This is a genomic window from Luedemannella helvata (genome assembly GCF_039528415.1).
GTDB classification, from domain to species: domain Bacteria; phylum Actinomycetota; class Actinomycetes; order Mycobacteriales; family Micromonosporaceae; genus Luedemannella; species Luedemannella helvata.
Genome location: NZ_BAAALS010000001.1, coordinates 217,396 through 272,188, shown reverse-complemented (window position 1 = coordinate 272,188; position 54,793 = coordinate 217,396). Strand labels below are relative to the sequence as shown.

51 protein-coding genes (1 of these 51 cut by a window edge) are annotated in these 54,793 nt (G+C 70.6%); 33 read left to right on the top strand and 18 right to left on the bottom strand.

The window, feature by feature from the left end:
* Positions 1-276 precede the first annotated feature (276 nt).
* Positions 277-1,806 carry a molybdopterin-dependent oxidoreductase gene (locus ABD191_RS01240; protein ID WP_344075763.1) on the top strand — a complete coding sequence of 510 codons (1,530 nt, stop codon included), beginning with the start codon at positions 277-279 and terminating at the stop codon, positions 1,804-1,806.
* Here the strand turns inward: ABD191_RS01240 and ABD191_RS01235 are convergent, their stop codons facing one another.
* Positions 1,807-2,250, bottom strand: coding sequence for a WhiB family transcriptional regulator (locus tag ABD191_RS01235; RefSeq protein ID WP_344075761.1), 444 nt, complete (start codon positions 2,248-2,250; stop codon positions 1,807-1,809). It lies immediately after the preceding gene.
* A 185-nt stretch (positions 2,251-2,435) separates the two neighbouring features.
* Between ABD191_RS01235 and ABD191_RS01230 the strand changes: the two genes are divergently transcribed.
* Complete coding sequence (locus ABD191_RS01230; protein ID WP_344075759.1) at positions 2,436-3,332, top strand: LuxR C-terminal-related transcriptional regulator; 897 nt, start codon at positions 2,436-2,438, stop codon at positions 3,330-3,332.
* A gap of 15 nt (positions 3,333-3,347) precedes the next feature.
* Here the strand turns inward: ABD191_RS01230 and ABD191_RS01225 are convergent, their stop codons facing one another.
* A complete protein-coding gene (locus ABD191_RS01225; protein WP_344075757.1) occupies positions 3,348-3,776 on the bottom strand; it encodes a DUF5319 domain-containing protein in 429 nt (142 codons plus the stop codon).
* A gap of 277 nt (positions 3,777-4,053) precedes the next feature.
* On the opposite strand from ABD191_RS01225, the gene guaB reads away from it, so the two are divergent.
* Genes guaB through ABD191_RS01205 form a run of 4 tightly spaced genes read left to right on the top strand, consistent with a single transcriptional unit; the run spans position 4,054 to position 9,841 of the window.
* Entirely contained in the window at positions 4,054-5,535 is a 1,482-nt protein-coding gene (gene guaB, locus ABD191_RS01220; RefSeq protein ID WP_344075755.1) for an IMP dehydrogenase, read from the top strand.
* Between the two features lie 12 nt (positions 5,536-5,547).
* Positions 5,548-6,669, top strand: coding sequence for a GuaB3 family IMP dehydrogenase-related protein (locus ABD191_RS01215; protein ID WP_344075753.1), 1,122 nt, complete (start codon positions 5,548-5,550; stop codon positions 6,667-6,669).
* Positions 6,666-8,111, top strand: a complete 1,446-nt coding sequence (locus tag ABD191_RS01210) for a M1 family metallopeptidase (RefSeq protein ID WP_344075751.1) — start codon at positions 6,666-6,668, stop codon at positions 8,109-8,111. The genes ABD191_RS01215 and ABD191_RS01210 overlap by 4 nt, the downstream gene beginning before the upstream one ends.
* 32 nt (positions 8,112-8,143) lie before the next feature.
* The gene (locus ABD191_RS01205; protein ID WP_344075749.1) at positions 8,144-9,841 is read left to right on the top strand and encodes an FAD-dependent oxidoreductase; all 1,698 of its coding nucleotides are present in this window, start codon (positions 8,144-8,146) and stop codon (positions 9,839-9,841) included.
* Positions 9,842-9,851: 10 nt separating this feature from the next.
* Here the strand turns inward: ABD191_RS01205 and ABD191_RS01200 are convergent, their stop codons facing one another.
* The gene (locus ABD191_RS01200) at positions 9,852-11,225 is read right to left on the bottom strand and encodes a hypothetical protein (protein ID WP_344075747.1); all 1,374 of its coding nucleotides are present in this window, start codon (positions 11,223-11,225) and stop codon (positions 9,852-9,854) included.
* An 83-nt stretch (positions 11,226-11,308) separates the two neighbouring features.
* Here ABD191_RS01200 and guaA point away from each other — a divergent pair, with 83 nt between their 5' ends.
* The 13 genes from guaA to ABD191_RS01135 all read left to right on the top strand — a co-directional run bounded on the left by guaA (position 11,309) and on the right by ABD191_RS01135 (position 24,587).
* Positions 11,309-12,862, top strand: a complete 1,554-nt coding sequence (guaA, locus tag ABD191_RS01195; protein ID WP_344075745.1) for a glutamine-hydrolyzing GMP synthase — start codon at positions 11,309-11,311, stop codon at positions 12,860-12,862.
* Between the two features lie 29 nt (positions 12,863-12,891).
* Positions 12,892-13,701 (top strand): prepilin peptidase, encoded by an 810-nt coding sequence (locus ABD191_RS01190; protein ID WP_344075743.1) that lies wholly within the window; start codon positions 12,892-12,894, stop codon positions 13,699-13,701.
* A gap of 206 nt (positions 13,702-13,907) precedes the next feature.
* Positions 13,908-14,105, top strand: a complete 198-nt coding sequence (locus ABD191_RS01185) for a Flp family type IVb pilin (protein WP_344075741.1) — start codon at positions 13,908-13,910, stop codon at positions 14,103-14,105.
* Positions 14,106-14,291: 186 nt separating this feature from the next.
* Positions 14,292-14,690, top strand: coding sequence for a TadE family protein (locus tag ABD191_RS01180; RefSeq protein WP_344075739.1), 399 nt, complete (start codon positions 14,292-14,294; stop codon positions 14,688-14,690).
* 77 nt (positions 14,691-14,767) lie between these two features.
* Complete coding sequence (locus ABD191_RS01175) at positions 14,768-15,862, top strand: pilus assembly protein TadG-related protein (RefSeq protein WP_344075736.1); 1,095 nt, start codon at positions 14,768-14,770, stop codon at positions 15,860-15,862.
* A 38-nt stretch (positions 15,863-15,900) separates the two neighbouring features.
* Positions 15,901-16,674, top strand: a complete 774-nt coding sequence (gene cpaB, locus ABD191_RS01170) for a Flp pilus assembly protein CpaB (protein WP_344075734.1) — start codon at positions 15,901-15,903, stop codon at positions 16,672-16,674.
* A 29-nt stretch (positions 16,675-16,703) separates the two neighbouring features.
* On the top strand, positions 16,704-17,894 hold the full coding sequence (locus tag ABD191_RS01165) for a CpaE/TadZ family protein (protein WP_344075732.1): 1,191 nt from the start codon (positions 16,704-16,706) through the stop codon (positions 17,892-17,894).
* 37 nt (positions 17,895-17,931) lie between these two features.
* Entirely contained in the window at positions 17,932-19,287 is a 1,356-nt protein-coding gene (locus tag ABD191_RS01160; RefSeq protein WP_344075730.1) for a TadA family conjugal transfer-associated ATPase, read from the top strand.
* Between the two features lie 23 nt (positions 19,288-19,310).
* A complete protein-coding gene (locus ABD191_RS01155) occupies positions 19,311-20,330 on the top strand; it encodes a type II secretion system F family protein (protein WP_344075728.1) in 1,020 nt (339 codons plus the stop codon).
* 5 nt (positions 20,331-20,335) lie between these two features.
* Positions 20,336-21,268, top strand: coding sequence for a type II secretion system F family protein (locus ABD191_RS01150; RefSeq protein WP_344075726.1), 933 nt, complete (start codon positions 20,336-20,338; stop codon positions 21,266-21,268).
* A 76-nt stretch (positions 21,269-21,344) separates the two neighbouring features.
* Positions 21,345-22,277, top strand: a complete 933-nt coding sequence (locus tag ABD191_RS01145; protein WP_344075723.1) for an NUDIX domain-containing protein — start codon at positions 21,345-21,347, stop codon at positions 22,275-22,277.
* 63 nt (positions 22,278-22,340) lie between these two features.
* The gene (locus ABD191_RS01140) at positions 22,341-23,354 is read left to right on the top strand and encodes an NUDIX hydrolase (RefSeq protein WP_344075721.1); all 1,014 of its coding nucleotides are present in this window, start codon (positions 22,341-22,343) and stop codon (positions 23,352-23,354) included.
* A 294-nt stretch (positions 23,355-23,648) separates the two neighbouring features.
* Positions 23,649-24,587 (top strand): CDP-alcohol phosphatidyltransferase family protein, encoded by a 939-nt coding sequence (locus ABD191_RS01135; protein ID WP_425560635.1) that lies wholly within the window; start codon positions 23,649-23,651, stop codon positions 24,585-24,587.
* 65 nt (positions 24,588-24,652) lie between these two features.
* Here ABD191_RS01135 and ABD191_RS01130 read toward each other — a convergent pair whose 3' ends face one another.
* From ABD191_RS01130 to ABD191_RS01120, 3 genes are all read right to left on the bottom strand, one after another.
* Positions 24,653-25,906, bottom strand: coding sequence for a phosphatidylserine decarboxylase (locus tag ABD191_RS01130; protein ID WP_344075718.1), 1,254 nt, complete (start codon positions 25,904-25,906; stop codon positions 24,653-24,655).
* Positions 25,907-26,019: 113 nt separating this feature from the next.
* The gene (locus ABD191_RS01125) at positions 26,020-26,280 is read right to left on the bottom strand and encodes a hypothetical protein (protein ID WP_344075716.1); all 261 of its coding nucleotides are present in this window, start codon (positions 26,278-26,280) and stop codon (positions 26,020-26,022) included.
* On the bottom strand, positions 26,277-27,731 hold the full coding sequence (locus tag ABD191_RS01120; protein ID WP_344075714.1) for a PspC domain-containing protein: 1,455 nt from the start codon (positions 27,729-27,731) through the stop codon (positions 26,277-26,279). Before ABD191_RS01120 ends, ABD191_RS01125 begins: the two co-directional genes overlap by 4 nt.
* Before the next feature lie 163 nt (positions 27,732-27,894).
* Between ABD191_RS01120 and ABD191_RS01115 the strand changes: the two genes are divergently transcribed.
* On the top strand, positions 27,895-29,178 hold the full coding sequence (locus ABD191_RS01115) for an ATP-binding protein (RefSeq protein WP_344075712.1): 1,284 nt from the start codon (positions 27,895-27,897) through the stop codon (positions 29,176-29,178).
* Positions 29,175-29,834, top strand: coding sequence for a response regulator (locus tag ABD191_RS01110; protein WP_344075710.1), 660 nt, complete (start codon positions 29,175-29,177; stop codon positions 29,832-29,834). Before ABD191_RS01115 ends, ABD191_RS01110 begins: the two co-directional genes overlap by 4 nt.
* 6 nt (positions 29,835-29,840) lie before the next feature.
* Here ABD191_RS01110 and ABD191_RS01105 read toward each other — a convergent pair whose 3' ends face one another.
* Positions 29,841-30,578, bottom strand: coding sequence for a PIG-L deacetylase family protein (locus tag ABD191_RS01105; RefSeq protein ID WP_344075709.1), 738 nt, complete (start codon positions 30,576-30,578; stop codon positions 29,841-29,843).
* Positions 30,579-30,606: 28 nt separating this feature from the next.
* Positions 30,607-30,927 (bottom strand): chorismate mutase, encoded by a 321-nt coding sequence (locus ABD191_RS01100; RefSeq protein WP_344075708.1) that lies wholly within the window; start codon positions 30,925-30,927, stop codon positions 30,607-30,609.
* 289 nt (positions 30,928-31,216) lie between these two features.
* Here ABD191_RS01100 and pcrA point away from each other — a divergent pair, with 289 nt between their 5' ends.
* Positions 31,217-33,565 carry a DNA helicase PcrA gene (gene pcrA / locus ABD191_RS01095; RefSeq protein ID WP_344075707.1) on the top strand — a complete coding sequence of 783 codons (2,349 nt, stop codon included), beginning with the start codon at positions 31,217-31,219 and terminating at the stop codon, positions 33,563-33,565.
* Positions 33,566-33,628: 63 nt separating this feature from the next.
* On the opposite strand, the gene ABD191_RS01090 is transcribed toward pcrA, so the two are convergent.
* Both ABD191_RS01090 and ABD191_RS01085 read right to left on the bottom strand, forming a co-directional pair.
* Positions 33,629-34,534, bottom strand: coding sequence for a M23 family metallopeptidase (locus ABD191_RS01090; RefSeq protein ID WP_344075706.1), 906 nt, complete (start codon positions 34,532-34,534; stop codon positions 33,629-33,631).
* A 316-nt stretch (positions 34,535-34,850) separates the two neighbouring features.
* Positions 34,851-35,573: a M23 family metallopeptidase gene (locus tag ABD191_RS01085; protein ID WP_344075705.1), complete on the bottom strand. Its 723-nt coding sequence runs from the start codon at positions 35,571-35,573 to the stop codon at positions 34,851-34,853.
* 245 nt (positions 35,574-35,818) lie between these two features.
* Between ABD191_RS01085 and icmB the strand changes: the two genes are divergently transcribed.
* The 4 genes from icmB to ABD191_RS01065 all read left to right on the top strand — a co-directional run bounded on the left by icmB (position 35,819) and on the right by ABD191_RS01065 (position 40,023).
* The gene (gene icmB / locus ABD191_RS01080; RefSeq protein WP_344075703.1) at positions 35,819-36,229 is read left to right on the top strand and encodes a coenzyme B12-dependent isobutyryl CoA mutase small subunit; all 411 of its coding nucleotides are present in this window, start codon (positions 35,819-35,821) and stop codon (positions 36,227-36,229) included.
* A 366-nt stretch (positions 36,230-36,595) separates the two neighbouring features.
* Positions 36,596-37,774, top strand: a complete 1,179-nt coding sequence (gene sucC, locus ABD191_RS01075) for an ADP-forming succinate--CoA ligase subunit beta (protein WP_344075701.1) — start codon at positions 36,596-36,598, stop codon at positions 37,772-37,774.
* A 4-nt stretch (positions 37,775-37,778) separates the two neighbouring features.
* On the top strand, positions 37,779-38,663 hold the full coding sequence (gene sucD, locus ABD191_RS01070; RefSeq protein WP_344075699.1) for a succinate--CoA ligase subunit alpha: 885 nt from the start codon (positions 37,779-37,781) through the stop codon (positions 38,661-38,663).
* Between the two features lie 79 nt (positions 38,664-38,742).
* Positions 38,743-40,023, top strand: a complete 1,281-nt coding sequence (locus ABD191_RS01065) for a cell division protein PerM (protein WP_344075697.1) — start codon at positions 38,743-38,745, stop codon at positions 40,021-40,023.
* An 88-nt stretch (positions 40,024-40,111) separates the two neighbouring features.
* Here ABD191_RS01065 and ABD191_RS01060 read toward each other — a convergent pair whose 3' ends face one another.
* Positions 40,112-40,399, bottom strand: a complete 288-nt coding sequence (locus tag ABD191_RS01060) for a CD225/dispanin family protein (RefSeq protein WP_344075695.1) — start codon at positions 40,397-40,399, stop codon at positions 40,112-40,114.
* Positions 40,400-40,494: 95 nt separating this feature from the next.
* On the opposite strand from ABD191_RS01060, the gene purN reads away from it, so the two are divergent.
* Both purN and purH read left to right on the top strand, forming a co-directional pair.
* Entirely contained in the window at positions 40,495-41,103 is a 609-nt protein-coding gene (gene purN, locus ABD191_RS01055; RefSeq protein WP_344075693.1) for a phosphoribosylglycinamide formyltransferase, read from the top strand.
* Positions 41,104-41,124: 21 nt separating this feature from the next.
* Positions 41,125-42,690, top strand: coding sequence for a bifunctional phosphoribosylaminoimidazolecarboxamide formyltransferase/IMP cyclohydrolase (purH, locus tag ABD191_RS01050; protein WP_344075692.1), 1,566 nt, complete (start codon positions 41,125-41,127; stop codon positions 42,688-42,690).
* A gap of 29 nt (positions 42,691-42,719) precedes the next feature.
* Here the strand turns inward: purH and ABD191_RS01045 are convergent, their stop codons facing one another.
* The 6 genes from ABD191_RS01045 to ABD191_RS01020 all read right to left on the bottom strand — a co-directional run bounded on the left by ABD191_RS01045 (position 42,720) and on the right by ABD191_RS01020 (position 49,695).
* A complete protein-coding gene (locus ABD191_RS01045) occupies positions 42,720-43,709 on the bottom strand; it encodes a hypothetical protein (RefSeq protein WP_344075690.1) in 990 nt (329 codons plus the stop codon).
* Between the two features lie 174 nt (positions 43,710-43,883).
* Entirely contained in the window at positions 43,884-44,903 is a 1,020-nt protein-coding gene (locus ABD191_RS01040; protein WP_344075688.1) for an ABC transporter ATP-binding protein, read from the bottom strand.
* A complete protein-coding gene (locus ABD191_RS01035; RefSeq protein WP_344075686.1) occupies positions 44,887-45,936 on the bottom strand; it encodes an ABC transporter ATP-binding protein in 1,050 nt (349 codons plus the stop codon). The genes ABD191_RS01040 and ABD191_RS01035 overlap by 17 nt, the downstream gene beginning before the upstream one ends.
* An 11-nt stretch (positions 45,937-45,947) precedes the next feature.
* A complete protein-coding gene (locus ABD191_RS01030; protein ID WP_344075684.1) occupies positions 45,948-46,934 on the bottom strand; it encodes an ABC transporter permease in 987 nt (328 codons plus the stop codon).
* Between the two features lie 76 nt (positions 46,935-47,010).
* Positions 47,011-47,946, bottom strand: coding sequence for an ABC transporter permease (locus ABD191_RS01025; protein WP_344075682.1), 936 nt, complete (start codon positions 47,944-47,946; stop codon positions 47,011-47,013).
* A gap of 105 nt (positions 47,947-48,051) precedes the next feature.
* Entirely contained in the window at positions 48,052-49,695 is a 1,644-nt protein-coding gene (locus ABD191_RS01020; protein ID WP_344075679.1) for a peptide ABC transporter substrate-binding protein, read from the bottom strand.
* A 249-nt stretch (positions 49,696-49,944) separates the two neighbouring features.
* On the opposite strand from ABD191_RS01020, the gene ABD191_RS01015 reads away from it, so the two are divergent.
* Positions 49,945-50,811: a bifunctional methylenetetrahydrofolate dehydrogenase/methenyltetrahydrofolate cyclohydrolase gene (locus ABD191_RS01015; protein WP_344075677.1), complete on the top strand. Its 867-nt coding sequence runs from the start codon at positions 49,945-49,947 to the stop codon at positions 50,809-50,811.
* 76 nt (positions 50,812-50,887) lie between these two features.
* Positions 50,888-51,838: a malate dehydrogenase gene (gene mdh, locus ABD191_RS01010; protein WP_344075675.1), complete on the top strand. Its 951-nt coding sequence runs from the start codon at positions 50,888-50,890 to the stop codon at positions 51,836-51,838.
* 76 nt (positions 51,839-51,914) lie between these two features.
* On the opposite strand, the gene ABD191_RS01005 is transcribed toward mdh, so the two are convergent.
* A complete protein-coding gene (locus ABD191_RS01005) occupies positions 51,915-52,667 on the bottom strand; it encodes a neutral zinc metallopeptidase (protein WP_344075673.1) in 753 nt (250 codons plus the stop codon).
* Between the two features lie 135 nt (positions 52,668-52,802).
* On the opposite strand from ABD191_RS01005, the gene ABD191_RS01000 reads away from it, so the two are divergent.
* From ABD191_RS01000 to ABD191_RS00995, 3 genes are all read left to right on the top strand, one after another.
* Positions 52,803-54,020 (top strand): NADP-dependent isocitrate dehydrogenase, encoded by a 1,218-nt coding sequence (locus ABD191_RS01000; protein ID WP_344075672.1) that lies wholly within the window; start codon positions 52,803-52,805, stop codon positions 54,018-54,020.
* Positions 54,021-54,360: 340 nt separating this feature from the next.
* Positions 54,361-54,477, top strand: a complete 117-nt coding sequence (locus ABD191_RS29185) for a Flp family type IVb pilin (protein ID WP_425560619.1) — start codon at positions 54,361-54,363, stop codon at positions 54,475-54,477.
* A 219-nt stretch (positions 54,478-54,696) separates the two neighbouring features.
* Positions 54,697-54,793, top strand: the beginning of a protein-coding gene (locus tag ABD191_RS00995) for a TraR/DksA family transcriptional regulator (RefSeq protein ID WP_344075671.1). The gene runs 236 nt beyond the window's last position; 97 of the gene's 333 nt are visible here — the first part of the coding sequence; it begins with the start codon at positions 54,697-54,699; its stop codon lies beyond the right edge, outside the window.

The following is a 54,793-nucleotide window of genomic DNA, read 5'->3' as shown; positions in this document are numbered from 1 at the left end:
GGGTGGTTCCGCGCCTTATCCCGCGTGGTTATTCCACGCGGAATCGTCCAAACGTCGGGCGGGGCGGGGCGGGCGGGGCGGGGCGGGGCGGCTTGGGCGGGGCGGGGGTCGGCGCGGGGACGTGGTTCCGCGGAGTCTGGGTGGGTGGGGGCGGGGCGGATCGCGGTGGATGAGGGGGTTGAACCGTCTGGGCGAGGGTGGCGTGGGACTCCGTGACAGGCGGTTCGCGTCGTGTGGGCATGGCGGTCGGCGGGGGAGGCGGCAAGACTGGTGAACGTGGGGCGGACGAAGCGGGACGGTGCGGTGGCGGGCGTGGTCGCCGCCGGGGTCGCGATCGGTGTCGCTGAACTGGTGGCGGTGCTTACCGGGCCGCGGACCGCGCCGCTGGTCGCGGTCGGCGGGTGGGTCGTCGACCACGTACCGGAGGCCGGCAAGGAACTGGCCATCGACCTGTTCGGCACGTACGACAAGGTCGCCCTGCTGATCGGCACGTCCGTGCTGCTGGCGGCGTTCGCGGCCGGAATCGGCGTGCTTGCCGTCCGGCGCCGCTATCTCGGGTACGCCGGCATCGCGCTGTTCGGGGCGATCGGTGTGGGCGCGGCGCTGACCAGGCACGACGTCGGGCTGCTCGCGGCGCTGCCGTCGCTGGTCGGGGCGCTCGCGGGCGCGGCGACGCTCGGGTGGGTGTTGGGCGAGCGCGGTCGGGTGTCCGTGGACAGCGGCGCGGCCGAGGAGGAGGCCGTCGGGCGCCGGCGGTTCCTGCGCGGCGTGGGCTTCGCGGCGGTCGGCGCGCTGGTCGCGGGCGTCGGCGGGCGGATGCTCAGTGTGCGGCGCAGCGTCACGGCCGCCCGGGACGCCGTCGTGCTGCCGACCGCCGGGGACACGGGCGCGGTGGCGCCGCCGCAGGCGGACCTCGGCGTTGCGCACCTCACCCCGTATGTGACGGGCAACCGGTCGTTCTACCGCATCGACACCGCGATCACGGTGCCGCAGGTGGACCCGGCCACCTGGAAGCTGCGCATCCACGGCCGGGTCGACAATCCGATGACCCTCACGTGGGAGCAGTTGCTCGCCCGCCCGATGATCGAGCGTTATGTGACGCTGGCCTGCGTGTCCAACCCCGTCGGTGGCGACCTCATCGGAAACGCGCGCTGGTTGGGCGTACCGCTGAAAGAGCTGTTGCTGGAGGCGGCGCCGCAGGCGGGAGCTGATCAGGTGGTCAGCCGTTCCGTCGACGGGTTCACCGCCGGCTCCCCGACCGCGGCGTTGCTCGACGGCCGGGACGCGATGATCGCGGTCGGCATGAACGGCGTGCCGCTGCCGATCGAGCACGGCTTTCCCGCCCGGCTGGTCGTGCCGGGCCTGTACGGCTACGTGTCGGCCACGAAGTGGCTGGCCGAGCTGGAGCTGACGAGCTTCGCCGACTTTGACGCGTACTGGATCCCGCGGGGCTGGGCGCGCGAGGCGCCGATCAAGACGCAGTCACGGATCGACACGCCGAGCGCCGGCCGCGAGGTCGCGGCCGGCACGGTCGTGGTCGCTGGAGTCGCGTGGGCGCAGCGCCGCGGCATCTCCACAGTGGAGGTACGCGTGAACGGCGGCGCCTGGCAGAAGGCGACCCTGGCCGCCACGGTCTCCATTGACACGTGGCGGCAGTGGCGCTGGGAGTGGCAGGCGACCCCGGGCAGGTACGAGTTGCAGGTGCGCGCCACCGACAACGGCGGTACGCCGCAGGTGGAGACGCGCACGCCGCAGGTTCCCGACGGGGCGACCGGCTATCACACCGTCCGGGTGACGGTCGCCTGATCAGCGCATCGTCACCGGAACGCGGGTCATGGGCCGGCGCGTGGACCGGCGGTGTTGCGCGGCCAGGCCTGCGGATGGTGCGCCGGACATGAGGCGGGCGGGCAGCCCGAGGCGGGCTTCGAGGCGGCGCACGTCGACGCGGTAGCGACCGCGTTCGGCGGCGTCCTCCCAGCCTGCCGCGAGCAGACGGATCCGCTCGGTCTCGGTAAAGCCGCCCCACACGCCGTACGGTTCTTTGGCGGCCAACGCGTGTGCCGCGCATTCGGCGCGCACGGGGCAGGTGATGCACACGGCTTTCGCCGCGCTCTCCCGCCTGGCACGCGACGCGCCGCGTTCACCGTCCGGGTGAAAGAACTGAGCGCTGTCGCGTCCACGGCACGCGCCGTTGCGCTGCCAGTCCCACACCTCAGCGATAGGGCCGGGCAATCTGGTCACATTCGACATTCGGTTCGCCTCCCGCGCGGACCGCCGGGCGCACAACACAGTGGACCGTACCCCGATACGGGTGAAGATGAAACCGGACTGGTTGTGCGTTATCGCGCGACTACGGACAGGCATCTACCGCAAATCGGAGAATGATCTGTGTTTCTCATGTTCTCCTTCCTCCCGGGGAGAGATAAGGAGTCCACGTGCGATCAGTCCTCGTTTGCGTCCGCACGACGGTGGCCGCGCAGACCATTGCCAACTGCGCCACCCGACTCGGGCTCGGTGCCGCTATCCGCACCGCACTCAGCGGCCCGGAGGCCTTGGCCCGGCTGGCCGAACAGCCGGCCGACATAGTCTTCGCCGATACCGCGCTGACCAGGCCGGACACGGTCGGGTTCACCCGCCTGGTGCGGGAACGATCTCCGGGCGCGATCGTGGTGCTCATCGGACCGGAGGAGCCGGCCGTGGCGCAGGCGGCCGTGGCGGCCGGGGCGCGCGGGTTCGTCCGCGGCGAGCGCGACGATCTGATCACGTCCGTGACCAAGGGCTTCATGCTGCTCGTGCAGCCGAGCAGGGCAAACGTCCCGCAGCAGCGGTTCGACGGCCCGGGTGCCGCGCCGGCGGCCGGTGGTCCGGCGCCGGCCGGAGCCGGACAGCCGGGGCGCGCCGGCAACGTCGGGCCGGGCGGCGCCGGGGCCGGTCCAGGCGGCGGCACCATTCCGGGCGGCGGCAACCGCCCGGGCGGCGGCACCATTCCGGGCGTGCCGCCCGCGGCGGGCGCGGGCAACGCGGTGGGGCCGGGTTACCAGGCCGGCGGGCCGGGCGCCCCGAACCAGGGCCCCGCGTTCGGGCCCGGCGCGGCCGGCGGGGCGGCCGGTACGGGCAACGCCGGCCCGCAGCGGCGGCTGGCCCTCACGGAGCGTGAGCTGCAGGTCCTGCGCCGGATGGCGGACGGCAAGAGCAACGCGGAGATCGGCCGGGAACTCTACGTGTCGGAGGACACGGTCAAGACCCACGCCCGGCGCCTGTTCCGCAAGCTCGGCGCCCGCGACCGTGCGCACGCGGTGGCGGCGGCGTTCCGCGCCGGCATGGTCACCTGACCCGCCGGGCGTGTCTCACGGGGCGGGCGGCGGCGGGGTTTCGTCCTCGTCCTCGTCGTCGAGGTCGTCGTCCGTGAGCATGGAGTCGTGCACCCCGTCGGCGTAGCCGCGGGCATAGTCCCAGGTCACATAGTGATCGGGGTCGGGGTCGAAGGCCGGCTCGTGCACCCGGGGCCGGCCGGATTCCAGCAGGTGGCGCAGGTTGGCCCGCAGCAGCGCCCAGTCGAAGTAGTGCGGCTCGCGGCAGTCCTCGCAGTCGATGACGAGTCCACGGACGCCGGCCGGCAGCAGCAGCGCCTCGTAGATCTTCAGGTCGGAGAGGTCCTCCTGGACGTCGCGGCGTTCCTCGTCCGTCAACGGGTCGAGAGCGTCGTCACCCTCCTCAAGATCCGCCGACGGGTCCTCGGGGTCGTCGCGGAACGGATCGAGTGGCTCGTCATGCACGCCTCCACGGTATCGCCCGCGCCGCCGCCCCGCCGGGCGGGCGCCGTGCGTCCCACGGGCACCGCCGACCGGCCCGCGACCAGGTCGGGTGACCCCTGCGGGCGATCTGCGCCACGCACCCACCGTGCGGCGGCCGGCTAGATCGCGTGACGGGCTAGGATGAATCGGCAACGTGCGGGGGGCGCTTCCCGCAAAGCCGTGCTGACGAATCCGGATATCGCGAGCCCCGGGCGACCGGTGCGGGCGGTGCCGGGCCAATCGATCGGGGTCTCACGCCATGGATCTGTCCCAGCCGCTGCCGCTCGGCCTCACCTACGACGATGTCCTCCTCCAGCCCGCCGAGTCCGACATCGTGCCCAGCCGGGTCAACACGGCGACCAAGCTCACCCGCAATGTCGGCATCGCCATGCCCATCGTGTCGAGCCCGATGGACACCGTCACCGAGGCGCGGATGGCGATCGCCATGGCCCGCCAGGGCGGCATCGGTGTCCTGCACCGCAACCTCTCGATCGAGGATCAGGCGCTGCAGGTCGACCAGGTGAAGCGTTCCGAGGCCGGCATGGTCACCAACCCGGTCACCTGTGGCCCGGAGGACACGCTGCGCGACGTCGACGCCCTCTGCGCGCGGTACCGGATCTCGGGCGTACCGGTGACGGACGCCAACGGCGTCCTCGTGGGCATCGTGACCAACCGCGACATGCGGTTCGAGACCGACAACAGCCGCCCGGTCCACGAGATCATGACCCGGATGCCGCTGATCACCGCCCGGGTCGGGGTGAGCAAGGACGAGGCGCTGAGCCTGCTGCGCAAGCACAAGGTCGAGAAGCTGCCGCTGGTCGACGACGCCGGCCGGCTGCGCGGGCTGATCACCGTCAAGGACTTCACCAAGAGCGAGCAGTTCCCCAACGCCAGCAAGGACGAGCAGGGTCGCCTGCGGGTCGCCGCGGCCGTCGGCGTGGGCGAGGACTCGTACAAGCGGGCCCGCGCACTGGTCGACGCCGCCGTGGATGTCGTCATCGTCGACACGGCGCACGGCCACCAGCGGGCCGTGCTCGAGATGGTCTCCCGGCTCAAGAAGGACACCGGGGTCGACGTGATCGGCGGCAACGTGGCCACGTTCGCCGGCGCCGCCGCGCTCGTCGAGGCCGGCGCCGACGCGGTCAAGGTCGGCGTGGGGCCGGGCGCCATCTGCACGACCCGCATCGTGGCCGGCGTCGGCGTCCCCCAGATCACCGCGATCATGGAGGCCGCGCGGGCCTGCCGGCCGGCCGGGGTGCCGGTCATCGCCGACGGCGGCATCCAGTACTCCGGCGACATCGCCAAGGCGATCGTGGCCGGCGCGCACACGGTCATGCTGGGCGGCCTGCTGGCGGGCTCCGAGGAGAGCCCCGGTGAGATCATCTTTATGAACGGCAAGCAGTTCAAGTCCTACCGGGGCATGGGCTCGCTGGGCGCCATGCAGTCGCGCGGGCAGGGCCGGTCCTACTCGAAGGACCGCTACTTCCAGGACGACGTGGCCGAGGAGAAGCTCGTCCCCGAGGGCATCGAGGGCCAGGTGCCGTACCGGGGCCCGCTGTCCCAGGTCGCCCACCAGCTCATCGGCGGTCTGCGCCTGGCCATGGGGTACGTGGGCGCCGAGTCCATCGCCGACATGCACAGCCGGGGCCAGCTGGTACGCATCACCGCGGCGGGCCTGAAGGAGAGCCACCCGCACGACATCCAGATGACCGTCGAAGCCCCGAACTACCACACCCGTTAAGGAGCAGCCGCCGTGCGAGATGTCGTCGAGATCGGCCTGGGCAAGACCGCGCAGCGGGGATACCACCTGGACGACGTTGCGATCGTGCCGAGCCGCCGTACGCGCGACGTCGACGACGTCTCCACGGCCTGGCAGCTGGACGCGTACCGGTTCGGCATCCCGTGCGTCGCGCACCCGAGCGACGCCACCATGAGCCCCGAGACGGCGGTCGCGCTCGGCCGCCTCGGCGGGCTCGGCGTGCTCAACGTCGAGGGCCTGTGGTGCCGGTACGAGGACCCGTCGAAGATCCTGGAGGAGCTGGCCGGGCTCGACGACGACGGGGTGGCCGCGACCCGCCGCCTCCAGGAGGCGTACGCGGAACCGATCAAGCCCGAGCTGATCGCCGAGCGGGTGCGGGTCATGCGGGAGGGCGGCGTGACCGTCGCCGTGCGGGTCTCGCCCCAGCACACCCTCGCGCTGGCCCCCGTGATCCTCGACGCGGGCGTGGACATCCTGGTCATCCAGGGGACGATCGTCTCGGCCGAGCACGTGTCGACCACGGACGAGCCGCTCAACCTCAAGGAGTTCATCGCCGACCTGGACCTGCCGGTCATCGCGGGCGGCTGCACGGACTACAAGACGGCGCTGCACCTGATGCGCACCGGCGCGGCCGGGGTCATCGTGGGCATGGGCGCCGACGAGCTGGCCACCACCGACCGGGTGCTCGGCATCCGGGTGCCGATGGCCACCGCGATCGCCGACGCGGCCGCGGCCCGCCGCGACTACCTCGACGAGACCGGCGGCCGGTACGTGCACCTGATCGCCGACGGCGGCATCGACACCTCCGGCGACATCGCCAAGGCGCTGGGCTGCGGCGCGGACGCGGTCATGCTGGGCGACGCGCTGACCCGCGCGGAGGGCGCCCCGGCCGGCGGCGCCTGGTGGCATTCGGCCGCCAGCCACCCGGACCTGCCGCGCGGCTTCTACGGCGTGGCGGACGAACCGCTCGGCTCGCTGGAGCGGCTGCTCTTCGGCCCGTCCGACGACCCGGACGGCTCGCTGAACCTCTTCGGCGGCCTGCGCCGGGCGATGGCCAAGTGCGGGTACCGCGACCTCAAGGAGTTCCAGAAGGTCGGCCTGGTCCTCGACCGGTGAGCAAGCCCCGAGCAGGTCTGGCCCTCGTCGCGGCCGCGCTGGTCGCCCTCGCCGGCTGCGGCGCGGGCGACCCACGTCCGGTCTGGCACACCCCGGCGGTCGCCGGCGCCACGATGACGACCGCGCCCGGGGTCGGTGCGCCCGGCCTCGGTGACCCGTACTACCCGAACGCCGGCAACGGCGGCTACGACGTCGCGCATTACGACATCGCGGTCAGCTACGACCCGGACAGCCACCGGATCACCGCCCGGGCCGCCATCCGGGCCACGGCCCTGACCCCGCTGTCGCGCTTCAACCTGGACCTGCGCGGGCTCACCGTGCGGTCGGCGACGGTCGCCGGCAAGCCGGCGGCCACGAGCCGGGCCGGCGACGAGCTGACCCTCACGCCGGCCGAGCCGCTCCCCGCCGGCACCGTGTTCGAGACGATCATCGAGTACGGCGGGAAGCCCAGCACGTACGGCGGGCCCGGGCAGGCCGGCGGCGAGGGCTTCGTCCAGCACGACGGGGGCGCCATCGCCCTCGGCCAGCCGGAGAGCGCCGCCGCCTGGTTCCCGTGCAACGACCACCCCGCCGACAAGGCCACCTACGACATCAAGCTGACCGTGCCCGGCGATCTCGCGGCCCTCAGCAACGGGGTGCTGCGCAGCAGGACCGCGAAGGGCGGCCGCACCACGTGGGAGTGGGCGACGACCTCGCCCATGGCGACCTACCTGGCCACTGCCGTGATCGGGGACTACCGGGTGCGCACGGGCACGCACGACGGGCTGCCGGTCATCACCGCCGTGGCCGACGGCCTGCCCACCACCATGGACGACGCGATGGCGCGTACCCCTGAGGTTCTTGATTTTCTTGAGGAGCGCTTCGGGCCCTACCCGTTCGACGCACTCGGCGGGATCGTGCACGACAACGCGAACCTGCGCTTCGCGCTGGAGACGCAGACCCGCCCGGTGTATGTGTCGTCGTTCTTCCTCGGGCCCAAGCCGTCCGTGACGGTCGTCGCCCACGAGCTGGCCCACCAGTGGTTCGGTGACAGCGTGTCCGTGCGTGACTGGCGCGACATCTGGCTCAACGAGAGCTACGCGACCTATGCCGGTTGGCTGTGGGTGGAGCACGAGTTCAAGCGGCCCTTGGCCACGTCGTTCACCACGGCGTACGAGACGGCGGCCGAGGAGGTGTGGACGACCCCGCCGGCCGACCCGGGCAGGGAGAACATGTTCAGCGACTCCGTCTACGACCGGGGCGCGATGACGCTCTACGCCCTGCGGCAGACGGTCGGCGCCGAGACGTTCGACCGGATCACCCGGGAATGGGCGGATAAGAACAAGGACGGCAACGTCAGCACGGCGGACTACATCGCGCACGCCGAACAGGTCTCCGGGCGGCAGCTCGATGACCTGTTCCAGGCGTGGCTCTACGGCAGGACCAGGCCGGCGAAGCCCTAGTCAACAGGCCCGCCACCAGGCACAATGCCCCCGTGTACGACGTGGTGATCATCGGATCGGGGTTCGGCGGCAGCGTGGCAGCGCTGCGCCTGGCCGAGAAGGGCTACCGGGTCGCGGTGGTCGAGGCCGGCCGCCGGTTCGCCGATCAGGAGCTGCCGCGTACGTCCTGGCGGCTGCGCCGGTTCCTGTGGGCGCCCGCGCTGGGCTGCCGGGGCATCCAGCGGCTGGACTTCATCCGCGGGCGCGACGGCGCCGGCGGGATCCTCGTCCTGTCCGGGGCCGGCGTCGGCGGCGGCAGCCTCGTCTACGCCAACACCCTCTACGAGCCGCCGCGCGCGTTCTTCGCCGACCCGCAGTGGGCCGGCATCACCGACTGGGCCGCCGAACTGGCCCCGCACTACGACCAGGCGTCGCGGATGCTCGGCGTCGTGCGCTACCCGAGGATGACGCCGGCTGACGGCGCCCTGTCGGCCGTCGCGACCCGCCTCGGCGTCGGCGCCTCCTTCTCGTTGACGCCCGTCGGCGTGCACCTCGGCGACGGGCCGGGCGGCAGCGTGCCCGACCCGTACTTCGGCGGGGCCGGTCCGGCGCGCTCCGGCTGCCGGCACTGCGGGGAATGCATGACCGGCTGCCGCCACAACGCCAAGAACACGCTCGTCAAGAACTATCTGTACCTCGCCGAGCAGGCCGGGGTGGAGATCATCGCGGACACCTCGGCCACCGCGGTGGTCCCGCTGGGTTCGCAGGGGTACGCCGTGAGCGTGCGGCGTACCGGTTCCTACCTGCGGCCGCGTCGTCGCGTGCTGCGGGCCGAGCAGGTGATCTTCGCAGCGGGGGCGCTCGGCACGCAGCGGCTGCTGCACCGCATGCGGGCGACCGGCGCGCTACCCGGCCTGTCCGACCAGGTCGGGGCCCTCACCCGGACCAACTCGGAGGCGATCCTCGGCGCGTCCGTACCCGTCCGAGCGGCCCGCCGACGGGGGGTGGACTTCACCGAGGGCGTCGCGATCACCAGCTCCATCCACCCGGACGCGGACACCCACATCGAGGCGGTGCGGTACGGCCGAGGGTCCAACGCGATGGCCCTGCTGCAGACGGTGCTGACCGACGGCGGACCGCGCCGGGCACGGCGGTGGCTCGGGACACTCCTGCGCCACCCGGTCGTGACCGCCCGCACCCTGTCGGTGCGCGACTGGTCGCGGCGGACGGTCGTAACGCTGGTCATGCAAGCCCTGGACAACTCGTTGACGCTGGTGCCCCGACGCGGCCTCCTGGGATTTCGGACATTGCGGGCCACGCCCGGTCATGGCGCGCCGAACCCCAGCTGGATTCCCGCCGGCAACCGGGCCGCCCGACTGCTGGCCGAGGAGATCGGCGGCCAGCCGGGCGGGTCGGTCACCGAGGTGCTGTCCATGCCGATGACGGCGCACATCCTGGGCGGAGCGGCGATCGGCGAGTCCCCGGCCTCCGGCGTCGTCGACGCGTACCACCGGGTGTTCGGCCACCCAGGGCTGCATGTGGTCGACGGGGCGGCGGTGCCGGCCAACCTCGGGGTCAACCCGTCGCTGACCATCACGGCGTTGGCGGAGCGCGCGATGTCGTTGTGGCCCAACCGGGGCGAGGCGGACCCCCGGCCCCCGCTCGGCGCGCCGTACGAGCGCCTCGTGCCCGTCCCGCCCCGGCGGCCCGCCGTGCCGGCTCACGCGCCCGCCGCGCTGCGCCACTGTTGATGCTGCGGTGTTATGCCGGGGTGCGGAGGAACAGGGCGAATGACTCTTCCTCGCCGGCTAGCCGCCAGCGCGGGTCGGTGCGCAATGCGGGCACGCGCGCGTCCGTGTCTCGGAGCAAGATGCAAGTGACACCTCGGTCGACCAGGTCGTCTGCAGTCATGGCGCCCAACTCGGTGATGAACTCCTCGCCGTAAAGATCGCTGCGCGAGTCAAGGCTCACGGGTACATCAGGCCGGTCGAGGATTAGCGGGCCACCGAGCACGTAGGAGTTGAACAGCTTGCAGCCGGACGGCAGCGCGGCGACCAAGTCGGCCCCGTACTGCGACCGCCCAGGCCGGGATAGTCCGACAGCAGCGGGGGCCAGCGTCAATGTCACGGCCACCACGGCGACGGCTGTCACCCAGTGGCGACGGCGTTCAGCGATAGCTGCCACGGCAGGCAGTCGTACTGCGGCCGCGAGCATCGGGAGAACTGTGGCGCCAGCAACAGGTAGAAACCGGATCATCGTGACGCCGGCGATGGCGAGGGCAGCGATAACAAAGGATGGACCCCACCACCGGCGACGCACTGCGACGACCATGGCGAGTATCGCGAGAGCCAGGAAAGTCATATCCTGCCAATGGGTGACCGATGCAGGTGACCATTCCCTAATGAGGAGGGAAGCCTCACGCACCTTAGCGGCCTGCGTGAGTACACCGAATCCGTACGGGTTGACCAGCGCACCAACGGTGCTGACCACCGTTACGGCGACGTACCAGGGCAGTGGAGGGGAGCTCGATTCGCGCCAGGCGCGGACCGCGTCGCCTGCACAGAGCAGGCAGACGATGGCGATACCCAAAGTTGCCGCCGCGTGCAGGTTGACCCACGCGACTTGCAGCATTAGCACGCCGACCAACCCACCGACGCGTTGGCGCAGCGAGCGCGTCCTGTTCAGGACTAACCCGACCAGCACGAGTAACAGCGGCACGGCAGCGTAGTCAGCCAGCTGCGGTCGGGAGCTGAACCAAGACGTGTAGAGGACGCTTCCGGCAAGCAGCACGATGACTGCCGGCGCGGGCGGCGCCCCCCATGATCGGGCGAGTAGCAGCATGGCCCCGAGAGCAATCCAGGCCCACACGGCGCCGAGCAGCGCGGCACCCGCCATACCCGCCACATGGTGCGCGCCGGCCAGCAGCACGTCGAAGCCCCAGGAGTTCAGTACCCAAGGGCGGCCCGTTATGGTCCAGGAGAACGGATCCGTGGCTGGTAGCTGTCCTGTGTCCCAGATCAGCTGTCCTGTGCGTATCTGCCACCAAGGATCCGAGTCGACGAGCTTCGCAGAACTGGCGGCGGCCGCAGGGGCAACGGCGAGCCAGCTGAGCAGCCAGCGGTTCCTTTCCGTCATGTCGCCTCCGCCCTGGTCGCCAAGGGCTGACATGATGCCACGCCACTGCAGGGCGCGACGGTTTGGCTCGGTAGGCTCAACTCATGAGCACTCCGGCACCCGTCCTCGTTGTTGACTTCGGCGCCCAGTACGCCCAGCTGATCGCGCGGCGGGTGCGTGAGGCCAAGGTCTATTCCGAGATCGTGCCGCACACGATGCCGGCCGCTGAGATGCTCGCGAAGAAGCCCGCGGCGGTGATCTTGTCGGGCGGGCCGTCGAGCGTGTACGAGCCGGGCGCCCCGCAGGTCGACGCCGGCCTGTTCGACAGCGACGTGCCCGTGTTCGGCATCTGCTACGGCTTCCAGGCCATGGCCCAGGTGCTCGGCGGCACGGTCAGCCACACGGGCCTGCGGGAGTACGGGCGCACCGAGCTGACCGCCTCGCCTGAGGCGAGCGCCCTCTTCGGCGGTCTGCCGGGCGAGCAGCCGGTGTGGATGAGCCACGGCGACAGCGTCACGGCGGCCCCGGCCGGGTTCACCGTGACCGCGAGCACGTCCGGGGCGCCGGTCGCGGCGTTCGAGGACCGGGCCACCCGCCGGGCCGGCGTGCAGTTCCACCCCGAGGTCGCGCACACGCCGCACGGGCAGGCCGTACTCGAACGGTTTTTGTATGAGGTCGCCGGGCTCGCGCCCGACTGGACCAGCGACAACATCATCGACGAGCAGGTCGCGGCGATCCGGACCAAGGTCGGCGGCGCGCGGGTGATCTGCGGGCTGTCCGGCGGGGTCGACTCGGCGGTGGCCGCCGCCCTGGTGCACAAGGCCGTGGGTGACCAGCTGACCTGCGTGTTCGTCGACCACGGGCTGCTGCGGGCCGGCGAGGCCGAGCAGGTCGAGAAGGACTACGTCGCGGCGACCGGCATCAACCTCAAGGTCGTCGACGCGGCCGACCGGTTCCTCGGCGCGCTCGCCGGGGTCACCGATCCGGAGACCAAGCGCAAGATCATTGGTCGGGAGTTCATCCGCGTCTTCGAGCAGGCCGCGCGGGAGTTGGAGTCCGAGAGCCACGTCGAGTTCCTCGTCCAGGGCACCCTCTACCCGGACGTGGTCGAGTCCGGCGGCGGCACGGGCACGGCCAACATCAAGTCGCACCACAACGTCGGCGGCCTGCCGGACGACCTCGCGTTCACGCTGGTCGAGCCGTTGCGCACGCTGTTCAAGGACGAGGTCCGCGCGGTCGGCTCGCAGCTCGGCCTGCCGGACGCCATCGTGTGGCGCCACCCGTTCCCCGGCCCCGGCCTGGCCATCCGGATCATCGGCGAGGTCACCCGCGAGCGGCTCGACCTGCTTCGGCAGGCCGACCTGATCGCCCGCGAGGAGCTGACCGCCTCGGGGCTCGACCGCGACGTGTGGCAGTTCCCGGTCGTCCTGCTCGCGGACGTCCGGTCGGTCGGGGTCCAGGGCGACGGGCGCACGTACGGTCACCCGGTGGTGCTGCGGCCCGTGTCCAGCGACGACGCCATGACGGCCGACTGGTCGCGCCTGCCGCACGACCTCATCGCGAAGATCTCCAACCGCATCACCAACGAGGTACCGGGCGTCAACCGCGTCGTTCTCGACGTGACGAGCAAGCCGCCGGGCACGATTGAGTGGGAGTAATTTCCGGTACCCGCCCGTAGGCTGCCCGGGTGCCCGTTTCCGTCATCGCGATCGTCGCGCTGCTCGCCGCCGTAATCGGGCCGCTGTTGCGCGGCCTCATCGTCCGGTACTCCGTGCCGTACGCGGACGCCCCGGACGGCGACGTATCGAACGACGGCGACGGGTCACGTGAGGACGTCTCGGCGCGGCCGCCGGCGTGGCGACGGGAGTGCCCGGCGTGCTGCCAGGCCCTGCCCGGCGCGGGATGGCGGGGCGTGGCGGGTCCGCTCGCGCCGACCGGACGCTGCCCGCGCTGTACTGCCCGGCTCGGGCCGGCGCCATGGGTCGTGGAGATCGTGGCCGCCGTCGTATGTGGACTGCTCGCCTGGCGGATCACCGAACCGTGGACGTTGGTCGCCCTGTGCTGGTTGGCGCTCGCCGGCGTCACGATGGCGTTCGTGGATGTAGCGGTGCACCGGCTGCCCGACCCGCTGACCCTACCGACCTATCTGGGGCTGCTGATGCTGCTCGGCGTCGCCGCGCTGGTCGGGGGCGAGGCCGGCCGGTGGGGCGCAGCCTTCCTGGCCGGGCTCGGGGTCGCGGCGTTCTACTTTGTCCTCGTCCTGATCTCCCCGGCCGGCATGGGGCTGGGCGACGTGAAGCTCGGACTGAGCACCGGTACGGCGCTGGGTTGGGCAGGCTGGACCGTCGCGGTGTACGGCGCGGCTTTTGGAATTCTCATCGGAGGTTTGGCGTCACTGGTCCTTCTAGCTACCCGCCGGGTCGGCCGCAAGGATGAGTTGCCACATGGCCCATTCATGCTCATCGGTGCGCTGGTCATGGTGCTGGCCGTTGGCTGAGCCGGCTTCCGCTCGCCGATCGACTCAGCCGAATGGCCGGTCAAACCTGCTGATCGGTGGTTAAAGACGAGGTGAGCGACCCAGGCCCATTAGTCGCGTACCTGACAGCGGGCCCCGGGTCGAATGCGGGAACGTCGTCGGGTTCCGCGCGACGCGCGGTCGTCCGAGTCGCCGCTCGGGCGGTTGCACGACATTGGAGAAGTCCTGTGAAGAAGCTTCAGGCGAGGTTGCGCACTCCCATCGCGCGCCGTGACAAGGGCGCGTCCGCGGTCGAGTACGGCCTGCTCGTCGCGCTGATCGCGGTCGTCATCGCGGGTGCCGTCTACCTGCTTGGTAACACACTGAAGGGCAAGTTCACCAGCGTCCAGCAGTGTGTGGCGTCCGCTACCGGCAACTGCCCGTAGCGCTCCCTGTCGTGCCATCGGTGCTGCGCGAGCGGCGCCGATGGCACGATGTCTCATCGGGTGTCAGGTGCGCGATTGCAGCCGCTTGATCGAGGGCGGCATAGTGATCGTCGCTCGTGGCCGCGCGCCGCGACGTGGCGACGGCACCGTTCGGCGCAGATCCGGCCCTAAGCGACACGCTCCGAGGTGAGTTCGACGATGGTGCACAGACGGCGTGACCGGGGGGCCGCTGCGGTTGAGTTCGCGCTCGTCCTGCCTGTACTTCTGATTCTGGTCTTTGGGATCATCGACTTTGGGCGCATGCTCAATGCGAAGATCACGCTCACCCAGGCCGCTCGCGAAGGTGCGCGGGCCGCAGCGGTCAGCACGCAGGCCAACGGAGTCAAATGGACCCGGGACGCGGCGCGCAACTCGCTCGGCACCCTCAACCCGACCGTGCTGTCGTGCGCCGACGACCCCTCACGCACAGCCGCATCTGTCACCGTGAGCTACACATTCAGGTTCGCGACGCCGATCGGCGCGATGATCGGCGCTGGTGGCACAACAACGCTGACCTCCGAAGCGGTGAGTCCATGCATCCGGTGACGGCTCGCCCGCCGCGCTCTGTTCTCATCGGGTGGCTATCGCGGCGCCTTGGCCGGCGCGATAGAGGCGCCGTGGCCGTGACCGTCGCCATCCTGCTTGCCAGCGGAACGCTACTCGGGTTCGCAGCGCTGGCCGTCGACGTGGGCGCACTCTACGTGGAGCGCCAGCAGTTGCAGAGCGGTGCGGACGCGGCAGCGCTCGCGGTAGGCAACGCGTGCGCCCGGCGCCGGGCTGCCTGCGACACGATGAATGACCCGGGTGTGCTGCCGCTGGCGCAGCAGTTCGCCAACGCCAACGCCGACGACGATCACGCCCAGGTGCTGTTTGTCTGCGGGCGCGACAGCCGTAACGCACTGCCGTCGTGCGCGGGCCACCCTCCGCCGAACAACCTGACGCGCTGTGTCGGCGACCGTCCATCGGGCTCGACGGAGTGGTACGTCGAGGTGTATGTCGGCACGCTGCGTAGCGGTGGTCAGACCGTGCTGCCACCGGTGTTCTCCAGGAGCATCGGCTCGAATGGTGCCTCGGTGGGCGCCTGCGCCCGGGCAAGCTGGCGTACGAACAGCACAGGCTTTCTTGGCTTCGGTATCTCGTTATGCGCGTACAGCTGGGCCACCAACGGCGGCGTACCCACGACGCCGGAGCTTGCGAAGATGGATGTCTTCGATACCAGCGGTGTGTTCGAGCGCGACAGCACCCACGAGGATCATTACGACCGCAAGGTGGAGTGCGAGGACGGACCGCCCGCCGGTTGGGACGAAGCGCCGGACTTCGCGTGGTTTGCCTCGAACAGCCAGTGCCTGACCTCAGTGGTCAGCGGCGTCGCCGCGGGTGGTCCAGCTTGGTCGGCGCCGTGCCTCTCGGTGATCTACGAGGCCTGGGACGACCACGACACCATTCGCTTGCCTGTCTATGACGGGATGACGGGGTCGGGCGCGAGTGCCGAGTACCACGTCATCGGTTATGTCGAGTTCTTTGTGTTCAGCTATCGAGGTGGGTCGGGAACCTTCGGACAAAGGCCCAACTGGGTGGAACCGTTTCCCTGGCAAGCCGACCCGCCTCCCTATTCGTGCTCGCCAGGAGAACAGTGCATTGCCGGGCAGGTGACCACTGCCTTCATCGCTAGTAGCAGCGGCGGCGGACGAACCCGCAGCGTCACCCTCACCGGCTAGAGTGTCCGCACGTCACGACCTAGATCAGGACCCCTTACATGACTCGTCGTCTCCTCGCGATTGCCGTTGCGATCGTCCTCGCCGCCTTCGGCACCGCAGCGGTGCTGTACTACGCGTTCAGCGCCGACACTCGGGCGCAGGATCGCATTTCGAACCCGGTGACGGTGGCGGTCGCTGACCAGGTGATCCCGGCGGGCACCTCTGGGGCCACGATCCGGTCCCGCAAGCTTGTCCGCTTCGAGAAGATGCCGAAGGACGCGGTCCCGAGTGACGCCCTGAGCGAGATCAGTGTCGACCAGGACAAACTGGTCGTCACATCGAATATCGCGGCTGGTCAGGTCCTGATGGCCGCAAACTTCGGGTCGCAGAGCCAAATCGCGAACGGGCTTGCGCTGCCCAGCGGATCCCTGGCCGTAACGGTGGAGACCGGTGCGCCCGAGCAGGTCGCCGGCTACGTCCGGCCAGGCTCGGAGATCAGCATCTTCCTGACGTACAAGGTCGTGGACTCCAATGGGGACCCGACCAAGATCACGCGTACCCGGGTTCTGCTCCCTAAGGTTGAGGTACTCGCCGTGGGCACGTACACCCCGAACGGCGGTGGCGGCAATGCGAACGACCCGACCGCGGGCGGCGGCAGTGGATCGCTCCTTGTGACAGTCGCGGTGAATCAGGCGGAGGCCGAGCGGCTGATCCAGGGCCTCAACGTGGGTAGTCTCTATCTCGGTCTGCTCGGCGACTCAACGGACGTCAAGGCCGGGTCGGGCGTAGACAATCGGGATTCTGGCGCTGGCTCGACGCCGATCTTCCGCTAGGTCGCGTTCAGCAGGGGTGGGGGAGTGATATGACGATCCTGTTCGAGCCGCATAGGCGCGAAGCTCAGCAGTTCGCGCTGCTTCTCGGCAACGACGTCCACGTCGGCGTGGCGCCGGCCGACCTCGCCCGACTGCTCGCGGAGTACCCGGGTGAACAGCTCGTCATCCTCGGGCCGGGTGTCGAACTCGGGGACGCGCTCGCCATCGCCGCCGACTACCGGCTTAGCCGACCGGCCCTGGGCGTGGTCCTCATTCGCCACCGGGTGGACGTCGGTCTGCTCGGCGAGGCCATCCGTGCCGGTGTGCGCGAGGTCGTGCCGAGCAACGACCCGGCCGCGCTGCTCGCAGCATGTGCCCGGTCCCTGGAAGTGTCGCGGCAGATGGCACCCGCCACCGGTCGGCGCATCGGTGGAGCGGGCATCGGCGGCCGTGACGCGAAGGTCATAACCGTATTCGCGGCAAAGGGCGGCTGCGGGAAAACCACCATGGCGACCAATATCGCGGCTGCTCTGGCCGCCGGTGGCGCGCGTCGGGTCTGCCTCGTGGACCTCGATCTCGCCTTTGGTGATGTGGCGATCATGTTGCAGCTAGTGCCGGAGCGCAGCATCGCGGACGCGGTGGCGCTGGGTGACCAGCTTGAAGAGGTGTCGCTACGTGCTTTGCTCACCCCGCACAGCCCCGGCCTGGACACGCTTCTAGCTCCTGCTGGCCCCGCTGAGGCGGAACGAATCACCCAGGGCCTCGTCGTCGAGGTGATCGGACTACTCAGGGGCATGTTCGACTACCTGGTCATCGACACGCCACCTGCCTTCACTGACCATGTCTTGGCCGCGCTCGACGCTTCCCACGTGCATGTCCTGCTGACGACGCCGGATATGCCGGCGCTGAAGAATCTACGCATCACCCTGGACACGTTTGACCTGCTGGACCTGCCGAAGGAAAACCGTCTCGTCGTGCTCAACCGGTCCGACGCGAAGGTGGGACTATCTGCCAGCGATATCGAGCGGGCCACCCGGGCGAACGTCAGCGCACATGTCCCGTCCAGCCGAGATGTGCCGGTTTCCATCAACCGAGGTGTGCCGATCATGGTTGACAGTCCACAGCACCCGGTGAGCAAATCGATCCGAGAGTTCGCCCTCGGCCGCCTGACCAACCCCAATGGGCCGGCAGAGCCGACCCGTTCCGGAGGGTTGCGTGGACTGCTCGGTCGGGGTCGATGACCAATTCCATGGGTGAGCAAACGGCGGAGGAGGTGGCATGAGTCTCGCTGATCGGCTCGCGCAGCGGAAGGTGGTGGTCGAAGCCGCCGAGCGGCCGCGTAGCGGCAGCACCCGCACCACGGGCCCACTCGCCGAGATCCGTCGCCGGGTCCATCAGGAGCTGCAGGAAATCCTCGGTCCGCAGCTCTATAACGAGCGTTCGCTGGAGGTCCTGGAGTACCGGGTCCGCGAGACTCTGCAGGCGGTACTCGCACGGGAAGAGACGCCGCTAACGGCGGCAGACCGCAGCCGGATCGCGTCGGAGATCTGTGACGAGATCCTGGGGCACGGCCCGCTGGAACCGCTGCTGCGAGACCCTGATATCTCGGAAATTATGGTCAATGGTCCGGACAAAATCTATGTCGAGCGATTCGGGCACATTGTTCCGGTTGACGCTGCTTTTGTGGACGAGGATCATCTGCGGCGCATCATCGACAAGATCGTGGCCCGGGTCGGCCGGCGTGTGGACGAGTCGAGTCCGATGGTGGACGCCCGGCTGCCCGACGGCAGTCGCGTGAACGCTGTCGTGCCGCCGATCGCACTGGACGGCGCCGCCCTCACGATCCGGAAGTTCTCCGCTGACCCGTACACGATCGACGATCTGATCGGGTTCGGCACGCTTACCACGCAGGTGGCCTCCCTGCTTGAGGCATGCGTCCGGGGCCGTCTCGACATCCTGATCACGGGCGGTACGGGCACAGGCAAGACCACGACGCTGAACGTGATGTCGCAGTTTCTGCCAGATGACGAGCGCATTGTCACCATTGAGGACGCCGCCGAACTCCAACTGCGCCAGAACCATGTGCTGCGGTTGGAGTCGCGCCCGGCCAACATTGAGGGTCGCGGCCAGGTGACGGTCCGTGACCTGGTGCGCAACGCCCTGCGAATGCGCCCCGACCGCATTGTCGTCGGTGAGGTCCGGGACGGCGCCGCCTTGGACATGCTGCAGGCCATGAACACCGGTCATGACGGTTCACTTGCCACGGTGCACGCCAACTCGCCACGCGACTCGCTCGCCCGTATCGAGACCATGGTGCTCATGGCGGGCATGGACCTGCCGATGCGTGCCATCCGGGAACAGATCTCGGCGGCCGTCGACATCATCGTGCACCAGACCAGGCTTAAGGACGGGACGCGCCGCATTACCCACATCACGGAGGTCGTTGGCATGGAGGGGGACGTGGTGACCCTCCAGGACATCTTTCTGTTTGACTTCCGGGCTGGCACTGATGAGTTCGGCCGCTTTCGCGGGCAACTGCGCCCGACGGGGTTGCGGCCCCAGTTCCTGGAGCGGCTGGCCGAGGTTGGCGTCACCGTGCCGGCGGAGGTCTTCGGTGGCGGCGCGGCCGCCTGACGACAGGATCGACACCCAATACCATGGACCTCTCCCTTCCAGTCGTCGTTGAGCAGCTCACGATCCCCGCGCCGCCCCGGTGGGCCGCGCTGATCGCTGGCGTCACCGTCTTTGCGGCACTGACGCTGCTGGTGGTGGCGCTGATCTGGCCTCGGTCCCGGCGCCACGAGCGCATTAAGCAGATCGCGCAGTTCGGCCCGGCCCGCACGCTTCCCGCTGCGGCACCGACCCAGGACCAAGAGGGCAACGCGCTCTCCCGGACGGCCCTCAAGGCCGCGCAGGAGCTGGTACGCGTTCGTGGCAACGAGGCAGGCATCGCGCTGAAGCTGGAGCGAGCCGGCATGGGCTTGAGACCGCACGAGTGGGTGCTCGTCCGCGGACTTAGCGTTATCGGCGGTGCGGTGCTCGGTGTGTTTCTCGCTAGTGCGGTCGGTGCGCTGCTCGGCATCGTCCTAGGCCTGCTCGTCCCGATGCTGTACCAGTCGATCCGCATCAGCCGGCGTTCGGACGCATTCGCTGAGCAGTTGCCAGAAGGGCTGCAACTGGTGGTGGGGTCGCTGCGGTCGGGCTTCTCCTTGCCGCAGGCGCTCGACTCACTGGTCCGCGAGTCGCCGCAGCCGCTGTCGCAGGAGTTCGGTCGCGCCCTCACTGAGTATCGGCTGGGTGGTGATCTGGCTGACGCGCTGGAGCGGGTCGCTAGCCGCACGGGTAACCGCGATTTGACCTGGGCCCTCATGGCAATCCGCATACAGCGCGAGGTTGGCGGCAACCTCGCCGAGGTGCTGCAGACAGCCGTAGAGACCATGCGCGAGCGCGGCCGGTTGCGCCGGCATGTGCGCAGTCTCTCGGCAGAAGGTCGGCTCTCGGCATACGTGCTCATCGCTCTTCCGCTCGTGCTGGGTCTATTCATGTTCGTAACGCGCCGCGAGTACATGGCACCTCTTTTCACAGACCCACTGGGCATCGTCATGTTGCTGGTCGGGGCGACGATGCTCGTGGCCGGAATCTTCTGGATCGTGCGCGTCGTGAAGGTCGAGGTCTGACGGGTATGGGCGACGTTCTGTTAGCCGGCGGCGGCTTGGCACTGTTCATCGGCCTGACGATCCTCGTCGTCTCATTGGCGCTATCCGGCGGCAGTCGCACAGGCGTTTCACGTGGCCTGCACTCGATCGACCAGGTGTATGCCGCTGGGGGCACGGTGGCTGCGCCGGAGGCTGATGGCTTCAGCAGCCGCGTGGTCGCGCCCATGTCGGGCCGCGTAACCCGGATCGGTCGGCAGCTCACCCCAGGCGGCACGCTGACCCGTCTGCGGCGGTGGCTCAACTACGCGGGCAACCCGCCGTTCTGGACGGTGGACCGAATTTTCAGCCTGAAGGGTATTGGTCTTCTCGCCCTCGGGGTGGTCGGCGCGCTGGCCGGACTTTTTATCGACGGAGCGATCGGGGCGATTCTGGGCGGTCTTGTCGGTGCTGTGATGGGTTACTACGTGCCCGACCTGATCATCTACCAACTCGGGTATAACCGGCAGGAACTCATTCGTCAGTCAATGCCGGATGTATTGGACATCCTGACGGTTAGCGTGGAGGCAGGTCTCGGCTTCGACGCGGCGCTTGCCCAGGTTGCGCGGTACGGTCGCGGGCCACTCGTGGGCGAATTCGCCCGGTCGCTGCAGGAGATGCAGATTGGCCTGTCGCGGGTCGAAGCCATGCGCGCGCTCGCCCCACGTACTCGGGTGATCGAGCTTCGTACATTCTGCTCTGTAGTCGTTCAGGCGAGCGAGCTAGGCGTGCCGATCGCCACCGTGCTGCGTGAGCAGGCGAAAGAGATGCGAGTGCGCCGTCGTCAACGAGCTGAGGAGATCGCGCAGAAGATTCCGGTGAAGATCCTGTTCCCGCTGATCTTCTGTCTGTTCCCGTCACTCTTCATTGTTGTGATAGGGCCTGGCGTGATCAACATCATCAACGGGCTGGATATGTTCTGACGACCGCGGGTGACGGTTATGTCACTGATCCGACAGTGGAATCGTCGTTCGCGCTGGAAACGGTCACAATTCTCCGGTGACCCGCGCGACCGAGCCGTTGCGGAGGATCGCCGCTTACGGCATATGTACTGATTCCGACAACCGGGTGTTGTTGGTTCGAGCCTCCGTCACCTCCGGCACCCCGGGCGCGTGGTCGCTTCCGGGTGGGGCGGTTGACCACGGCGAACACCCCTTCGACACCGTGGTACGCGAGACGGCCGCCGAGACGGGCCTGTCGGTGAGCGTCGACCGGCTGCTCGACGTGGTCTCGGATCTGCGCACCCTGCCGGGCATCGCGTTGCACACCGACCGCCTCATCTACGCGGTCGCGTTGCGGGGCGGGGCGCTGCGCGAGCGGGTGGGCCAGCCGACCGACCTGGCCCGGTGGGTCCAGCGCGAGGAACTCGCCGAGCTGTCGCTGCGTCCGTTCACCGCGACCGCCCTCGGCATGGACGGGGCGGTCGACGCCGAGGCGCCCGACGAGACGCCCGAGCTGCCCTCCTTCTACGCCGTGCCCGGCCCGGACGGCCTGCACCGCACGCAGCGTTTCGCGGCGTACGGGCTGGTGACCGATCCGACGAACCGGGTGCTGCTGACCCGCATCGCGGACGGGTACCCGGGGGCGGGCCGCTGGCACCTGCCCGGCGGCGGCACGGACTACGGCGAGCAGCCCGGCCCGGCCCTGATCCGGGAGTTGGTTGAGGAGACCGGCCAGCAGGGGCGCCTGCTCGACCTGCTCGGCGTGGCGAGCCACCGCGATCCGGCGTCGCTGGGCCCGGAGGGGTACCCGATCGACTGGCACGGCGTGCGCGCCTTCTACCGCGTGATGGTGGACACGCCGACGCCGCCGACGGTGCACGACGTCGGCGGTTCCACGGCCGAGGCCCGCTGGTTCGACCCGCAGCAGCTCACGACCCTGCCGCTGACCGAGGTGACCGAGGAGGCGCTGTCCCGCTCGCCCCTGGCGTAACCCGATCGGGTGGCATCATCGGAGGGTTCCCCTACGGGGGACCTGACGATGGGAGTGGCGCGGGTGCGACGGCGGCGAATCGGTGCGTACGGAGTCTGTCTGGACGCGCGGGGCCGGGTGCTGTTGGTGCGCCTGGCGGCCGATTCGACGCAGCCCGGCCGGTGGATGCTCCCGGGTGGTGGGGTTGACCACGGCGAGGCGCCGGCGGCCGCGGTGGTCCGCGAGATCGCGGAGGAGACCGGCCTGCGGGTGCGCGTACGCGGGCCCCGCGACGTGTACCACGACATGATCGTCGACCGGCGGGGCGGCCTCGTCCACCATGATCGGTTGATCTTCGACGTGGACGTGATCGACGGCGAGCTGCGCGACGAGCCGGACGGCTCCACCGACGCGGCGGCCTGGGTCGACGCGGAGGAGTTGCCGACCCTGCCGCTGCTGCCCTTCGTGGCCGAGGCGCTCGGCGTGACGCCGGACGAGACCTTCGCGGCCGCGGCCGAGAGCGCCGCGCGCGCCGCGGCGGCCCGCATAGCGGCCGAGGAGACCAGCGCGGCGCTCGCCGGTGCGTCCGCCGCGACCGCGCCCGGCGTCGCCGGCCCCGGCGGCGTGCCGAGCCGGTTCCAGCGCTTCGCGGCGTACGGGCTGGTGACCGACCCGGCGGACCGCGTGCTGCTCTCCCGGATCGCGAACGGTTACCCCGGCAGCGGCCGGTGGCACCTGCCGGGCGGCGGTACGGATCACGGCGAGCACGCGGCGGCCGGCCTGCTCCGCGAGATGTACGAGGAGACGGGCCAGCGCGGCCGGGTGACGGCGCTGCTGAGCGTCTCGCACCGGTACAGCGGGCCGGCGCTGGGTCCCGAGGGGGTGCCGATCGATTGGCACGGCGTACGGGTGGTGTTCCGGGTGATCGTGGATGAGCCGACGGCGGCGTCGGTCATGGAGGCGCCGGGCGGCTCGACCGCCGAGGCTGGCTGGTTCACGGTCGCGGACGCGCTGCGCCTGCCGCTCACGGAGATCGCCGAGGAGTCGATCTCCGGACAGCTCGCCGGTCACCGGAGAGGGCGAAGGCCGGCGGTGTGACCCGTCACAGCTCTGGGCGTGTTGCCGCAGGTAGGGGACAATAGACGTCAGGTGGTCGGGGGATTGCGAAGCGTAATCAACCTTCGCGGCGATAAGTCCGATTCCGATACGTACGAGGCTAAAGACTGCCTGGTTCGGGCATCGCCAAGACGCCTCCCGTGTGCGATCGTGTAGGACGCTAACCGGGCGAACCCGGATTGGCTGTCCTACTGGAGGGATAACGTGCCGAGACCCAGGCTCCGTCGGCGACGCAGCATGGACAACCCCGGGCCCGCGGGCCGCCGGTGGGGTCGCCTGCGCCGCAGCGGATCGCTCGCTCGACAGGTTCTCGTGGAGGGACGCGGCATCGTCGGCCGGGTCGGCCGCCGCCGCGACAAGGATGGCGTGACGACACAGCGCACTGACGCCGACGCGTTCGACCCCCTGGCCGGCCGGAGGCTGCGCTCGCGGCAGGTCGCCGCCGCTCCGGTGAGCCCGGCCCTGCCGCCCGTGCGGGGCGTCGACGCCGAGGCCGGCATGGTCAGCATCCCGCTGCTGCCCGGCGAGCGTACGCCGGCACGTCGGGTGAAGTTCGCCATCGCCAATGGCTGCACGGTCGCGAGCCTCGTGCTCGGCATGGTCGCGGTCTTCCTGGCGATCAACGGCGAGCTGCGGTTCGCCGCCGTGGCGTTGCTCGGCTGCGTGGCCTTCGACGGCTGCGACGGCGGTCTCGCCCGCCGGTTCGGCGTGGCCAGCCCGTTCGGCGCGCAGATGGACTCGCTGGCCGACCTCAGCTCGTTCGGCGTGGCCACGGGCATCGTGGTGTACCAGTGGCTCATCGCCTCCGGCGCCTCGCCGGCGGCCGCCGCCCCGGTCTGCGCCCTCATCGCGGTCTGCGCCGCGATCCGCCTGGCCCGGTTCAACGTCTCGCCGAAGGACGGCCGCTTCTTCACGGGCGTGCCGACCACCATGATCGCCGCGGTGCTCGCGCTCGCGACGCAGCTGAGCCCGGACATGCCGGCCAGCGCCCGGGTGGCCGTCGTCGCGCTCGCCGCGCTGGCGATGGTGAGCTCGTTCCCGTACGCGAAGCTGACCCGCGTGGTGCGCCTGCCCATCTGGGTGTGGCTGCTGCCGCTCGTCGGCGTCCTGATCAACCCCGCGGTGACGTTCGTCCTCGTCGTCCTGGCCTACCTGGTCAGCGGCCCGCTGATCTGGCTGCACCAGCGCCAGACCCGCCGCGTCGTCGCGCCCTAGCTGCTCACGCGTAAAAAAGGGGGACCCGCGAGGGTCCCCCTTTTTTGGCTTTACGGGTCTGCGCCTCAGATCCAGCGGGCGATCACGGTTTCGCCGCCCACCACGCGGTCGCCCACGGCGACCTCCGCGACGGCCAGGTCGGCCGGCAGGTACACGTCCGTGCGCGAACCGAACCGGATGAGGCCGAAGCGCTCACCCCTCGCCAGCAGGGAGCCGGCCGGCGCCCGGTGCACGATCCGCCGGGCGATCAGCCCGGTGCGCTGCGCGACCACGACCGGTCCGCGGGTCGTTTCCAGCACCGTGTACGCCGCGACGTTGTGCTCCGCCTCCGGCTTCATGGCCGCCGCGAAGCCGCCGTCGACGACGAACTGGTCGGCGACCCGACCGGCGACCGGCGCCCGGTTCACGTGCACGTCCAGGACGGACAGGAACACGGCGACGCGCAGGTACTCCCGCTCGCCCCAGGTGCCCAGCTTGTCGTCGCGCAGCCGCTCGACCGAGAGCACCCTGCCGTCGCTGGCCGCCACCACGGCGCTCGGGTCGGTCGGGACCTGGCGCTCGGGGTCGCGGAAGAACGCCGCGACCGGCCCGGCCGCGAGCGCCGGTACGAGCCAGGCCCGCGAGCGCGGCCGCACCGTGCGCAGCAGTGCGGCGGCGCCGAGGAAGATCGCGGCGGCGGCCACGCCGTTGGAGTCGATGTTCATCGTGCGCGACAGCTTCACGCTGCTGGTGCGGGCCAGGGGGGCCAGGGACTCGGCGAGCGCCGGCTCGGCCGCGCTGAAGCACAGCCGCTGCACCTTCAGCGGCGGCGGGTTGATGAGCACCAGGTCGCTGCCGACGCCGTGGCTGTCGGCGTAGCGGGCCACCTCGGCGGCGGCCGGCCCGGCGAGGAACTCGGCCGCGGGGACGGCGACACTGAGCACGCCGCCCGGGGTGAGGAGCTTGGCGAGGCCGTCGATCTCCGCGCGGGCGGACTCAGCGGACCCCTTCAGCGGCTCGGCGATGATCACCGAGTCGGCCGGGTCGGCGTCCGCGAGCGTCTCGATGACGCGTACCCGTTGCTCCACCAGCGCGGACGCGGCGGTGACGTGGGCGCGGACCTCGGCCGACGCGGCCCCGGCCACCACGGTCAGCGTGCCGGCCGGCCCGAGCGCCTCGATCGCGGCGTTGAGCACCTCGGACTGTCCGCTCACGCCCACGACCAGGCCGGTGGCGGAGCCCGTGCGGCGGGCGAAGTCGGCGGCGAGCGCGGCGGCGGCCCGGCCCTCGACCCGGCTGAAGCCGGGACCGGGGAGTCCGGCGCTGGGTGACTCGGTCATCGTGACCCCTTCGGCGAGGCTGCGTGGTCGGGCCCGGTCGGCCCCGCAGGCCAGCATATGCGGCGGGGGTGGGCCGACCCAGTGGGCCGGCCCACCCCCGCGGGTGGACCCCGTCAGTCCGTCGGTTCCGGCTTGTCGGCCGAAGCCGCGGCCTCTGGGGCGCTTGCGGTGGGCGGGGCCGTGACGGGCGCGCGCCGCGGCCGCAGGTTGAGCAGTACGCCCAGCAGCCCCAGCCCGATCAGCGCCAGGGCGAGCAGCCAACCCAGGTTGGGCAGGCTGACGTCGAGGTAGCTGCCGCTGGCCCAGGCGACGACGATCACCAGGAAGATCAGGCCGAACGTGAGCGATACGGCGTCGGTGTGGTGCCGGTTCATCGGTGTACCTCCAGGTTGCCCGCCGTCACCTCGATGATGAGGGTGATCTTTCCGCCGCCCGCACCGTCGACGCCCAGGTCGGTGACGGTGCGGGACGGGTTGAACAGGCCCTCCCACTTCTCGCCGAACACCTCGGCGTTGCCGGCGACCACCTTGGCCTCGACCGTGGCGTCGACGTTGCGGGGAAGGATGACGTCGACATTGCCGGCGCGGGTCGTGAGCCGCGTGGTCACGTCCCGGTCGGTGAAATCGACCTTGGACAGGTCCAGCCGGGTGTCGCCGGCGCCCTGGCGGTACTGGTCCTGGATCTCGGCGACGGTCTGCGGCCGCCACTCGATGTTGCCCATATGACCCCAGTTGCCGTCGTGGCGGACGCCGTTGACGCCGGCCGTGAGGGCCAACAGCAGCGACAGCGCGATGCCCAGCCCGATGAGACCGCGGGCCCGGCCGACCCAGGCGCCGAGCACCAGGCCGAACCCGACCGTGGCCAGCGCGGCGCCGACGTATACCTCGCCCGGGACGGACGCGCCGCCCAGGTCGACCAGCGCGACGATGCCCAGGACGATCAGCATCAGGGACAGGACCAGGCCGCCGAGCCGCGACTTGGGCGGCTTCGGGGGCGGCGGCGTCGGGACGGGCCGGGCGAAGGTCGGCGGTACGGGCGGCGGGGCGTACGGGCCGTGCGGCGCGAACGGCGGACGCGGCGCGGCACCGGGCGGCGGCGGCGCCAACGGCGTGGTCGCCGTGGCGGGGGAGGACATGGTGGCTCCTTGCGACGGGGGTGGGTAGTAACCGGCCGGCGGTGGCACGACCGGATAGCCGGGGGCGGGCGGGTACCCGGCCGCGGGCGGTACGGGCGGCGGAGCGCCGGGCGCCCCGCCGGCCGCCCCGCCGCGCTCGCGCAGCAGCAGGTAGCCGCCGCCGAGCAGCAGCAGCACGGCGAACAGGCCGGGCTCGGCGCGCCCGCCCAGGAACGCGGCGAGGGTCAGCAGCACGATGCAGGCCACGATCACCGTGACGACGGTCGGCGTGCTCGACTTGCCGCGGCCGAGGACGGCCTCGACCGGTGCGCCCGTGTCGCCCTCGGACGGCAGCGTCAGCCACCCGACGAGGTAGACCAGCAGGCCCACGCCGCCGAAAATGGTCAGCACCGCGAGGACGATGCGCCACAGCACCGGGTCGGTGTTCGTGGCCCGCCCGAACGCGCTGCAGACACCGGCGAAGACCCGGCCCTGCGCGGGCCGGACCAGGCCGTGCTTGACGGCGAAGGTGTACAGCGGCGAGGACGGCTGGGCGCCGTACTGGCCGGCGCCGGGCGGTGGGGGAGCCTGGCCGGTGTGGTCGCCGCCCGGAGGCGGTGGCGGGGCCTGGCCGGTGTCGTCGCCGCCCGCGGTCGCCGGCTCGGGTGCGTCCGGGTTCCCAGGCGGCTGAGGGGGACGGTCGTCTGTCATGGTTCGATCCTGAACCCTGGCGGCCCCGGTATGCCTCAGGAAGAGACCCTGAGCTGACCCTGGCTTTGCCGGATCAGGGTCGCCGTCGCTGGTCGGCGGCCCCGTGGCGTGTGACGATCGGTGGGACGCCACCCCGCAGGACAGGAGCAGGAAGATCAAAACCATGGACGGTCCGGCCGCCACCGCGTACCAGCCGCGCCGCCTCTACCGCGACCGCGGCGACCGGCTCGTGGCGGGCGTGGCCGCCGGCCTGGCCGAGCACCTGCGCCTGCCCGTCGCCGCCGTGCGCATCGGGTTCGTGGCGCTGGTCATCGCCAACGGCCTGGGCATCCTGCTCTATGTCGCCTTTTGGGCCGTCCTGCCCGTCTCGCCGAAGGCACTCGGCGCGCCACCGCGCAAGCGCCGCCCGCTGGAGCTGCTGCCCTTCCTGGGGCTGATCGTCGGCGTGTTCCTCCTGCAGTTGCGCCTCGGCTGGTTCGGGCTCAACGCGACCGTCGTCGCCCTGCTCGCGCTCGTGGCGCTCGGCGCCGGCATCATCTGGCACCAGGCCGACCCGGCGCGCCGCAAGGGCATGGCCGACCCGGCCGAGACGGACCTGCCCTGGTCGCAGCGGTTCATGCGCGGGTTCGAGGAGGAGTCCGACAGGGACCGGCGCTGGTCACTGCTGCGCATCATCGGCGGCGGGCTGCTCGTCATCACCGGCATCATCGCCATCCTCACCGTGTACGCCGCGCCGTACGGCTCCATCGACCTGAGCTCGATCGGGCTGAGTCTCGCCTTCGCGGTGCTCGCGTTGGCGGGCGTCGTGCTCATCCTGGCCCCGCTGATCTACCGGATCTTCGGGCAGCTGCGCGAGGAGCGGGTCGCCCGCATCCGCGAGCAGGAGCGCGCCGAGATCGCGGCGGTCGTGCACGATCAGGTCCTGCACACGCTCGCGCTGATCCAGCGCAGTGCCACCGACTCGGCCAGCGTGCAGCGGCTGGCCCGCGGCCAGGAGCGCAGCCTGCGCAACTGGCTCTACAAGCCGGCCGCCTCGCCGGCCGAGCGGGTCACCGCCGCGCTGGAGGAGGTGGCCGCCGAGGTCGAGGACTCGTACGGCATCGCGGTCGAGACCGTCATCGTCGGCGACGCGCCCTCCGACGACGACACGGCCGCGCTCGTCGCCGCCGTGCGCGAGGCGCTGGTGAACGCGGCACGTCACGCCAAGGTGCCCAGCGTGTCGCTCTACGCCGAGATGGAGGAGGATCAGATCAGCGCGTACGTCCGCGACCGCGGCGCCGGGTTCGAGCTGTCCTCCGTGGACGGTGACCGCCAGGGCGTGAAGGGGTCGATCATCGGCCGGATGGACCGGCACGGCGGCACCGCGGAGATCCGTACCGCGCCCGGCGAGGGCACCGAAGTCGCGCTGCACCTCCCGCGCGGTCGAGAAAGGAAGGCGGGGTCATGACAGAGCAGGCCCAGGTTCGTCGGTTGCGGGTGTTTCTCGTGGACGACCACGCGATGTTCCGGGCCGGCGTGCGCGCCGAGCTGGGCGCGTACGTCGACGTGGTCGGGGAGGCCGCCACCGTGCCCGAGGCGATCTCGCGCGTCCCCGCCGCCGCGCCCGACGTCGTGCTGCTCGACGTGCACATGCCGGACGGCGGCGGCCGCATGGTGCTGGACGCGCTGCGCCGCCAGCACCCGGAGATCAAGTTCCTGGCGCTGTCCGTGTCCGACGCCGCCGAGGACGTCATCGGCCTGATCCGGGCCGGCGCCCGCGGCTACGTCACGAAGACGATCTCGCCGGAGCAACTGGCCGACGCCGTGCGCCGGGTGGCCGACGGCGACGCGGTGTTCAGCCCGCGCCTGGCCGGGTTCGTGCTGGACGCGTTCGCCACCCGCCCGGACGTACCCGTCGTCGACCCGGAGCTCGACCAGCTCACCAACCGCGAGCGCGAGGTGCTGCGCCTGCTCGCGCGCGGCTACGCGTACAAGGAGATCGCCAAGGAGCTGTACATCTCGATCAAAACGGTCGAGACGCACGTCTCCAACGTCCTGCGCAAGCTGCAGATGTCCAACCGGTACGAGCTGTCGCGCTGGGCCGCCGACCGCCGCCTCGTCTGAGCCGCCCTACTCCGTGCGCAGCACGGTGAACGCCTCCGCGAGGCGGCCCTCGCCGAGCCCGGCGGCGCTGGCCGTCTCGGCCAGCCGGTGACGCAGGATCGCGTCGAGGTCGATGTGGCTGGTCTGCGAGGCGTGAGCGCGCAGGGCCGTCAACTTCGTCTCGTACGCGTCCGTGATGTCGACCACGTGATCCGGTGACGGCCCGGCCGTGTACCAGACCTCCCGCACGGTCCACGGCTGCAGGCCGTGTTCGCTCAGCAGCTCCGGGTACGCGAACGGGTTGCGCGAGTCCGGGTAGATGGCGCAGGTCGTCGCCTCGCCGACCGCCAGGTGATCGGGGTGGCTGGGGCCGGCGATCCGGTCCCAGCGCCGTAGCGGCGAGTTCGTGATGATCCGGTCCGGGCGGTGGCGGCGGATCGCCGCGATGATGTCGCGCCGCAGTTCGAGGCTGGGCGTGACCGTGCCGTCGGAGTACCCGTCAAGGAATTCCACGGTCTTGACCCCGACGACGGACGCTGCCGCCCGCTGCTCCGACTCGCGGATCGCGGGAATCCGCTCGCGCGGGGTGTCGTCGAAGCCGCCCGCGTCGCCGCGCGTAACGATCAGGTACGTGACCTCGATGCCGGCGTCGACCCAGCCGGCGATCGTGCCGGCGGCGCCGAAGTCGACATCGTCGGGGTGCGCGAACACCCCGAGCGCGCGACTGACGTCGGTGAGGACGGGAGCGGACGGCGGAAAGGTCACCCCGTCAACCTACCGCCACTCCTGCTGGCTACAGCGGGCCGCGGCCGGCGCGCAGCAGCAGCATGGCGACCTGAACGCCGTCGGGGCCGAGGGCCTCGCGGAAACGCTCGACGATCTGCTGCTCGCGGGAGAGCACGAGCCGGGTGCCGCCGGAGGCGACCCGGGTCTTGCCGACCTCCTGGGAGATGGCGGCGCGCTCCAGCCAGAGGTCGATGATCGCCGAGTCGATCTCGTCGATCCGTTCTCGCAGCGCGGTGATGTGCTCGCTCGGCACCGTGTCGGCGCTGGCGATCGTCGTGCCGGATGAGGTCGTGATGGTGTCCGGGGCGGGGCTCAGAGCGGCGGTCATGTCATGCTCCTCGATGGATTCGACGGGGGTCACACGTCCCGGAGCGCCAAGAAGCCCCGGACTCGTGGGAGCCGGGGCTTCTCGCAGGTCTCTTGCTCAGGCGTGACCTACGGCTGCCGGGGTCCCGGTGCCGTAGCCATAAAATCGCGCCTGAGAGTGCTGCACGTTGCCCAGTATGCCATCGCCGGCCCGCCGCGCCAGCACCGAACCACCTTTTGGGACGCACGCCTCACGGGGGCGCCTGCCACCACGGGCCGATGTCGGTGGCCGGGCATAGACTCGCACAACGATGCCCACTCTTTTCGACCCGCCTCTGCGGTCACCCGCGCCAGCCGAGTCACACGCCCTGTTGGACGGGCTCAACGACGCCCAACGCGCCGCCGTGACCCACGCCGGCACGCCGCTGCTCATCGTGGCCGGCGCCGGTTCCGGCAAGACCCGGGTGCTCACGCACCGCATCGCCTACCTGCTGGCGGCGCGCGACGTGCACCCCGGCGAGGTGTTGGCGATCACCTTCACCAACAAGGCGGCGGCCGAGATGAAGGAGCGGGTCACCGCCATCATCGGCAGCCGGGCCCGGTTCATGTGGGTCAGCACGTTCCACTCGGCGTGCCTGCGCATCCTGCGGGCCGAACACGCCCAGCTGGGCCTGAAGTCGACATTCAGCGTGTACGACGCGGACGACTCGCGGCGGCTCATGCAACTCGTCGCGCGCGAACTCGACCTCGACCCGAAGCGGCACCCGGCGCGGGCGCTGGCGGCCGAGGTGTCGAACCTCAAGAACGAGCTGATCACCCCGGAGGCGGCCACCGATCGGGCCCAGGGTCCACACCAGCGCACGGTCGCCGAGGCGTACGCGCTGTACCAGAGGCGCCTCGCGGAGGCGCAGGCGCTCGACTTCGATGACCTGATCATGATGACGGTCCGGTTGCTGCAGGAACACCCGGACACGGCCGAGCACTACCGTCGGCGCTTCCGCCACGTGCTCGTCGACGAATACCAGGACACCAACCACGCGCAGTACGTGCTGGTGAAGGAGCTGGTCGGGTCGACCGGCGAGCTGTGCGTGGTCGGCGACGCCGACCAGTCGATCTACGCGTTCCGGGGCGCGACCATCCGCAACATCCTGGAGTTCGAGCGCGACTTCCCGGACGCGCGCACGATCCTGCTGGAGCAGAACTACCGCTCCACTCAGACCATCCTGAACGCGGCCAACGCCGTCATCGACCGCAACAGCGACCGGCGGCCCAAGCGGCTGTGGAGCGAGGCGGGCGAGGGCGCGCCGATCACGGCGTACGTGGCGGACACCGAGCACGGCGAGGCCGACTGGGTGGCCCGCGAGATCGACCGGCTCGTCGACGACGAGGGCGTGCGCTACGGCGACGTCGCGGTCTTCTACCGCACCAACGCCCAGTCCCGCGTGTTCGAGGAGATCTTCATCCGGCTCGGGCTGCCCTACAAGGTGGTCGGCGGCGTCCGGTTCTACGAGCGCAAGGAGGTCCGCGACGCGCTGGCCTACCTGCGCGCGATCGCCAACCCCGACGACATGGTGAGCCTGCGGCGCATCCTCAACACCCCGCGCCGGGGCATCGGCGACCGCGCCGAGGCGTGCGTGGAGGCGCTGGCCAGCCGGGAGCGCATCTCGTTCGGCGCGGCGCTCGCGCGGGTCAACGAGGCGGTCGGCATCTCGACCCGGGCGGCCAACTCCATCGCCGACTTCGTGGCCATGCTGGCCGAGCTGCGGGAGATGACCGCGGTCGCGCCGCCCGAGGAGGTGTTGGAGGCCGTGCTGCAGCGCTCGGGCTACCTGGCCGAGCTGGAGGACAGCCCGGACCCGCAGGACGCCGGCCGGGTGGAGAACCTGCAGGAGCTGGTGAGCGTCGCCCGGGAGTACACGGACCGCGCCGAGGCGATCGCCGCGGCGGCCGAGGGTGAGGTCGAGGGCCCGAGCCTCGCCGGTTTCCTGGAGCAGGTCGCCCTCGTGGCCGACGCCGACGAGATCCCGGAGGACGATCCCGACCACCAGGGCGTCGTCACCCTCATGACGCTGCACACCGCCAAGGGACTGGAGTTCCCGGTGGTGTTCCTGACCGGCCTGGAGGACGGGGTCTTCCCGCACCTGCGCTCGCTGGGCGACCGCACCGAGCTGGAGGAGGAGCGCCGCCTGGCCTACGTGGGGATCACCCGGGCCCGGCAGCGGCTCTACCTGTCCCGGTCGGTGACCCGTTCGGCGTGGGGGGCGCCACAGCACAATCCGGCCAGCCGTTTCATCGACGAGCTACCGGCCGACCTGGTCGACTGGAAGCGCACCGAGGCCGCGTACACGAGCTGGTCGGGTCGCTCCGGGGTGGGTGGTCGCGGCGGGCCGGTCGAATCGCGGTTCGTGGGGGGCACCCCGAAGGCGACCCAGTTGGCCTCCCGGCTGGGCCTGGACCCGACCAAGTTCACGACCGCCAGCGAGATGGCCCGCGGGGACGTGCCGAGCCTGGCCGCCGGCGACCGGATCAACCACCAGCGCTGGGGCGTCGGGCGGGTGCTCGCCGTGGAGGGCGCCGGTGCCCGTACGCAGGCGCAGGTCGACTTCGGCGACCAGGTGATGTGGATCGTGCTCCGGCACGCCCCGATCGAGAAGCTCTGAGCGCGGACATGCCGAGAGCCCAGCCGGATCGGCTGGGCTCTCGATCACCGGGGGGACGTGGTTCTAGCAGGAACGGACGTTCACGCCGTGCGAGCGCAGGAAGCCAGCCGGGTTGATCTGGTTCCACTGGCTGCCGCGCCACACCTCGAAGTGCAGGTGGGGGCCGGTCGAGTCGCCGGTGCTGCCTTCGTAGGAGATGGTCTGGCCGGTCTGGACGTGCTGGCCCACGCGCACGGCCAGGCGGGAGGCGTGGCCGTACAGGGTCCAGGTGCTGTTGCCGTGGCTGATGACGACCTTGTTGCCGTAGCCGTCGCCCGCGTCACCGGCGGCGATCACGGTGCCGGACTTCGCCGCGCGGATCGGGTAGCCGGCGACGTTCGCGAAGTCGATGCCCTTGTGGTACTGCGGGTACGGGTCCGTCCGGTACTCGTAACAGGACGTGACGCTGAACGAGGCCATCGGGAAGACCCAGCTGTTGGCCTTGCGCTTCGCGGCGGCGGCCTTCGCGGCGGCTGCCTTCTTCGCGGCGGCCGCCTTGGCGGCGGCGGCCTTCTTCGCGGCGGCGGCCTGCTTGGCGGCGGCGGCCTTCTTCGCGGCCTCCGCCTTCTTGGCGGCCTCCGCCTTCCTCGCGGCCTCCGCCTTCTTCTCGGCCGCCTCCTTGGCCTTCTTGGCGGCAGCCTCAGCGGCCGCGGCCTCGCGGGCGGACCGGTCGGCCCGCTCCGGCGATCCGGCGCGGTCGGTGTAGCTCACCACGGCGGCGGTGTCCTCGGTGCCCGCGGAGGAACTGCCGGACTGCGCGGTGGTCGCGACAACGGCGGCGAGAGCGGCCACGGCCAGGCCGCCGGCCATCACGCGCTTGCGGGTGTCGAGCTTGTTGAATCGGGACTGGATTGCGGTGCGCAGCTGGGCCGCGCGGTTCTTGATGACGGGGCGATCGGTCTGGCCCTCGGGGGTGTTGCGCTGGTGCACGGGGGGTTACTCCTGCGTCGTCGTCATGGACACGAACTCGATCCATGGTGCTGATCGACGCGCTGGAGAGCTGTTTTCAGGGGTCGGCGGGGTGCCCGGAAGCATCCCGGAACGCGTGGGTTACTCGCCCGTACGTGAGTACTTTTCCGATTTACGTGGGTAAGGTTTTGTGACCCGCTTCGCAGTTTTTGGCATGACGTTTGTCACCGCGCGGTGGCGGGGACGCGCGCGGCGCCCCCGCGAAATGCGACAGCCCGGCACGGCTCCATCGAGGCCCGTGCCAATCCGGCATGGCCTGATCCCCATGTCAAGGGGGCTACGGGATGATGATGGCTCCGTTGGCGGCCTCAAGCCGCTTGGCGATGTCCACGCCGTGCGCCAGCATCCACGGAATCGGGTCGGTTGCCTTGCCGTTCACCAGCACCTCGAAGTGCAGGTGGTCGCCGAACGAGAAGCCCGTGTTGCCGGCCTGCAGGATCGGGGTGCCCGCCTCGACGTGCTGCCCCTCCTTGACCAGGAGCTTCGAGCCATGGCAGTACCGCGTGACGACGTTGTTGCCGTGGTCGATCTCGACGGCGTTGCCGCACCCGCCGTTGTAGCGGGACAGGACGACGGTGCCGGAGTGCACGGCGTAGATCGGGGTGCCGTACGGGACCGCGAGGTCGACGCCGTAGTGCATCTCGCCCCAGCGCATCTCGTAGAGCGTGGTGATCTGGTACTGCCGGCGAAGCGGGAGATACCAGACATCGGGGGCGGCCTGCTCCACGGTCGACGCGGGTCCGGCCCGGTCGGCGGCGCGGTTGGCGCGATCCTGGGCGGCTACGCGGTCCTCGACGGTCTGGACGCTCGCCGTGGCGGCGTCGACCGAGTACGCGTCAGTGGAACCGGAGCTCGAGTCGGGAGCTGCCGCGCCGGCGCCCAGCACCACCACGCCCGCGCCGACGACGGCGGTCGTGACGACCGCTGCGTAGCGACTGCGAGGGGGTGTGGGTACGCGTCGACGGCCGGTATAGCGCCCGTCCTGCGCCTTGGGTTGCACACGCCCTCCGTCTCGTCGGACACGTGAGCACTCTGTGTCACGGGTGCCCGGGGGTTGCCTCCACGCACACCGCTCGACACGGTAGCGAACGCGTGCCGCTCGCCACAAGCTGGCACGCGGGCGACCAAACGGTTACAGACAGTCAGCGAGATGGTGACGTCGGACGCTGCGGCGATGCCGGCTCGCGCTGAAACGGGGCGGCACAGTAGCTTGGATACCTAAGGAAACGTTCAGGAGGAGGCGGCGTGAGCGAGGAGCATCGGATCCGGGTCGTTATCGCCAAGCCGGGCCTCGATGGGCACGACCGTGGCGCGAAGGTTGTGGCCCGGGCCCTACGCGACGCCGGCATGGAGGTCATCTACACCGGCCTGCATCAGACACCCGACCAGATCGTCGCGACCGCCATCCAAGAGGACGCCGACGTCGTCGGCCTGTCCGTACTCTCCGGCGCGCACATGACCCAGTTCCGCCGGGTCATCGAGCTGCTGCGCGAAAAGGGTGCCGACGACATCGTCGTGTTCGGCGGCGGCATCATCCCGGCCGCGGACATCCCGGAGCTGACCGACATCGGCGTCGCGAAGATCTTCACACCGGGGGCCTCCACCCAGGCCATCGTCGACTGGGTCCGCGCGAACGTGGCGACCTCTGTCGCCTGAGTCCGGTCGGCGCGGGTGGCGGGCCCGCACGCACAGCGCAAAGTGAGAGGCCGGACGCACCCCTCACACGTCCGGCCTCTCTATGCACGATGCCCCGCCGCCACCCCTCGACCGACAGGGCATCGGCCGTTCTTGCACTTCGGCGCGGTGGTCGCCGCCGACATCACACTCAACGAGGCCTGACGGACCCGGTTACGCGGTTTGTCGGATTTCGGCTCATCGTCGGTGGGAAGGCCCGCTCGGCGGTGTGCGCTTGGGCACAGCACGTGCCCGCAGCGGTGCGCGCCGTGTCCGGCTCGCTAGGCTGCGGGCGATAAGGCCCGCCCTAAATGTGAGCGGCGCGTATACGTCAGCGAAGAGGTTTACGTGGACCTGTACGAATACCAGGGACGCGAGCTGTTCGACCGGCACGGGCTGCCGGTCCTGGACGGCGGCGTCGCCACGACCCCGGCCGAGGCCCGCGAGATCGCGGAGCGCCTGGGCGGCCGGGTGGTCGTGAAGGCTCAGGTGAAGGTCGGGGGTCGGGGCAAGGCCGGCGGCGTGAAGCTCGCCGACGGCGTCGACGAGGCGCAGGCCCGGGCGACCGACATCCTCGGCATGGACATCAAGGGCCACACGGTCCACAAGGTGATGGTGACCACGACGGCCGCCATCACGGAGGAGTACTACTTCTCCTACCTGCTCGACCGGGCGAACCGCACGTTCCTGTGCATCGCCAGCACCGCGGGCGGCATGGAGATCGAGCAGGTCGCCCACGACGCCCCGGAGAAGGTCGTCAAGCTGCCGATCGACGCGAACAAGGGCGTCGACGAGGCGACCGCGCGCGAGATCGTCACGAAGGCCGCCTTCCCCGCGGAGGTCGCCGAGCAGATCGTCGAGATCGCTCAGGGGCTCTGGAAGGCGTTCGTCGCCGAGGACGCCACGCTCGTCGAGGTGAACCCGCTCGCCAAGGTCGACGGCGGCAAGGTCCTGCTGCTCGACGCGAAGGTGACCCTCGACGCGAACGCGGACTTCCGCCACCCGGACCACGCGCAGTGGGAGGACAAGTCGGCCGTCGATCCGCTGGAGCAGGCGGCGAAGGCCAAGGACCTCAACTACGTCAAGCTCGATGGCCAGGTCGGCATCATCGGCAACGGCGCGGGCCTGGTCATGTCGACCCTGGACGTCGTCGCGTACGCCGGCGAGGAGTTCGGCGGCGTGAAGCCGGCCAACTTCCTCGACATCGGCGGCGGCGCGAGCGCCGCCGTCATGGCGAACGGCCTGGAGATCGTGCTGTCGGACCCGGCCGTGAAGAGCGTGTTCGTCAACGTCTTCGGCGGCATCACCGCGTGCGACGCGGTCGCCAACGGCATCGTGCAGGCGCTCGACCTGCTCAAGCAGCGCGGCGAGACGGTGGACAAGCCGCTCGTGGTGCGGCTCGACGGCAACAACGCCGAGGAGGGTCGCCGGATCCTCGACTCCGCCAACAACCCGCTGGTCGAGCGGGTGGACACTATGGATGGTGCCGCCAAGCGCGCGGCCGAGCTCGCGGCTGCGGGGGTGTGACGCAATGGCTATCTGGCTCACCAGCGAATCCAAGGTGATCGTCCAGGGCATCACCGGCGCCGAGGGCAGCAAGCACGCGGCCCGCATGCTGCGCGCCGGCACCAATGTCGTCGGCGGCACCAACCCGCGCAAGGCCGGCCAGAAGGTCGAGCTGGAGGGACACAGCGTGCCGGTCTTCGGCACGGTCGCGGAGGCGATGGCCGAGGCGGGCGCCGACGTCAGCGTCATCTTCGTGCCGCCGGCGTTCACCAAGGCCGCGGTGGTGGAGGCGATCGACGCGCAGATCCCGCTCGCGGTCGTCATCACCGAGGGGGTGCCGGTGCACGACACCGCGGCCTTCTGGGCCCACGCGGTCGAGACCGGCAACAGGACGCGCATCATCGGCCCCAACTGCCCGGGCATCGCAAGCCCCGGCCAGTCCAACGCCGGCATCATCCCGGCCGACATCACCGGGTCGGGCCGCATCGGCCTGGTCTCCAAGTCGGGCACGCTGACCTACCAGATGATGTACGAGCTGCGCGACATCGGCTTCTCCACGTGCGTCGGCATCGGCGGCGACCCGATCATCGGTACGACGCACATCGACGCGCTCGCGGCGTTCCAGGACGACCCCGACACCGACGCGATCGTGATGATCGGTGAGATCGGCGGCGACGCGGAGGAGCGCGCGGCCGACTTCATCAAGGCCAACGTGACCAAGCCGGTCGTCGGCTACATCGCCGGCTTCACCGCGCCGCCCGGCAAGACGATGGGCCACGCGGGCGCCATCATCTCCGGCTCGGCCGGCACGGCCGACGCGAAGAAGGTGGCGCTCGAGGCGGTCGGCGTGAAGGTCGGCAAGACCCCGACCGAGACGGCCAACATCATGCGTCAGGTGATGCGGGGCTAGTCCCCGAAGAGCTATTCGACGAGTCGGGGCGGCCGGTCGGGGTGACCGGTCGCCCCGATCTCTGTTTAAGTGAAAGGCGATGCCCGCGCCCACCGATGACGACGCCGACCTCGCCACCCGCGACACGGTGCCGGTCCCCGCGCCGCGAAGCGAGCGCGCGGCGGACGGCGCCCGCCGCGTTCCGGTGGCGGTCCGTCGCGCCCGGCAGCGGGCGCCGCTCGCGTTGTCGGCCACCGTCGCGAGCGGCTGGGCGGCGCTGACGTCGCTCTCGGTGCTGTTCATGGTGATCGCGGTGGGCGGCCTGGGCGCGTCGCTGTCGCTGCCCGACGTGGCGCGGTTCGCCTCGGCCGTGTGGCTGCTCGCGCACGGCGTCCCGCTCACCACGGCCACCGACCATGTCTCGCTCGCCCCGCTCGCGATCACCGCGTTGTGCGCCTGGCGGGTGGTCCGGGCCGGGGTGCACGCCAGCCGGTCGCAGGGCGGCCACAAGAATCGGCGGGTACGCACGTCAGCGGCGGCCGCCGTGGCGGTCGCGATCTGCTACGCGGGCTGGGGCGCGCTGCTCGCCGCCCTGATGACCGGCCCGGACCTGGCCGCGTCGGCGCCCCGAGCGGCGCTCACGTGCTTCCTGTTCGGCCTCGTCGGGGCGCTGGGTGGGGCGTTGCGGGCCAGCCGGGCGGCGCGCGCGGCCGTGGCCCGCCTGCCGCTGGTCGTCAAGGACGGCATCCGGGTCGGCGTGGTCGCGGCGCTGCTCGTCGTGGCGGCCGGCGCGGCCGCTGCCGGGCTGGCGCTGGCCGTGCGCGGCGGGGAGGCCGTGGAGATGCTCGGCGCGTACCGCACGGGGGTTTTCGGCCAGGCCGGCGTGACCGTGGCCTGCCTGGCGTACCTGCCGAACCTGACCGTCTGGGCGACGAGCTATCTGCTGGGGCCGGGGTTCGCCGTGGGCGTCGGCGCGGCGGTCACGCCGTGGGCGGTGGTCAGCGGGCCGGTGCCGGCGCTGCCGGTGCTGGCGGCGTTGCCGTCGGCGCCCGTGTCCGGCCCGGCCGCCGTGGTGGTCGCCGGGCCGCTGCTGGCGGCCGTACTGGCCGGCGTGCTGGCCACCCGCCGGCGGCTGCGCCTGTCCGGCTCGCGTTCGGTGCGGCTGGTGTCCCTGATCTGGTCGGGCGTGGTGGCGGGGCCCGTGGCCGGCGCGCTGCTCGGGGCGGCGGCGCTCGTGTCCCGGGGTGGCCTGGGCGACGGCCGGCTGTCCACCCTCGGCCCGGTGCCCTGGCTGGTCGCGCTCTGCGCGGGCGGGATCGTGGGGGTCGGCACGGTCATCGGCGCGGCCGGCTACCGGGGCGCCCGCCCGCGCGGCGACTGAGCCCGGTGGCCCTGGACGGAAGACCCCGGACGGAAACGGCGGGCGACCCCAAGGGATCGCCCCCCGTCGACGGCGTCACTGTGTTCGCTCAGGCGTTGCTCGCCGCGGCGACGACGACGAACCAGAGGATGCAGCAGATGATGCTGACGGCCCACAGGCCGAGACCCACGTAGAGGGCCAGCTTCGACCACTTCTTCGACTCGGCGGCGGCGGCCTGCGCGCCCGCGATGTCACCCTGCTGGACGAGCGGGTTGACCTTCGAAGCGTTCATGATGGCCGGGATGGCGAGGGGCCAGAAAAGGAAAATGGCGACGATCGACATCGTCATGTTGTTGTCGATCTGCTGCGGTTGGCCGGAGTAACCGGGCTGAACCATGGATGCTCCTTGTGAGGGATGAAGCTGAACTACGGCAGGGTACTAGTCCGGTGCCCGTCGGCACAGTCCCAAAAGCGCCACGTTAGGCTGCTGGCGTGGGGAAAGCGCGCCTGGTCATCCTGGTCTCCGGCTCCGGCACCAACCTTCAGGCACTCATTGATGCCGCCGAAGACCCGCACTACGGCGCGACAGTGGTCGCTGTGGGCGCCGACCGCGACGGGATCGCCGGCCTCGACCGGGCGGCCGCACACGGGATCCCGACGTTCGTCTGCCGGGTTGCCGACTTTGCCACGCGGGAGGAGTGGGACGCCGAGCTGACCGCACGCTGCCAGGCGTACTCGCCCGATCTCGTGGTGTCGGCCGGGTTCCTGAAGCTGGTCGGCAAGGAGTTCCTCACGACCTTCGCCGGGCGCTACATCAACACCCACAACGCGCTGCTGCCGGGCTTCCCCGGCATCCACGGCCCGCGTGACGCGCTGGAGTACGGCGTGAAGATCGCCGGGGCCACCCTCTTCTTCGTCGACGACGGCGTGGACACGGGCCCGATCATCGCGCAGGTGGCGGTGCCGGTCCACGACGACGACACAGAGGACACGCTCACCGAGCGCATCAAGGACGTCGAGCGCCGCCAGCTCGTCGAGTACGTGGGCCGGATGGTCCGCGACGGTTGGACGATCACCGGAAGGAAGGTCACGGTCCCATGACCGAGCGCAGCGAGGTGCGTCATGACAGTGAGTGAAGACCGCATCCCCGTTCGCCGCGCGCTGCTGAGCGTGTGGGACAAGACCGGGCTGGACGAGCTGATCCGCGCGCTCGGCGACGCGGGCGTGGAGATCGTCTCCACGGGCAACACGGCCGTACGGGTCGAGGCGCTGGGCTACCCGGTGACCCGCGTGGAGCACCTGACCGGCTTCGCCGAGTGCCTCGACGGCCGGGTGAAGACCCTGCACCCCAAGGTGCACGCCGGCCTGCTGGCCGACCTGCGGCTGGACTCGCACCGCGAGCAGCTCGCCGAGCTGGGCATCGCGCCGTTCGAACTGCTGGTGAGCAACCTGTATCCGTTCAGCGAGACGGTCGCCTCCGGCGCGGATGACGACGAGTGCATCGAGAAGATCGACATCGGCGGGCCGGCCATGGTGCGCGCCGCCGCGAAGAACCACGCCAACGTCGCGGTCGTGACCTCTCCCGACGCGTACCCCATGGTTATCAAGGCCGTCGCCGACGGCGGTCTCACGCTGCGCGAACGCCGCGCCCTCGCGGGCCGGGCGTTCGCGGACATCGCGGAGTACGACGTCGCTGTCGCCCGCTGGTGGGCGGGGCACCTGGCGCCCGCCGAGGACGGCTGGCCCGAGTTCGCGGGCATGGCGCTGACGAAGAAGGCCGTGCTGCGCTACGGCGAGAACCCGCACCAGGGCGCCGCGCTCTACACGGCGGCCGACCTGCCGGCGGGCCTGGCCCAGGCCAAGCAGCTGCACGGCAAGGAGATGTCCTACAACAACTACGTCGACGCGGACGCCGCCTGGCGGGCCTGCAACGACTTCACCGAGCCCGCCGTGGCCGTGATCAAGCACGCCAACCCGTGCGGCATCGCGGTCGGCGCCGACGTGGCCGAGGCGCACCGCAAGGCGCACGCCACCGACCCGGTGTCCGCCTTCGGTGGGGTGATCGCCGCCAACGTCGAGGTCACCGTCGAGATGGCGAAGCAGGTCGCGGAGATCTTCACCGAGGTCGTCGTCGCGCCGTCCTATGCGGACGGTGCGGTGGAGATCCTCGCGCAGCGCAAGAACCTGCGCGTGCTCGTGGCGCCCGCGTTCGCGCCGACGCCGGCAGAGTTCCGCGAGATCTCGGGCGGGGTGCTGACCCAGCAGCGCGACCGCATCGACGCCGACGGCGACGACCCGGCCAACTGGACGCTCGCGACCGGTGACGCCGCCGACGAGGCGACCCTGGCCGACCTGGCGTTCGCGTGGCGGGCGGTACGCGCGGTGAAGTCCAACGCGATCCTGCTCGCCGCGGACGGCGCGGCCGTCGGCGTGGGCATGGGCCAGGTCAACCGGGTCGACTCGGCGAAGCTCGCGGTGGAGCGGGCGGGCGCGGAGCGCGCGGCCGGGTCGGTGGCCGCCTCCGACGCGTTCTTCCCGTTCCCTGACGCGCTGCAGGTGCTGCTCGACGCGGGCGTGCGGGCGGTCGTCCAGCCCGGTGGCTCGGTCAACGACCCGTCCGTCATCGAGGCCGCCGCGGCGGCCGGGGTGACGATGTACCTGACCGGTACCCGCCACTTCTTCCACTGATCTCCGCGGCTGTCCCACCGCGCCGGTGCTCAGGCGCGGTGGGCGGCCGTGCTCTCCTCGAACCAGCCCAGGCGGTTGCCGGCCACCGCGATCATGGTCAGCACCAGGACCAGCAGCAGGCCGAACGTGCCGAACGTGGCCGGCCAGTTGGTCACCTGACGCGGCCGGGCCAGCTCGGCCAGTCCGGGCGCCGCCGCGCCGCCGGCCGGCAGCGCGACCACGGCGCCCTCCGGATCGCGTGTCACCGAGGCCTGCGGGGCGTCCGTCGGCGCGGGCACGGCGGTGGAGGTCGGGACGGGCTCGGCCGTCGTCGACCCGCCGCTGCCGCCGGCGTCGCCATCGTCGCCGGCGGACCGGCCGGCGTCGCCGGCGGTCTCGTCCGTGCCCGGTGGGCTCGCGGTCGCCCCGATGCTCGGGCGCGGGTCCGGGTTCGCCAAGGGCCGCTTCGTGGGGCGCGGCGCCGGGCTCTGGGTGCCGGCCACGACCGGCGTGGCAACGACGTTCACCCGGCCGAAGGTCGGCAACCAACCGGTGCGGCCGTCGGCGCTGGCGGTGAGGATCACCCAGCCGGCGCGGCCGACCGGGGCGCCCGCCGCGGCGCGCAGTCTCACCTGCGCCGTCACCAGGCCGGCGCGGTCGGGGCGGAACGTGCAGGTCGTCTTCGTGCCGCGCTGCTCGCAGGGCTGGTCGACGCCGGAGACGGTCACCTTGCGGGTGTCCAGGCCGGCCGTCTCCAGGACGACCGTGACCCGTTCGACGCCGTCGCCCACCCGGGCGCCGAAGTTCACCCGCGTGGTGGCGCCACGGACGACGGCCGCGCGCGGTTCGCGCGTGTCGGCCCAGTACGCCGTGACGCGGACCGTGGGAGCGGCGGGCGCGGCCCTGCGGTTGGTGTCGTGGCGGGCGGTGTCGGTGCGGGCCCGCGCCGCCCACGTGCGCTCATCGTGGTCCGAGGCCAGCGCGGTCGGCGCGGTGGTGAGGACGGCCAGCGTGCCCACGGCGAGCGTGCCGCTGGCCAACGCTGCGCCCAGGCGGATCAGGCTGCGTCGACCCCAACGGCCCCGTCGTACCCGATGTCTGCGAGTGCCCGGTGAACCCACGTCGCCGCCTCCATCCGACCCGGCTTCCGCCCGGCCACGGAGTATAGGGCTTTTCGCGTACCCGCGTCGCGTCCGTCGCGCGCGGTAGTCGGGTCACGCGGGGGCGGGCGGCTCGGGCAGCAGGTCAGCGAAGTGGCAGGCGCTCGGATGCGGGTCGGCGTCGCGGATGGCCAACGGCGGCTCCTCCACCGCGCAGATGTCCTGCGCCTTGAAGCAGCGGGTACGGAACCGGCAGCCCGACGGCGGGTTCGCCGGCGACGGCACGTCACCTGACAGGCGGATGATCGCGCGGTGCTCGCGGGCCGTCGGGTCCGGGACCGGCACCGCCGACAGAAGGGCCTGCGTGTACGGGTGGGTGGCGCGCGTGTAGATCTCGTCCTCCGTACCGATCTCCACGATCTTCCCCAGGTACATGACCGCGACCCGGTCGGAGATGTGCCGCACCACGGACAGGTCGTGGGCGATGAACATGTAGGACAGTCCGAGCTCGTCCTGCAGCTGTTCCAGCAGGTTGATGACCTGCGCCTGGATCGACACGTCCAGCGCCGACACCGGCTCGTCGCAGATGATGACCTTCGGTCGCAGAGCCAGGGCCCGGGCGATGCCGATGCGCTGGCGCTGCCCGCCGGAGAACTGGTGCGGGTACCGGTTGATGTGTTCGGGGTTGAGGCCCACATAGTCCAGCAGTTCGCGGACGCGGTCGGCCCGCGAGCCGCGCGGCGCCACATCCGGGTGGATCTCGAACGGCTCGCCGATGATGTCGCCGACCGTCATGCGCGGGTTCAGCGACGTGTACGGGTCCTGCATCACCATCTGCACGTTGCGGCGCAGCCGGCGCAGCTCCGGGCCGGACATGGTGAAGATGTCGCGGTCGCCGAACCTGGCCCGGCCGGCGGTCGGCGGCTCCAGGCGCATGAGCAGCTTGGCCAGTGTGGACTTGCCGCAGCCGGACTCCCCGACGACGCCGAGCGTCTCGCCGGGGTACAGCGTGAGGCTGACCCCGTCGACGGCCTTGACCGCGCCGATCTTCTTCTTGAACAGGATGCCCTGGGTGATGGGGAAGTGCTTGACCAGGCCCTCCACCGTCAGGATGGGGTCATTCGATGGTGCCATCGAGCACCTCCTGGGCGAAGTGGCAGGCGCTGGTGCGGTCGTTGCCGAGTTGCATCAGCGGTGGCACCCGCACGACGCAGACCTCCTCGCAGTACGGGCAGCGCGGGTGGAACGTGCAGCCGCTCGGCGGGCGCAGCAGGTTCGGCGGCAGGCCCTTGATGGTGGTCAGTTCCGTACCCCGGGCGTCCAGCCGCGGGATCGACTCCAGCAGACCCTTCGTGTACGGGTGGGCGGGGCGCGCGTACAGGTCGTGGACCTCGGCGTGCTCCACGATGCGACCCGCGTACATGACGGCGATGCGGTCGGCCACGTCGGCGACGACACCCAGGTCGTGCGTGATCAGGATCATCGCCATGTTCAGGTCCCGGCGCAGGTCGCCGAGGAGGTCCATGACCTGGGCCTGGACGGTGACGTCCAGGGCGGTGGTCGGCTCGTCGGCGATGAGTACCGTCGGGTTCAGCGCGAGCGCCATGGCGATCATGACGCGTTGCCGCATGCCGCCGGAGAACTGGTGCGGGTAGTCGCCGAGTCGGGAGCGGGCGGCCGGGATGCGGACGAGGTCCATCAGCTCGACCGCCCGGGCGTTGGCGTCGGCCTTGCTCATGCCGGCCCGGCGGCGCAGGCTCTCCGTGATCTGGAAGCCGACCGTGAACACCGGGTTCAGGGCCGACAGCGCGTCCTGGAAGATCATGGCGATCTCCTTGCCGCGCACCTGCCGGCGCTCGCTCTCCTCCATGGTGAGCAGGTCGCGACCCCGGAACAGGATCTGCCCGCCGGTGATCCGGCCGGGCGGGATGTCGAGGATGCCCATGATGGCCTGCGCCGTGACGGACTTGCCGGAGCCGGACTCGCCCAGCACGGCCAGCGTCTCGCCCGGGTTCAGGTGGTACGACACGCCGTTGATGACCTTCGCCACCCCGTCGCGGGTGTGGAACTCGATGAACAGCTCCCGCACCTCCAACAGGTGCGGTGCGGCCGGCCCGCCCGGGGCGGGACCGATGCCGCCGGACGCCTCGACTGTCAGGTGCGTCATCGCGGCCTCCGCTAGCGCAGTTTCGGGTCGAAGGCGTCGCGGATCGCGTCGCCCAGCATGATGAAGGCCAGTACGGTCAGCGCGAGGAACACCGACGGCACCGCGAGTGGGGTCACCGCCTCGCGCATGTGCTGGCGGCCCGTGTCGATCGAGATGCCCCACGAGATCGTGGGCGCCTGCAGGCCGATGCCCAGGAACGACAGCGTGGCCTCGGTGGCGATGAACGAGCCCAGCGCGATCGTGATGATGACGATCACGGGGGCGATCGAGTTCGGCAGGATGTGCCGCCACATGATGCGCCCGTTGCCCGCGCCGAGCATGCGCGCCGCCTGCACGTAGTCCTGCTGCTTCGCGGTGATGACCGACGACCGGATGACCCGGGCCGCGGTGGTCCAGCCGAGCAGGCCGAGGACGAGGACCACGGCCGCCATGCGGGTCTTCTCATGGCCGCTGGGCACCCGGCCCATCACCACGATCGCGGCCAGCAGCAACGGGATGCCGAGCACGATGTCCACGACCCGGGACAGGACCGCGTCCGTCCAGCCGCCGAAGAACCCGGCGATCATGCCGACGATGACCGCGATGATGCCGGCCGTCAGCGCGGCGAACCCGCCGACGATCAGCGAGGCGCGCGCCCCGTAGACCGCACGGGCGTAGACGTCACAGCCCTGGAAGTCGTAGCCGAAGATCGCCGCGCCCTGGGCGCCGTGATGTTGCAGGTTGAGGTTGCACGCCGCCGGATCGGCCGGCGTGAACAGCCGCGGCACCACGGCCATGAGGATGGCGAGCAGCGCCACGACCGCGGCGATCCAGAACAGTGGGTTGCGGCGCAGGTCGCGCCACGCGTCGCCGGCCAGGCTGCGCGGCTTGCCGGGCGACCCGTTCGGCTTCGCCGGCACCCCGATGTCGGACGGCTGCCCGGGCGCGTTCGGCGCCCCCGCAGGACCGGGGGTGGCGGTGTGCAGTTCGCTGGCCGCCACAGTCTCAAAGTCGCTCACGCTGCCACCTCCGCTGCGCTCCGGTGCCAGCGTGAGTCAACCCTGCGCTGATGGTTCGCTCGCTCACGCAGCCCCCTTACTCGTACCGGATCCGCGGGTCGAGGACCGCGTAGAGGACGTCGACGACGAGGTTGATGACGAGGTAGACGATGACGAGGATGCTCACGAAGCCGATGACGAGCGGCCCGTCGCCGGTCCGGATGGAGCGGAACAGGTACTGCCCGACGCCGGGCACGTTGAACACGCCCTCGGTGACGATCGCGCCGCCCATGAGGTTGCCCAGCTCCACGCCGAGGAAGGTCACGATCGGGATGAGCGAGTTGCGCAGCACGTGGACGCCGATGACCCGGCGGGGCGGCATGCCCTTGGACCGCGCGGTGCGTACGTAGTCCGAGCGCAGGTTCTCCCCGACCGAGGTCCGGGTGAGCCGCAGCGCGGTGGCCAGGGAGAGCGAGCCGAGCACCATGCCCGGCAACAGCAGTTGGTACAGGTTGGGATTCGCGCCGGCCGTGGCGGGGAAGATCGGCCACTTCACCGCGAAGAGGTACTGGGAGACCGGGGCGAGCACGATCGACGGGATGCCGATCACCACGAGCGTCAGGATCAGCGTGGAGTTGTCGAAGATGCCGCCGCGCCGGATGCCGGCGATGATGCCGGCCGTCACGCCGAAGAGGATCGCGAAGAGGATCGCCACCACGGCGAGCTTCGCGGTGACCGGCCACGCCCGAGCCAGGATGTCGCCGATCGGCTGGCCGGTCAGCGAGGTGCCGAAGTCGCCACGCAGCAGTCCGGTGATGTAGTAGAAGTACTGCGCGAAGAAGCCGTCGTTGAGGTGGAATTCCTCGATCAGCCGGTTCAGTTGTGCCTCGCTGACGGGCCGCTCTCCGGCGAGCGACTGTGCCACGTTGCGCGCGTCGCCCCGCCCCGCGAACATGAGCGCGAAGACGATCAAGGTCGTACCGAAGAAGGCCACGACCATCTGGAGCAACCGCCGCACGATGTAGCGGAACATGACCCTAGTCTCTCCGCAGAACACCCTTAAGTAGGGCTTATCGCTAGAAATGGCAGCGGGCCGCCCATGCTGGGCGGCCCGCCGCTGACCTCGCGGCCTACGCGGTCAGGAGGTGACCTCGATGGTGTTGAGGTTCACCCGGTTGAAGACGTCCATCTCGACGTCACTGGTGCGCTCGGAGTGGCCGAACACGTTCTGCCCGTACCGCATCGGCAGCACCGGCAGGTCCTTGGCCAGGATGTCCTCGGCCGCCTGGTAGTCGGAGATCGCGGCATCGGTGCTCGCCGCGGCCCGACCCCGGGCCACCAGGGCGTCGAACTCCTTGTTGCTGTAGCCGTAGTAGTTCGACGAGCCGTTCGTGGTGTACAGCGGGCCGAGGTAGTTCTCCATGGACGGGTAGTCCATGACCCAGCCCATCCGGAACATGCCGACGTTCTGCTTCTTGTCGAGCTTGGTGAGCAGGTCGGCGAACTTGGCCTCCGGCTGCCCGGTGCACGTCACGCCCAGGTTGTTCTTGAGCTGGTTGCAGGTCGCGTCCACCCAGTCCTTGTGACCGCCGTCCGCGTTGTACGTGATGATCAGGCTCGACGGGCCGTTGGCGCTGGTGTAGAGGTCCTTGGCGTCCGCCGGGCTGTACTTGCAGGCATCCCCGCAGGTGTCCGGGCGGTAGCCGGCCACCACCGGCGACACGAACGAGCGGGCCGCCGTCTGGGAGCCCTTGAAGATCGCCTCCACGATCTGGTCGCGGTCGATCGCCATCGAGATGGCCTGGCGCACCTCGACCTTCGAGAACTTGGGATCGAACGTCGGGAAGGCGAGCAGCTGGATCGTCGACGCCGGACTCTTCAGGAACCGGTCGCCCAGGTCCGTCGGGGCGGTCGTCAGGTACTCCGTCGGGATCTGCTTCATCACGTCGAGGTTGCCGGCCAGCAGGTCGGCGTACTCCGCCGTGGGTTGCAGATACACCTTGAAGATCGCGCCGCCGATCTTGGGCTTGTCGCCCGGGTAGGCGTCGTAGCGCTCGACCTCGATCTGCTGGTCGTGCTGCCAGGTGCCCTTCATCTTGAAGGGGCCGTTGCCGATGGGCGCCTCCTGGTAGTCCTGCTTGAGGACGCCCTCGCTCTCGAACGCCGCCTTCGGCAACGGGTAGAAGGCCGTGTAGCCCAGCATCGTCCGGAACTCGCTGGACGGGGTGGACAGGTCGGCGGTGAAGGTGAGGTCGTCGACCTTCTTCAGCCCCGACAGCGTCCTCGTCTTCGGCGTCGGCGCCTTCTGCGAGCCTTCGCCGTCCGGGTCGGCCGGGTTCAGGGCGTTGTACCCGTCGATCAGGCTGAAGAAGTAGTTGTTGTTCTGGCCGTTCGGGCCGTACGCGGCGTAGTTCCAGGCGTCGATGTAGCTGTCGGACGTGACCTTCTCGCCGTTGTGGAACGTGTAGCCGTCCTTCAGCTTGATCGTCCAGGTCTTGTTCGTATTGGTCGCGGTGATCGATTCGGCCGTCACCTCGTACGGCTTGTGCTCGGCGTCGTAGTCCACGAGTGGCGCGAAGAGCGCCGCGAGGACCTGGGAGCCGCTCGTCTCGTTGGTGTTGGCCGGGGTCAGGTACTGAGGTTCGGCGATGCCGACCGAGACCACGGCGCTGGTGTCTGCGGTGCCGCCCCCATCGCCATTCCCGCCGCAGCCCGCCAGCGCGCTCGTCGCGATGATCAGGCTTGCGGGCACGGCCCAGGTGGCACGCCTGCGGACCTGCATGGTTCCTCCTCGTCGCGCCGGCACCCCTCGTCGGGCGGGCGCTGTGACGTTCCAGTGGTCACGGCGGCGGCCGGTGCACGAACGTCGGGCACCATTCACCACGACCAGCCTGTACTTATCAGGAATTATCACCATAGAATCAGCCGTTTTTCGGTAGGACGGACCTATCGGTCCGCATTCGGTCACGGAGAGTGATTGACGCGTCAGGGCTGAGCATCGCCCGTACGCCTCGCGTGGGAGGATCGAGCCGTGACCGCGACGCTTTTGGACGGCAAGATCACTGCCGCCGCCATCAAGGAAGAACTCCGGGTACGCGTGAAGGCGCTCGCCAACCGCGGCATCCAGCCCGGTCTGGGCACCGTGCTGGTCGGCGACGACCCGGGCTCGCACACCTATGTGGCGATGAAGCACCGCGACTGCGCCGACGTCGGGATCCTGTCGATCCGCAAGGACCTGCCGGCCACCGCCACGCAGGACGACGTGGACGCGGCGGTCGCCGCGCTGAACGCCGACCCCGCCTGCACCGGCTACCTCGTGCAGCTGCCCATGCCGCGCCAGATCGACCAGCAGCGCGTGCTGGAGGCGGTCGACCCCGCCAAGGACGTCGACGGCCTGCACCCGGTCAGCCTGGGCCGGCTCGTGCTCGGCGTTCCCGGCTCACTGCCCTGCACCCCCAAGGGCATCCTGGAGCTGCTGCGCCGGTACGAGGTGCCGATCAAGGGCGCCGAGGTCGTCATCATCGGCCGGGGGATCACCGTGGGCCGCCCGCTCGGCCTGCTGCTCACCCGCCGCTCCGAGAACGCCACCGTGACGTACTGCCACACCGGCACCCGCGACATCGCGGCGCACACCCGCCGCGCCGACATCGTGGTGGCCGCGGCCGGGGTGCCCGACATCCTCACGGCCGACATGGTCCGGCCCGGCGCGGCCGTGGTCGACCTGGGTACGGGCCGGCGCCCCGATGCCGACGGGGTCTCGCGCCTGGCCGGCGACGTGCACCCGGGCGTGGCCGAGGTGGCCGGCTACCTCACCCCGAACCCCGGCGGCGTCGGCCCGATGACCCGGGCGATGCTCCTGTCGAATGTGGTGGAGGCCGCCGAACGCTCGGCCGGCTGAACGGGCCCGGACACCGCGCGTTACTGTGCAGAAACAACAGGTTTTTAACGCCGGTTAACGCGGGAGACACCACGCCATGGGCAAGAAGGTCACCGTCGTCGGCGCCGGATTCTACGGCTCCACGACCGCACAGCGCCTCGCCGAGTACGACGTCTTCGAGACGGTCGTGCTCACGGACATCATCGAGGGCAAGCCCGAGGGCCTCGCCCTCGACCTCAACCAGTCGCGGCCCATCGAGGGCTTCGAGACGAAGGTCGTCGGCGCCACCACAGGCCCGAACGGCGAGGGCTACGAGGCGATCGAGGGTTCCGACGTCGTCGTCATCACCGCTGGCCTGCCCCGCAAGCCGGGCATGAGCCGCATGGACCTCCTCGGAGTCAACGCGAAGATCGTTCGCCAGGTGGCCGAGAACGTCGCCAAGTACGCCCCCAACGCCGTCGTCGTCGTGGTGTCCAACCCCCTGGACGAGATGACCGCGCTGGCCCAGATCGCCACCGCGTTCCCGAAGAACCGGGTGCTCGGCCAGGCCGGCGTGCTCGACACCGCGCGCTTCACCAACTTCGTCGCCGAGACCCTCGGCGTGCCGGTCAAGTCCGTCAAGACGCTGACCCTCGGCTCCCACGGCGACACCATGGTGCCGGTCCCGTCGCAGTGCACGGTGGACGGCAAGCCGCTGTCCGAACTGCTGCCGGCCGAGAAGATCGAGGAGCTCGTCACCCGTACCCGCAACGGCGGCGCCGAGGTCGTGGCCCTGCTCAAGACCGGCTCGGCGTACTACGCCCCGTCGGCCGCCGCCGCCCGCATGGCCAAGGCGATCGCCGAGGACAGCGGCGAGGTCTGGCCGGTCTGCGCCTGGGTCGACGGCGAGTACGGCATCTCCGGGGTCTACCTCGGCGTGCTGGCCGAGTTGGGCGCCACCGGTGTCCGCAAGGTCGTCGAGACGCCGCTCACCGACGCGGAGCTGGCGTCGCTCAAGGAGGCCGCCGAGGCGGTCCGCGCCAAGCAGGCGGACGTCGCCGACCTGTGAGGTGAGCCGACTGTGGCCCGGGCATCCCTTGTGGACGCCCGGGCCACGCCGCTCTGTCGGGTGAGTGCCGCCGCGCTCAGCTGACCGGAGTGTCCGGGAAGAAGCGGTCGCAGGCCGGTAGGCCCTTGGTGTAGCCGAGGTTGAAGGACTCCTCGCGCTCCTGGAGCGTGCCGTGGTCACGGTCGGCGCTCTCGGCCGAGGCGATGAGGGGGAAGAGCTGCTCGATGTCCTCGATGTCGTCGGGCAGTTCCAGGTAACCCTTGTCCTTCGTGAACAGCACCCAGGCGCCCGCGATGCAGTCGGCCTGGTTCTCCAGCTGGATGCTGGCCTCGGCGGACTGCGGGGCGGTCACGCCGACGACCGACTGGATGTGGTGGGCCCACTCGTGGGCCAGGCCGACCGCCGGACCGGCGTCGCCGGCGCGGTCGTAGAGCGCCCAGAGCAGGTCCTGCCCCACGTAGATCATCTGGTCGCCGCCGCAGTACTCGTACGACTCGGAGGAGTACGACGCCTGGTTGCCTTCGCGGTCCTGGCACCCCTCCGGCCCGCTCGCCCCGTTCGGCACGTAGGTGACCCGGCGCGGCTCCGGCAGGTCCGGCCAGGTCCCCTCGTGCCACTCCCTGATCATGGGGAGCACGGCGTTGACGTAGTCGTCCATCGTCTCGTAGCGGAAGGCGCCCTCCAGGGACTGCGTCTCCGTGGGGTTGGGGCTGCCGCCGCTCCCCTCCCCGGAGCCGCCCTCGTCGACCACCGGTACGCCGCACGCGGCGGCGAGCAGGACGGCGCCGATCCACGCGAGGGTCCGGCGCCGGGGTGAAGGGGTCGTCATCGTGGGCTCCCGGGAGTGGTCGGGTTCCTGTCTCATTGCCCACTGCCGGATCTGGCCACACCCAACGCGCGGGCGACAGGGCCTGCAGTACGCTCGTACTGTTAGTGACCTCTGACGTAAGGAGCGCGCGGCGCCATGGCCAAGATCAAGGTGGACAACCCGGTCGTCGAGCTCGACGGCGACGAGATGACCCGGATCATCTGGAAGCAGATCCGGGAGCAGCTCATCCTGCCCTACCTCGACGTCGAGCTGGACTACTACGACCTGGGCATCGAGCACCGCGACGCGACCGACGACCAGGTCACGATCGACGCCGCGAACGCCATCAAGCGGCATGGCGTCGGTGTCAAGTGCGCCACCATCACCCCGGACGAGGCCCGGGTCGCCGAGTTCGGCCTCAAGAAGATGTGGAAGTCGCCGAACGGGACGATCCGCAACATTCTCGGCGGCGTCGTCTTCCGTGAGCCGATCATCATGTCGAACGTGCCGCGGCTCGTCCCCGGCTGGACCAAGCCGATCATCATCGGCCGTCACGCCCATGGCGACCAGTACAAGGCGACCGACTTCGTCGTGCCCGGCCCCGGCACGGTCACGCTCACCTACACCCCGGCCGACGGCGGTGCGCCGGTCGAGATGGAGGTCGCCCAGTTCCCCGGCGGCGGCGTGACCATGGGCATGTACAACTTCGACGAGTCGATCCGCGACTTCGCGCGGGCCTCGCTGCGCTACGGCCTCGCCCGCAACTACCCGGTGTACCTGTCGACGAAGAACACGATCCTCAAGGCGTACGACGGGCGGTTCAAGGACCTGTTCGCGGAGGTCTTCGAGACCGAGTTCGCCGAGGAGTTCAAGGCGGCCGGCCTGACGTACGAGCACCGGCTCATCGACGACATGGTCGCCGCCGCCCTCAAGTGGGAGGGCGGGTTCGTGTGGGCCTGCAAGAACTACGACGGTGACGTGCAGTCCGACACGGTGGCGCAGGGCTTCGGCTCGCTCGGCCTGATGACCTCCGTGCTCATGACGCCGGACGGCCGTACGGTCGAGGCGGAGGCCGCCCACGGCACGGTCACCCGCCACTACCGGCAGTGGCAGAAGGGCGAGAAGACCTCGACCAACCCGATCGCGTCGATCTTCGCCTGGACCCAGGGCCTGGCCCACCGGGGCAAGCTGGACAACACGCCGGCGGTGACCGAGTTCGCCGAGACCCTGGAGAAGGTCATCATCGACACGGTCGAGGGCGGCCAGATGACCAAGGACCTGGCACTGCTGATCTCGCGGGACGCCCCGTGGCTGAGCACGGACGAGTTCATGGCGGCGCTGGACGAGAACCTGGCTCGCAAGCTGGGCGCCTGACGGCCGTAGGCGGCCCGGATCTCCGTCGCATGACGGGGTCCGGGCCGTTTCGCGTCTGACCGCTCCGCCGGGATGCGTGGGCCCGCGCGGTGCCCTAGTGTGACCCCCACAAGGGGATCTGGCGTTATTGACTCTTCGTTAGGGTCCCCAGGTCACAACGGACACGTGGGTAACGACTCTTCGCCCCGGCGCAAGGGCCGTTCGTCCACCGCGCCCCCACCGTCATCCGATGGTGCCGCGCTCGACTGTAAGGAAGCCTGGCGGAGTGTTGCCACATGGGAGTCGCCCGCGGCCGCGGCGCAACGCCACCTCCAGGTCGGGCGACCGGGGGGCGAGCGCTGTGGAGTACGCCCTGATGCTGGGTTTCATCATCATGGTGATGATCGCCTCCTTCTACGCGATGGGTGATGCCTTCAACGTCAAGTTCGCCGCGCTCGTGGACTGGCTGACCCCCTGATCGGTGCCGCCGTTACCCGTGCTGTCGCGCCCTCGTTGAACAGGATGTGAGAGCGGCGCCAGTCGCCTCCCACGATGAGCGAGGGTCCACGCCCACGGGTCGTGACCACGCTCGGTGTCTGGCTAACAGCCTGCCGTCCCTTCCCTGCGGTGGCCGGGTCGCACAACGCGACCCGGCCACCGCGCAGTTGGGCACATAGGGTGAGGAATGGACTCCGACGTGTTTGAGCGGCTCACCGCTGCTCGCCGTGACACTGTGGCGCAGATCGCCGCGCTCACCGCGGACCACGATGGCATCGTCGCCGCGGTGGCCGACG

Coding starts and splice junctions, on each gene's coding strand:
- ABD191_RS01235 (WP_344075761.1), bottom strand. CDS start 2,250: ATGTCGAATGTGACCAGATTGCCCGGCCCTATCGCTGAGGTGTGGGAC.
- guaB (WP_344075755.1), top strand. CDS start 4,054: ATGGATCTGTCCCAGCCGCTGCCGCTCGGCCTCACCTACGACGATGTC.
- ABD191_RS01200 (WP_344075747.1), bottom strand. CDS start 11,225: ATGACGGAAAGGAACCGCTGGCTGCTCAGCTGGCTCGCCGTTGCCCCT.
- guaA (WP_344075745.1), top strand. CDS start 11,309: ATGAGCACTCCGGCACCCGTCCTCGTTGTTGACTTCGGCGCCCAGTAC.
- cpaB (WP_344075734.1), top strand. CDS start 15,901: ATGACTCGTCGTCTCCTCGCGATTGCCGTTGCGATCGTCCTCGCCGCC.
- ABD191_RS01165 (WP_344075732.1), top strand. CDS start 16,704: ATGACGATCCTGTTCGAGCCGCATAGGCGCGAAGCTCAGCAGTTCGCG.
- ABD191_RS01160 (WP_344075730.1), top strand. CDS start 17,932: ATGAGTCTCGCTGATCGGCTCGCGCAGCGGAAGGTGGTGGTCGAAGCC.
- ABD191_RS01155 (WP_344075728.1), top strand. CDS start 19,311: ATGGACCTCTCCCTTCCAGTCGTCGTTGAGCAGCTCACGATCCCCGCG.
- ABD191_RS01150 (WP_344075726.1), top strand. CDS start 20,336: ATGGGCGACGTTCTGTTAGCCGGCGGCGGCTTGGCACTGTTCATCGGC.
- ABD191_RS01130 (WP_344075718.1), bottom strand. CDS start 25,906: ATGACCGAGTCACCCAGCGCCGGACTCCCCGGTCCCGGCTTCAGCCGG.
- ABD191_RS01125 (WP_344075716.1), bottom strand. CDS start 26,280: ATGAACCGGCACCACACCGACGCCGTATCGCTCACGTTCGGCCTGATC.
- ABD191_RS01120 (WP_344075714.1), bottom strand. CDS start 27,731: ATGACAGACGACCGTCCCCCTCAGCCGCCTGGGAACCCGGACGCACCC.
- ABD191_RS01115 (WP_344075712.1), top strand. CDS start 27,895: ATGGACGGTCCGGCCGCCACCGCGTACCAGCCGCGCCGCCTCTACCGC.
- ABD191_RS01110 (WP_344075710.1), top strand. CDS start 29,175: ATGACAGAGCAGGCCCAGGTTCGTCGGTTGCGGGTGTTTCTCGTGGAC.
- ABD191_RS01100 (WP_344075708.1), bottom strand. CDS start 30,927: ATGACCGCCGCTCTGAGCCCCGCCCCGGACACCATCACGACCTCATCC.
- pcrA (WP_344075707.1), top strand. CDS start 31,217: ATGCCCACTCTTTTCGACCCGCCTCTGCGGTCACCCGCGCCAGCCGAG.
- sucD (WP_344075699.1), top strand. CDS start 37,779: ATGGCTATCTGGCTCACCAGCGAATCCAAGGTGATCGTCCAGGGCATC.
- ABD191_RS01065 (WP_344075697.1), top strand. CDS start 38,743: ATGCCCGCGCCCACCGATGACGACGCCGACCTCGCCACCCGCGACACG.
- ABD191_RS01060 (WP_344075695.1), bottom strand. CDS start 40,399: ATGGTTCAGCCCGGTTACTCCGGCCAACCGCAGCAGATCGACAACAAC.
- purH (WP_344075692.1), top strand. CDS start 41,125: ATGACAGTGAGTGAAGACCGCATCCCCGTTCGCCGCGCGCTGCTGAGC.
- ABD191_RS01040 (WP_344075688.1), bottom strand. CDS start 44,903: ATGGCACCATCGAATGACCCCATCCTGACGGTGGAGGGCCTGGTCAAG.
- ABD191_RS01035 (WP_344075686.1), bottom strand. CDS start 45,936: ATGACGCACCTGACAGTCGAGGCGTCCGGCGGCATCGGTCCCGCCCCG.
- ABD191_RS01025 (WP_344075682.1), bottom strand. CDS start 47,946: ATGTTCCGCTACATCGTGCGGCGGTTGCTCCAGATGGTCGTGGCCTTC.
- ABD191_RS01020 (WP_344075679.1), bottom strand. CDS start 49,695: ATGCAGGTCCGCAGGCGTGCCACCTGGGCCGTGCCCGCAAGCCTGATC.
- mdh (WP_344075675.1), top strand. CDS start 50,888: ATGGGCAAGAAGGTCACCGTCGTCGGCGCCGGATTCTACGGCTCCACG.
- ABD191_RS01005 (WP_344075673.1), bottom strand. CDS start 52,667: ATGACGACCCCTTCACCCCGGCGCCGGACCCTCGCGTGGATCGGCGCC.
- ABD191_RS01000 (WP_344075672.1), top strand. CDS start 52,803: ATGGCCAAGATCAAGGTGGACAACCCGGTCGTCGAGCTCGACGGCGAC.